This is a genomic window from Vibrio sp. RC2502, assembly GCF_054850435.1.
This window is the reverse complement of record NZ_CM141453.1, coordinates 1786964-1844634: the sequence shown is the minus strand read 5'-3', so window position 1 is coordinate 1844634 and position 57671 is coordinate 1786964. Positions and strand designations below refer to the sequence as shown.

Annotated in this window: 37 protein-coding genes and 4 pseudogenes (1 of these 41 cut by a window edge); 31 read left to right on the top strand and 10 right to left on the bottom strand. The window is 39.1% G+C overall.

Going from position 1 to position 57671, the window contains the following annotated elements; genetic code table 11:
* Window positions 1-16 precede the first annotated feature (16 nt).
* Window positions 17-958, bottom strand: coding sequence for a homoserine O-acetyltransferase MetA (gene metA, locus ACYJZR_RS08695; protein WP_023623471.1), 942 nt, complete (start codon window positions 956-958; stop codon window positions 17-19).
* Between the two features lie 377 nt (window positions 959-1335).
* On the opposite strand from metA, the gene ACYJZR_RS08690 reads away from it, so the two are divergent.
* Entirely contained in the window at window positions 1336-1695 is a 360-nt protein-coding gene (locus tag ACYJZR_RS08690) for a hypothetical protein (RefSeq protein ID WP_005477703.1), read from the top strand.
* Between the two features lie 112 nt (window positions 1696-1807).
* Here the strand turns inward: ACYJZR_RS08690 and ACYJZR_RS08685 are convergent, their stop codons facing one another.
* On the bottom strand, window positions 1808-3235 hold the full coding sequence (locus ACYJZR_RS08685; protein WP_025534967.1) for an APC family permease: 1428 nt from the start codon (window positions 3233-3235) through the stop codon (window positions 1808-1810).
* Window positions 3236-3920: 685 nt separating this feature from the next.
* Between ACYJZR_RS08685 and ACYJZR_RS08680 the strand changes: the two genes are divergently transcribed.
* Entirely contained in the window at window positions 3921-4880 is a 960-nt protein-coding gene (locus ACYJZR_RS08680; protein WP_406965055.1) for an LpxL/LpxP family Kdo(2)-lipid IV(A) lauroyl/palmitoleoyl acyltransferase, read from the top strand.
* Window positions 4881-4970: 90 nt separating this feature from the next.
* Here ACYJZR_RS08680 and ACYJZR_RS08675 read toward each other — a convergent pair.
* Window positions 4971-5240, bottom strand: a pseudogene (locus ACYJZR_RS08675) (carboxypeptidase M32); the annotation flags it as partial.
* A gap of 166 nt (window positions 5241-5406) precedes the next feature.
* Here ACYJZR_RS08675 and ACYJZR_RS08670 point away from each other — a divergent pair.
* From ACYJZR_RS08670 to ACYJZR_RS08660, 3 genes are all read left to right on the top strand, one after another.
* Window positions 5407-7755 carry a TOTE conflict system archaeo-eukaryotic primase domain-containing protein gene (locus ACYJZR_RS08670; protein ID WP_461715813.1) on the top strand — a complete coding sequence of 783 codons (2349 nt, stop codon included), beginning with the start codon at window positions 5407-5409 and terminating at the stop codon, window positions 7753-7755.
* Between the two features lie 874 nt (window positions 7756-8629).
* Window positions 8630-10495, top strand: a complete 1866-nt coding sequence (locus tag ACYJZR_RS08665) for a recombinase family protein (protein WP_461715812.1) — start codon at window positions 8630-8632, stop codon at window positions 10493-10495.
* A gap of 21 nt (window positions 10496-10516) precedes the next feature.
* Window positions 10517-12874 carry a DEAD/DEAH box helicase family protein gene (locus ACYJZR_RS08660; RefSeq protein WP_461715811.1) on the top strand — a complete coding sequence of 786 codons (2358 nt, stop codon included), beginning with the start codon at window positions 10517-10519 and terminating at the stop codon, window positions 12872-12874.
* A gap of 79 nt (window positions 12875-12953) precedes the next feature.
* Here ACYJZR_RS08660 and ACYJZR_RS08655 read toward each other — a convergent pair.
* Window positions 12954-13878, bottom strand: a pseudogene (locus tag ACYJZR_RS08655) (IS5 family transposase).
* A gap of 589 nt (window positions 13879-14467) precedes the next feature.
* On the opposite strand from ACYJZR_RS08655, the pseudogene ACYJZR_RS08650 reads away from it, so the two are divergent.
* The 10 genes and pseudogenes from ACYJZR_RS08650 to ACYJZR_RS08605 form a co-directional block, all read left to right on the top strand.
* A pseudogene (locus tag ACYJZR_RS08650) lies at window positions 14468-15002 on the top strand (transposase); the annotation flags it as partial.
* A 483-nt stretch (window positions 15003-15485) separates the two neighbouring features.
* Window positions 15486-16133, top strand: a complete 648-nt coding sequence (locus ACYJZR_RS08645) for a hypothetical protein (protein ID WP_461715810.1) — start codon at window positions 15486-15488, stop codon at window positions 16131-16133.
* 14 nt (window positions 16134-16147) lie between these two features.
* Window positions 16148-16885, top strand: coding sequence for a hypothetical protein (locus ACYJZR_RS08640; protein WP_023585127.1), 738 nt, complete (start codon window positions 16148-16150; stop codon window positions 16883-16885).
* 465 nt (window positions 16886-17350) lie between these two features.
* Entirely contained in the window at window positions 17351-18055 is a 705-nt protein-coding gene (locus ACYJZR_RS08635; protein WP_276449213.1) for a hypothetical protein, read from the top strand.
* Between the two features lie 7 nt (window positions 18056-18062).
* Window positions 18063-18482 carry an AAA family ATPase gene (locus tag ACYJZR_RS08630; protein ID WP_461715871.1) on the top strand — a complete coding sequence of 140 codons (420 nt, stop codon included), beginning with the start codon at window positions 18063-18065 and terminating at the stop codon, window positions 18480-18482.
* Between the two features lie 68 nt (window positions 18483-18550).
* Window positions 18551-19003, top strand: coding sequence for a hypothetical protein (locus ACYJZR_RS08625; protein ID WP_042780532.1), 453 nt, complete (start codon window positions 18551-18553; stop codon window positions 19001-19003).
* Between the two features lie 1262 nt (window positions 19004-20265).
* On the top strand, window positions 20266-21372 hold the full coding sequence (locus tag ACYJZR_RS08620) for a GTPase (protein WP_461715809.1): 1107 nt from the start codon (window positions 20266-20268) through the stop codon (window positions 21370-21372).
* Entirely contained in the window at window positions 21372-22457 is a 1086-nt protein-coding gene (locus ACYJZR_RS08615; protein ID WP_140166560.1) for a GTPase, read from the top strand. Before ACYJZR_RS08620 ends, ACYJZR_RS08615 begins: the two co-directional genes overlap by 1 nt.
* A 107-nt stretch (window positions 22458-22564) precedes the next feature.
* Window positions 22565-23511, top strand: a pseudogene (locus ACYJZR_RS08610) (IS30 family transposase).
* Window positions 23512-24132: 621 nt separating this feature from the next.
* On the top strand, window positions 24133-24537 hold the full coding sequence (locus ACYJZR_RS08605) for an H-NS family histone-like protein (protein WP_029809400.1): 405 nt from the start codon (window positions 24133-24135) through the stop codon (window positions 24535-24537).
* 218 nt (window positions 24538-24755) lie between these two features.
* Here the strand turns inward: ACYJZR_RS08605 and ACYJZR_RS08600 are convergent, their stop codons facing one another.
* Window positions 24756-25520, bottom strand: coding sequence for a DUF726 domain-containing protein (locus ACYJZR_RS08600; protein ID WP_029809399.1), 765 nt, complete (start codon window positions 25518-25520; stop codon window positions 24756-24758).
* Between the two features lie 634 nt (window positions 25521-26154).
* Here ACYJZR_RS08600 and ACYJZR_RS08595 point away from each other — a divergent pair.
* The 11 genes from ACYJZR_RS08595 to ACYJZR_RS08545 all read left to right on the top strand — a co-directional run bounded on the left by ACYJZR_RS08595 (window position 26155) and on the right by ACYJZR_RS08545 (window position 43830).
* Complete coding sequence (locus ACYJZR_RS08595) at window positions 26155-26715, top strand: hypothetical protein (protein ID WP_029809398.1); 561 nt, start codon at window positions 26155-26157, stop codon at window positions 26713-26715.
* A gap of 542 nt (window positions 26716-27257) precedes the next feature.
* Window positions 27258-27431 (top strand): hypothetical protein, encoded by a 174-nt coding sequence (locus ACYJZR_RS08590; protein WP_154219024.1) that lies wholly within the window; start codon window positions 27258-27260, stop codon window positions 27429-27431.
* A 1017-nt stretch (window positions 27432-28448) separates the two neighbouring features.
* A complete protein-coding gene (locus tag ACYJZR_RS08585) occupies window positions 28449-29000 on the top strand; it encodes a VRR-NUC domain-containing protein (RefSeq protein ID WP_029809396.1) in 552 nt (183 codons plus the stop codon).
* Between the two features lie 347 nt (window positions 29001-29347).
* Window positions 29348-34048, top strand: a complete 4701-nt coding sequence (locus tag ACYJZR_RS08580) for a DUF3320 domain-containing protein (RefSeq protein ID WP_461715808.1) — start codon at window positions 29348-29350, stop codon at window positions 34046-34048.
* 159 nt (window positions 34049-34207) lie between these two features.
* A complete protein-coding gene (locus ACYJZR_RS08575; RefSeq protein WP_332224238.1) occupies window positions 34208-34381 on the top strand; it encodes a hypothetical protein in 174 nt (57 codons plus the stop codon).
* A 2-nt stretch (window positions 34382-34383) separates the two neighbouring features.
* Window positions 34384-35730, top strand: coding sequence for a DUF262 domain-containing protein (locus ACYJZR_RS08570; protein WP_461715807.1), 1347 nt, complete (start codon window positions 34384-34386; stop codon window positions 35728-35730).
* Window positions 35723-37639 carry a DUF262 domain-containing HNH endonuclease family protein gene (locus tag ACYJZR_RS08565; protein WP_042780541.1) on the top strand — a complete coding sequence of 639 codons (1917 nt, stop codon included), beginning with the start codon at window positions 35723-35725 and terminating at the stop codon, window positions 37637-37639. The genes ACYJZR_RS08570 and ACYJZR_RS08565 overlap by 8 nt, the downstream gene beginning before the upstream one ends.
* A 288-nt stretch (window positions 37640-37927) precedes the next feature.
* Entirely contained in the window at window positions 37928-38701 is a 774-nt protein-coding gene (locus tag ACYJZR_RS08560) for a hypothetical protein (RefSeq protein WP_042780542.1), read from the top strand.
* A 228-nt stretch (window positions 38702-38929) separates the two neighbouring features.
* Complete coding sequence (locus ACYJZR_RS08555; RefSeq protein WP_461715806.1) at window positions 38930-39847, top strand: bacteriophage abortive infection AbiH family protein; 918 nt, start codon at window positions 38930-38932, stop codon at window positions 39845-39847.
* Between the two features lie 222 nt (window positions 39848-40069).
* Complete coding sequence (locus ACYJZR_RS08550) at window positions 40070-41974, top strand: AAA family ATPase (protein ID WP_332224237.1); 1905 nt, start codon at window positions 40070-40072, stop codon at window positions 41972-41974.
* Window positions 41974-43830 (top strand): UvrD-helicase domain-containing protein, encoded by a 1857-nt coding sequence (locus ACYJZR_RS08545; RefSeq protein WP_461715805.1) that lies wholly within the window; start codon window positions 41974-41976, stop codon window positions 43828-43830. The genes ACYJZR_RS08550 and ACYJZR_RS08545 overlap by 1 nt, the downstream gene beginning before the upstream one ends.
* 294 nt (window positions 43831-44124) lie before the next feature.
* Here the strand turns inward: ACYJZR_RS08545 and ACYJZR_RS08540 are convergent, their stop codons facing one another.
* The 5 genes from ACYJZR_RS08540 to ACYJZR_RS08520 form a co-directional block, all read right to left on the bottom strand.
* Window positions 44125-44382, bottom strand: a complete 258-nt coding sequence (locus tag ACYJZR_RS08540; RefSeq protein ID WP_025593110.1) for a helix-turn-helix domain-containing protein — start codon at window positions 44380-44382, stop codon at window positions 44125-44127.
* A gap of 96 nt (window positions 44383-44478) precedes the next feature.
* On the bottom strand, window positions 44479-45255 hold the full coding sequence (locus ACYJZR_RS08535; protein WP_025591604.1) for a hypothetical protein: 777 nt from the start codon (window positions 45253-45255) through the stop codon (window positions 44479-44481).
* 183 nt (window positions 45256-45438) lie between these two features.
* Window positions 45439-46944 carry a relaxase/mobilization nuclease domain-containing protein gene (locus ACYJZR_RS08530; protein ID WP_042780545.1) on the bottom strand — a complete coding sequence of 502 codons (1506 nt, stop codon included), beginning with the start codon at window positions 46942-46944 and terminating at the stop codon, window positions 45439-45441.
* 89 nt (window positions 46945-47033) lie between these two features.
* Window positions 47034-47786, bottom strand: a complete 753-nt coding sequence (locus ACYJZR_RS08525; RefSeq protein WP_042780546.1) for a hypothetical protein — start codon at window positions 47784-47786, stop codon at window positions 47034-47036.
* Between the two features lie 556 nt (window positions 47787-48342).
* Entirely contained in the window at window positions 48343-48996 is a 654-nt protein-coding gene (locus ACYJZR_RS08520) for a GGDEF domain-containing protein (RefSeq protein ID WP_049879076.1), read from the bottom strand.
* A 910-nt stretch (window positions 48997-49906) separates the two neighbouring features.
* Between ACYJZR_RS08520 and ACYJZR_RS08515 the strand changes: the two genes are divergently transcribed.
* From ACYJZR_RS08515 to ACYJZR_RS08495, 5 genes are all read left to right on the top strand, one after another.
* A complete protein-coding gene (locus ACYJZR_RS08515) occupies window positions 49907-50869 on the top strand; it encodes a helix-turn-helix transcriptional regulator (RefSeq protein WP_025499140.1) in 963 nt (320 codons plus the stop codon).
* A gap of 134 nt (window positions 50870-51003) precedes the next feature.
* Window positions 51004-53769 carry a molecular chaperone DnaK gene (locus tag ACYJZR_RS08510; protein WP_461715804.1) on the top strand — a complete coding sequence of 922 codons (2766 nt, stop codon included), beginning with the start codon at window positions 51004-51006 and terminating at the stop codon, window positions 53767-53769.
* A 9-nt stretch (window positions 53770-53778) separates the two neighbouring features.
* Complete coding sequence (locus ACYJZR_RS08505) at window positions 53779-54414, top strand: hypothetical protein (RefSeq protein WP_079856076.1); 636 nt, start codon at window positions 53779-53781, stop codon at window positions 54412-54414.
* 9 nt (window positions 54415-54423) lie between these two features.
* Window positions 54424-57408 carry an ATP-binding protein gene (locus ACYJZR_RS08500; protein WP_461715803.1) on the top strand — a complete coding sequence of 995 codons (2985 nt, stop codon included), beginning with the start codon at window positions 54424-54426 and terminating at the stop codon, window positions 57406-57408.
* A gap of 23 nt (window positions 57409-57431) precedes the next feature.
* Window positions 57432-57671: the beginning of a hypothetical protein gene (locus ACYJZR_RS08495; protein ID WP_229636709.1), read on the top strand. Its footprint extends 393 nt past the window's final position; the window shows 240 of its 633 coding nt (coding positions 1-240); its start codon is at window positions 57432-57434; its stop codon lies beyond the right edge, outside the window.

Genomic DNA, 57671 nt, shown 5'->3' with positions numbered 1-57671 from the left:
AACTTAATTCGTTGATTTAATCGTCTTTAGTGAAAGCATCTTCGCTGAAGTGATCCAGATCGTAAGGCGTTTGTTGGTATACGCAGTAGTTGAGCCAGTTCAAGAACAGCAAGTGTCCGTGGCTTCGCCAACTCGCAATGGGAGAGTTATCTGGGTTGTTGTTCGGGTAGTAATTGACCGGAATTGCCGGCTCCATCCCTTCACCCAAATCCCGAATGTACTCATTGTGAAGAGTGTGCGAGTCATACTCTGGATGGCCGGTAACAAACACGTTTCGCTTGTCTTTGGTCGTTGCCAGATATACGCCCGCCACATCGGATGTGGCGAGAATATCTAAGTCAGTATGTTCTTCTAAAAAGTGTGGCGAAAAATCGGCATAACGCGAATGGGGCGCTAAAAACGTATCATCAAACCCACGCAAAATAGGGTGGAATGGATTATGAATTTGGTGATGATATACACCGGAAAGCTTTTCTTTACGCGTTTTTTTCGGCAAGTCATACAACAACTTTAAGCCAGCTTGCGCTGCCCAACACACATACAACGTCGAGGTAACATGGTCTTTCGCCCATTCCATGATGGTTTTTAAATGATCCCAATAGATCACATCTTCAAATTGCACCAGACCAAGTGGCGCACCAGTGATGATAAGACCGTCGAAATTCTTCCCTTTTACCATCTCAAACTGACGGTAAAACGTATCTAAATGCTCGGTTGGTGTGTTTTTGCTTGGTCGATTATCGATGCGCAGTAGCTCGACGTTTACTTGCAATGGACTGTTTGAAAGAAGGCGAAGAAACTGCGTTTCTGTTTCGATTTTCTTGGGCATCAAATTCAGAATCAGTACTCGCAAAGGACGTATCTCTTGACTCGCGGCACGAGTTTCGCTCATTACAAAGATGTTCTCTGTCCTTAGTACATCTGAAGCAGGTAGTTGATCTGGAATTCTAATTGGCACGACTTTCTCTCCCTAAGCTTAGTCAATCTAGACGTCTATACTTCTAAAGCTAACTTAAATTAAAATGGATGTCGATACGAAATGTGACTTTAGCCAAGGTTATTTCAAAACACTGATAGCAGAAGATAGCGACGCCTATTAGATAGTATGGGAAAGGCACAGCAAAGCAGCCAGCAATTGTGATTAAAACAGGGTTTCTGATGAGACGAGGTTGAAACGAGGTGACTATTATTTGATGCGCATTATGCGATCAAGTTAGTATACAAACGTGACTTGAATGTAACTTAGTCTCTAAATCGTGAGCCATACTAAAAACTATTCGCTCGCTCAACCCACGTTGTGTGCGGTATTTGGAGACATCGTCAGTGGAGGACATTATGTTCGGTATTTTTAAGAAAAAAACGAAAATTCAGAGCATTGCTCAAGAGGTTCCAAGCGTGTTGTTGCGTTCGTTTGGCGATAAAAACACTTACGTTCCCGATGAAATTGATCAGGCACTTCAAGAGCTTGGCTATGACAAACAAAAAGATCTGAATCATCATTATTACGCGTATGGCATGTTCGCAAGCGAATCATGTTACGAGCAACTAGGCCTAACCGATGAGCTTGGGAACTACGGCCATTTTCAGCGCGAAGTCGGCAAAATGCTTTTGAACACACCTGAGCCAATAGACATGCATATCTACTTCGAAATTTCTCAGCAATACCAAAGAGAAGGCAAACGAAATACCCACTAGAGCGCGTGGGATTGCAAGCATGCTTTGCATAATTTTTAGACAAAATATGTAAAAACAAAAAGCCGCGACAGGTAACTGCCGCGGCTTTATTCTATTGCGTATTTCGGAAAAATTAGCTTGCTAAAGCTTCGATTAGTTGAGCTTGAGAGCGAACTTTTCGATTGCGATACATCACCGCCGCGATAGCTGGCAAACTGAATGCGATGAACCCCAATATGAGTGCATACGCGCCCGTTTCTGCGCTGATACCTGCTGGTACGTCGAACGACACCACGATAGTGATCATACAGCTAATTAATCCTAAACCTGCCACCAAGCTCATTCCCACTTTGCCGCCAGGGACACGAAATGGTCGTTCGATGTCTGCGTGTTTGCGTCGTGACACCAAAAAGCTAATAAAGATACACACGTACATCACCATGTATAACTGAGTCATTAAGATGTTCAGCAGCCACATACCTTGGTTAACGTTTGGAACCAAAATAAACACTAAGGACAACACGCTAACGATGGCCCCTTGCAATAAGAGTAGGGCGACAGGTGCTTGGTTTTGATTTTCTTTCGACAGTGCGATTGGCATAAACTGGTCTTTCGCCGCCACATGCAAACTCTTCGTAGGTGCAATAATCCAGTTGTTCAAGCTTGCTAGCGTGCCAAACACAATCGCTAGAGCTATCACAGGCAGCATGAACGAGAGGTTCAAATCATCAAAGAAGGTTTTGAACGCCAAGATCACACCTTCGCTTAAGCTGGCGTGATCGCTTGATACCACCGATGAAATTGACAGCGAGCAAGCTGTTAAAGAAACCAAAATCAGCGCCGTAGAAGCTAAGAGTGCTTTTGGGTACGCCTTTTGTGGATTTTCTACTTCACTCGCATATGAGGTGGTAATTTCTAAACCAGTCAATGAAAGCACGACAGCGGTGAAACCTGCCCCAATTCCATCTTGAGAGAAATCGGGTAGCCAGTCAGAGACATGACTAAGGGAGATATGAGACTCTCCCGGATTGGTATATGCCCAGTAACCACCCAAGCCAATGATCAGCAAAATTGGGAAAATGAGCCCTAGAGTGCCAAACACGTTTGTGATCATCGATGACAAACGTAAGCCGAATATATTTACCAATGTTAGCGCCCAAAAAATCACGTTAATCATGATTAACATGAAAATATTATTCTGCGCTAGTTCAGGGAAAAATGGGTAGGCACCTGTAGCGACAATGAAAGAGATCAGCGGCGGGTAATAAACGATATTTTCCGCATATTGATACCAAACGGTCGCAAAGCCGAAGTTAGGTCCAATCGTTTCTTTTCCCCAAAGATAGACGCCACCCTGTTGAGGGTAAGTCGTGCTTAGCTCGGCACACACTAAAGCTGTGGGAACGAAAAAGCATAAACCAGCAAGTAAAAAGAAAGAGATGGCATGACTACCAAATAAGGCGGCACCCGGTATGTTTCTGATGCTATCAACGGATGTAACCGTAATCATGATCACAGAGAAAACACTGAGTTTAACAGCGGACTTGGCGATATTGCTCATTCGATACCTTTAATAAACGAGCCACGAATTCATGGTTGGAAAACCCGCGTGCTACAAGTAAGACGCGCGTATTGTAGGGTTGTTATAAACGGCGGGTATATAGCGAAAAATGGTATGTATTTACCCAAAAATGAACCGAAAACTCAGTGATTTATTTGTAAGCAATGTAAACGTTTGCGTTGGTGTATTGGCGCGAAAAAAGTAAAAGAGACACACAACAAACTGCCACATGTTGACCTTCACCCAAGGGTAAGCGTTAAGTTGAAGGGAACGAAAACAGTTAAGGAGAAGACAAATGGGGTGTTGTAATCAAGCGCCAAAAGGTGGAACAGGCAAACTATCATACTTAATGTTAGTTATCGCTGGATTGTTTGCGGCTATTTTTCTGATCGCCGCTCTTTGGGGGTAATACGCAATCCAAGGTATTGTAAATACACGGTTATGTTTATCCAAACTTTATGAAAGGCGGGTGGATTCATTTCATCAGTAGATGTTAATGTCCGAGCGCGTCTTTGGTGTTTTTGCACGCCCAACATATTCTTGTAAAGTTCTTATTGTGTAGTGTGTCGAAGAACCATAGAATCCGCGCGCTTTAATTTATGTTATTAGCGTTATCAATGATAAAAGTGCTTTTTATTATCATTGTTTCTCCCACTTATAGATGCTCGCATCTGACATTTCATACATGAATAAATACAAAAAGCCTGAATTTAAGGCTAAATTTCTTTTACCTCGTTATTGGGGTACGTTAATTCTCATCGGCGTGATGTACTCATTGAGCCTTCTTTCTTTTAATATTCAATTAGCGCTAGGACGCGGTATTGGCCGTTTAGCCATGCGAATAATGAAAAAGCGTCAAGTGACGATACGGCGCAATCTTGAGCTTTGTTTTCCTCACATGGGCGAATCTCGACGCGAGGCAATTTTAAAAGATAATATCGACAACTCCGGTATTGCACTCTTCGAAACAGCGATGGCATGGTTTTGGTCAGATAAAAGAGTCAGTAAGCACGTTACGATTAAAGGAATGGAGCATTTAGAAGCGTTAGAAAAGTCCGGTAAAGGTGCCTTAATGTTGGCCGTCCATTCAATGAACTTGGAATTAGGTGCTCGCGCATTTGGCATTCAAAAATCTGGGACGGGTGTCTATCGACCAAACAACAATCCGTGTTTCGACTATTTCCAATACAAAGGCCGTTCTCGTTCTAATCGTACGTTGATCGATCGTAAAAATGTCAAAGCCATGCTTGAAGCGCTCAACTCTGGCGAGCGTGTTTGGTATGCGCCGGATCATGATTACGGAAACAGACGTTCGACGTTTGCTCCGTTGTTCGCGGTTAAAAATGCCTGTACAACAACGGGCACTAGCTTGCTAGTCGATAATACAAATTGCGCAATTGTCCCATTTACGATGGTCAGAGGCGAAGATGGGCATTATACCTTGACGATTGATGCGCCAGTGGATGGATTTCCAAAAAATGACCCCGATAGTGCTGCGGCTTTCGTTAATAAAATCGTTGAAACATCTATCATGGCAAGCCCAAGCCAATACATGTGGCTCCACCGACGTTTTAAAACCAGGCCAGAAGGGGAAGACTGCTTGTATAAACCAAGACTTGTCCCTGCAATGGATATCAGTATTTAAAAAGAAAAATGCCCAAGGAGCTACGTTCCTTGGGCATTTACTTTCTTGAGTCTTAACTCGTGGGTCTTAACGTTATATTAAGTTCAGCAGTTATAGGTAACGACTTTTTAAGTGGGCTTGGAAGTGTTGAGCATTAAGCGTTTCACCTGTCGCTTGTTTTACGAGCTCATCGGTCGTTAACAAGCTGCCTTTGCTCCAGATATTGTCTGATAACCAAGTAAAGATAGGTGAAAGGTCACCACTTTGAATGACATCATCAACGTCGATAGTCTTCTTCATCGCTGCCATAAACTGTGCCGCGTACATGGCTCCTAGTGTGTACGATGGGAAATAACCAAAAGAGCCGTCTGTCTGGCGAACGCTGATACTTGATTTTAGAGGGTTTTATCATATATTGATAAGGAATTCTATATGCAGTAGGTGTAAGGAGAATAGTGGTTCGGCAATAGTATGAATTTTTCGTGTTACTCTATAGTTAGGTTTCACTTGATAGCATATTCAAGCGAATCGGTTAAGGCAGTAATTCATGGAAGAACTCAGTGCAATAGAGCATAAAATCTCAGAGCTTAAATTAGAGTTAGCACAACTTGAAGGCAAGAAGCTGAAGTTGTTAGCTACAAAAGGAACGGTGTCTTCTGCATGTAACAATGTAATGCCGCCCGAGCAAAAGGTCGAACTATTTCAGCGTTATTTCCGAGGAAACACAAACTGCTATGCTGTTCGCTGGCAAAATAAGCAAGGAAGATCTGGGTACTCGATTGCCTGTCACAACGAGTGGCAACAGGGCTTATGCAATAAACCCAAAATTAAATGTTTGGAGTGTCCTAACCAATCATTCAAGGTTCTCGACAAGAATGCTGTCTATGATCACCTATCAGGAAAGTCTGTGGTTGGTATTTATCCAATGGATTCTGAAGATCAGTGTTGGTTCCTGGCTGTAGATTTTGACAAGAAGGATTGGCAGGCGGCATCACTGGCTTATGCTGAAGCCTGCAAACGTAATGGCATAGATTTTTTACTTGAGCGTTCTCGTTCAGGAAACGGGGCGCATGTTTGGATCTTTTTTGAGCAGAAAATTGATGCTGCCATTGCCAGAAAACTAGGTTTTCTTTTGCTTGACCAAGCAATGCAAATTCATGGTACGTTGTCTTTTGAATCTTATGACCGTTTGTTTCCTAATCAGGACTATTTACCTGTAGTCGGTATCGGGAACTTGATTGCGTTGCCTTTGCAGAAAGCCTCAAGATCGCAAGGGAACACAGAATTTGTTGATACGACATTTACTGCGTATAAAGATCAATGGCAGGTACTTGCCTCAACTAAAAAATTGGCGGTTACAGCTCTAGAAAAATTGGCTGCTACTTACAATTTCAAGGAAGCACCTAATAGAGAAACACTTTCTTTGGCGCCATGGGAAAGGAATCTACCAGAAATCGCATCTATTTCAGGATGCCCAGAAAGTATTGAGGTAGTTTTAGCGAATAGGATTTATATTCCTATTGAGTCAATGCCAAACGCTTTGGTCGCTAGATTAAAGAAATTAGCCTCATTTTCAAATCCCAAATTCTTCAAAGCACAGGGACTACGTCTGTCAACAAACGGAATACCCAGATACATATCATTGGCTGAAATTGATAGCGGATACCTCGTGTTACCAAGAGGGTGTATTGATGATGTGTGTGAGTTACTAGAACAGTCGAATATTAAATTGCTTCTTGTCGATAAGAGAAGGACAGGAGTGTCTCTTAAAGATATAAGTTTTAATGGTGAATTGCGGATAGAGCAGAAGAAAGCAGTGGATGCGGTTTCTAAATTTGATATTGGCGTGTTGCATGCGCCCACAGCATTTGGAAAGACCGTAACGGCAATAGGCCTGTTGTGTAAAAGAAAGGTCAATACATTAATCCTTGTTCACAATAAGCAACTCATAGAACAATGGCAGGAAAGGCTGAAGGCATTTACAACGAATGTTGATATAGGAGTGATTACAGGATCCAAGAAAAAGCCAACGAAGTCTGTTGACGTCGCTACCTATCAAAGCTTGCTTAACCGAAGCGATAATACGGTCAATCCTGTTGTCCATGAATACGGGCAGATAATCATCGACGAATGCCATCACTTGTCAGCGCCACAGTATGAAAAATTATTAGGAGAGGTTCACGTAAAATACGTACTTGGTATTAGTGCGACTCTGGAACGTCGAGACGGTCACCAACCAATTATTTTCATGCTGGCGGGGAGGGTAAGGCATACGATTTCTTCGTCCAGTTCAGTGAAGTTTATTCAGTCCCTTCAAAAGAAGGAGGTTCTTTTCGAACCACCGTTTCAACTGGCAACTCAAGATCTTCGGCCACATATCGCTGATGTGTATAGGTGGTTGTTCGAGCATGAAAAGAGAAATCAGCTAATCATCAGTGACATTGAAGCCGAAGTGAAACAAGAGCGTGTTCCTATCGTTCTTACAGAACGCCGAGAGCATGCGAAATTGCTGAGTGAAATGCTAACTCAGAGAGCTATTCAGAACGAGGTGCTTGTTGGTGCAATGAAAAAGAAAGATCGAGACGAGGTTAATGAAAAGCTGGCCAAAACTCAGGTGCTGGTAGCGACAGGTCGGTTTATTGGGGAAGGCTTTGACTTACCCAGACTTGATACATTAGTTCTCGCATTACCTGTATCCTGGAAAGGAGCGCTTGTTCAATATGTCGGAAGGATACAGCGGGAGTATGACGGTAAGACGGAAGTTCGTGTTATTGATTATGTTGATATGAAAATTCCTATGTTGGTAAGAATGTACTCCAAACGCAGTTGTGGGTACAAGGCGTTGGGTTTCGACGAGGGTGTGTTTGATGTACAAGAGAAACTGTTTACTGAGTAAAGCACACTTATTTTTAGGTTTATTACGGTCTTTCCTACTTAAATTTTGCATTAAATTTCGGGTAGTAACGATATCTTGGTAGTCTTTCGAGCAAAACTATCTACCTCGATTAATGTGAACAAATGGTCTGTCAAGTAGACCCCAATGAAATGGAGGTATTGATAATGTATTGCAGACTAGGTTAGTTGCCACCCTTATCTTTAGACTGCTCCCTAACTCGTTTTTGGTAAAGGTCCAACAAATACCTCTGAGTAAAGTCAAACTCCATTTTGGTGATTTAATAGGTGATATGTACCTATTATTTTTGATTAGGATCCACGTGTTAAAGTTCTGAGGAAATCGCTTCGAAGTAGCTGGTATATTATAGCTCCGCTGTGTATTTAGCCCATGAGAAGGCATAACTGAACTTCAGCGCGAGTCTTGCAGATCAGGAGTTACCCTTGATGGTGTTATTGGCCAATGATGAAAACGTGTCTGATCAATCATTGTGGATTTGTTTAATAAAAGTATTGACAGTCCTATTTATATAAGATAGCTTCTAATGGCTTCCCGAGATACCTCTCAGAAAGCTCTGAATAATATAATAAAAGTCATAATAATAAAAAAGATAATAACGATAAAAACTACAGGCGAAAACAAGCCAAACCGTTATTACATTACGACTCAATATATTTTTTGGAGGACCCATGAGAGAGTCAATCGTCATATTTTCAGTTCTAGAAGTTAAAGTAAGTTTGCGAAGCGATCGAGCTTGTTTAAATGCTCAATTATTTGAATTATCGCTTCGAACCTGCATTAATTTAACTTTAAGCACCCCTGTCTACTTGTTTCAGCATCCCTTCGTTCTAACCAAGACGAATATGGAGGCTGTATAATGTTTAGACCTAGTCCAAATCCAGAAGTCTACTCTTACAGACGCTTTTCAAACATTGAGCAAGAAAAGGGTACCTCGTTGGCGCGTCAGGATAAATATGCCTACGAAATTGCTGAAAAATACGGCTTAACAGTTAATGAGGATCTTATTCTAACTGATAAAGGGTTGTCTGCATTTCATGCTGAGCACAAAACAAAAGGTGCATTCGGAGTATTTTTAAGTCTAGTCAAGTCTAATCACATCAAACCAGGTTCATTTTTAATTATCGAATCTTTAGACAGGATGAGCCGAGAGCAGGTTATACAAGCTCAGTCAACTCTTAATGAACTAGTGATGGCTGGCATCACCGTGATAACAGCAAGAGGGGATAAAGTCTTTAATCGTAAAACATTCAGTGCTGATCCAGTTGGAACAATGTTGTATGCCATTATTGAGATGCAACGATCTCATGAAGAGTCATTGCGTAAACAAGGCTTTAGCATAGACTTCATTCACGAACAGGTAGCAAACTTCCGTAAGGGTGAGATAGCTGATGTGTCAGGAAGTCTACCGTTTTGGTTATCCCGCAAACCAAAGTCACACCCAAAGGAAAAAGCGGGCTTTGAACTTAATGAGCACCAATCGACAGCACTATTGATTGTGGAACTCTACTTAAAAGAGAACATGGGCTTAAACTCTATTAGTCGAGAGCTAGGAACTCGAGGCATCAAATCCCCAACGGGAAGGGATGTTTGGGGTGTTTCGACTATTACTAGTATTTTAGCGAACCCTTCACTATGTGGTAGAAAAGTATTTGAGATTAAGTATTTGAAAGAAGGGGAAACAGTTAAAGAGAAGTTCGAGCTTGATAACTATTATCCCCAACTTATTTCAGAAGAGGAATTTGAAACAATTCAGGCAGTTAAAAAGCGAAAGCATCAAGCTATGAATGGTGATAAATCCGTTTCTCAAAAAAATGCACTTGTATATTTATTGACCGATTATGGTAAGAAGTCTACTTGTGCTAAGTGTGGTAAGAGTATTGGTTCGCAACCTCAAAGGCAAAAGTATCGCATCAGAAGGCGATTACATTGTAGTACCCAAAAAGAAACTAAAACCTGTTGCAAAAGTATCATCCAAGATTACCTAGAAGATGCCTTCTTGATGTCAGTCTCCCGTCATATTGACTACGACTTGATAAATCAAGATGTGGATAGCAACACCAAACTAACCATTGATGAGAAAATCAAAGAGATTGACCAGAAAATGGATAACATCTTAGATACTTTAACTATTATTTCAGATGGTGAGAAAAGGGCTTCAGAGAAGGCGAAATACCAAGTCTTGCAAAATAAAAAAGAAGAACTGAAAAAGCAATCAAGTGAGTATGAAACATACACAATCAGTGCTGACTCGATCAAAGAGTTTATTAGTAAAGTACAAGCTGCTCGTAATTACCGTAATCGAGAAGCTCGCCTGCTAGTAAAAGATGTATTGGTCAAAGCAATTAAGAAGTTATCAGTACATATGGAACCAAAACCACTTTCCTATTACGGCTACGGAAACATTCATGGCAATGCTTTAGTAAACGTAATCGATGTTGAATTTTACTCGAGTCGTAATCTCTCGATATTTGTTACTAGTGAGAAAGACGCAGGCGAATTGTTGTTTACTCGGATTGATGATGATTTTGCTAATGATGCGCGAGGCAGTTACACAGAAGAACAACTTGCATACTGGAACCAGCATGGTTTCGAGGCGTTGCTTGAAAAGTTAGCTATGAATGATTCCAAAAGTGACAGCAGTGCTCCTGATAATGTTTGGTTAGGCTATGACATAGCGAGTGCCTTATCTCAAATAGTAGTTGATGAGCTTGTTGAAGAGTAAATAATATAAGGTAAGTAGTATATGGTGACGTCTTTCCCACCATTTATTAAGCAATGTTTGAATGTATGTGAAACAGAAGTCATCATTGTGATCGGGGAGCATATCCCCGATTTTTTACAAAGTAGTACTAGACGAGTTGTCCTGTCTGAGCTGAAGGACCTTGTTGCTTCTGTTCGTTATCATCAAGAGGGATACCGACAAGGCTATGAAAGATGGTTAAGTTCAATTTGTATTACGTGCCAATTATCTAGCCTAGTTATTGAGAAAATATCGCACTACTTTAAATGTGATCTTCTAGATGGTAATGGTAACATCATTATTTCTAAAAGTGCTTCTCGAACACTACACCTTCTAAAAGGTTACAATGTCACCTTTGACGTCAACCTTTTTAGTCTCGCAAAAGCACAATATTTAGGCAGTGATATTAAACAAGATCAGGTAGATATTGACGATAAAATTAGACTGTTTCACGAAGAAGTAAATAGTATTAGTCATTTGAGCAAGAGAAAATTTTTCTCTTTGATGAAGAAGTCTAACAAGGCGTACCTAGACAGTGTGATTGATGCATCATTAGACTTCGAACCATCGAAACATGGAATTAGAACCTATTATGACAACCGATTTTCAGGCTTTTACTTGGGGAGTTTTATTACTCATCCGCTAAAGTTTGAATACCATCTGTATGATGAAAAAAGCAACACCCGCAAGCCGTTTCCTATGCCTGATATAACTTTATTGAAGGCTGGGACAGGGACGGGAAAAACAGAACTTGCTATCCAAATTCTACATTCGTTTCATCGTCAAAAAAAACGTACAGTCGTGATTTCTAACCTAAAATCTGTCATTGGCTCATTTAAAAATCGAGTAGAAGATAGTGTTGCTAATCATTTGTTAGAGCAAGATATTACTGGCCCTGATGAACGAATAAAACAACTTAGTTTAGTTACCTCAGACGCACCATTAATTGCTTTGGAAACGTCGAATCACGTTGTGTCCACTTTAAAATCGATAACGAAACAAGTTATACAACATCGTATAAAATATGCAGACTTAGTTATTATTGATGAGGCAGAAAAAGTACTTGAAGCAGTGTATGCAACTGGGGAGAAGTACCTGAAAAAAGCAGAAAAAGATACGATAAAAAACCTGCTCAGCGTGATTTTCTCTGGTCAGCAAAAGGTTATTTTGATGGATGCTGATTTGACCGACCATTTGACGACAACTGTTGTAAAAAAAGACTGTGGAGATAGACGGGTAGTCGCGGGTATCTTACCTCCAACAGCCGTGTGTGATAACGTTAGTAAAACAAATATTCAGGCAAAAATAGGGGAGTGGTGTCGGTATCAAGATCATTTGCTTTCGAACGGCTTAAAGCCAAATACCAAAAACTTCATTGTGTGTGATAGCAAAAAGAGCATTGAGTCGTGGCTTATTAGTAGTGGTTATTTCATTTTTAATGGACAGAGAAAGGTCGCTGACTTTAAAGCCGCAATTGAAAATAAGATCTTAGCAATAGTGAAAGGAGATGATGATAAAAACTACCTTTTAGAGGAGCAAGATGCGTTTTTGAATGATCCGTCTAATGAAATTCAAAAATACGATACTGTTATTGTCAGTCCAATTCTGAAAGAAGGTTTTGATATAAATACTAAACATGCTGAAATAGTGACGGTGTTCGCTTCAGGGGTATTAACGCCCAAAGAGTTGATTCAGTTTGCTTCCCGACTCAGAACCGCAAAAAGAATGGTATTTGGGTTACTTCAACCACCACCATTTCATTCAATTAGTTTTTATCGTCACGCTTATACCGAAGATGAACGTTTCGAGGCACGTTTAGCGAAACACCGACAGATACTTCTGGATAATTTGCATTATGCCCTCTATGAAACATTGCGGCGAAGTGGTTTTAAGATTGATGATAGTGATGAAGTATTACCCAAAGGCGATGTTGAATACACCTATAGCCTTTCCCTAAAGCATGACTTTGATGCGACAGTCAAATCGATGCTCAGAGGTGAAGCTGATATTAGTATGCATAGCCAAGATGCTCGTAAACAAGCAGAGGCAGTAGAGGTACTAAGAAGAATATTACATCTAGCTAGTTTCTCTGTTGAGCCTACTAAAATACCAATTAAGTCAACAGGAAAACTGGAAGTAAGCATTGAATCAATTTTTTATGAACTGCTTGATAATTCATCTGTTGTTAATTATATCTTGCCTAAATCGCTAAAAATCACGACAGCATGGAAGAAATTTGAGATGCGTGGTATGGCAGCAAAGGTAAATAAACTGTTTCGTTTATTGGGGTTTGACGTACAAAGAACAAATAAAGGCAAAATGGTGAATGTTATTAAACGTGAAGAGGGAAGTGGAACCTAGACCTTTGGACACTTGAGTTGAGTGGTGTTGTTGACCAATTTAGCCTTGGATATGCGTGAAGCCATTAACCTGCGGTATATTAGCTCAGTCTCTGACGAACAGGCATACCAAGCACAGTGAGTTTGTTCAACCCCTTAAAGTCAACCAAAATTTCACCTAGTTGGCCATTGTCTTTTCTCAGCGTCACTTTCCCACTGAGCAGTTGCTTGTAACGGTACATCGCAGTCCCAACTAGTGAGCGTTGGTGGTAACGGCTGTCCATTTTCCATTGTTCTAGTTGGTCTGACTGCTGGGCAATAACATATTCGTTTCTTGGGTGTTCGTCATCCCAGAGGGCAACAATCTTTCGAGGAGGGAGCACCGCATTCGCTCCCTTTTTGCCTATCACTTCATAGCAACCTCGTGTGTCATAGGCACCATCTGTCTATACTTGTTCTATTTTATTGTGTAAAGGATTCAAGAGACCAGGCTGTACCTAGCTATTATGGACGCTACCTAGAGAAACTACGGAAGAGATGATGTCGTGGCTATCTGCGTCAAAGTGGACTTTGCGCCATCCGCGTCGGCCTTCACTGCCATACTTACGAACCATCCATTCTCCTTCACCAAAAATTTTAACACCAGTTGCGTCAATGAGCAGGTGTGCCACTGGACCTTTAGGAGTTTGGCGATATTCACATCTACTGTTCGTGTTCGCTTGCGTACGTTGGTGTAATTTGGCGAATGTAAGTCTACATGCAGCAGACCAAACAGCGAATCAATGCTTCCGAGGAATAACTGAACTCATTAAAGCCCAGTAAAGCGCGGAGTGGCAGGTTGAAAAGTCCTGCCAGCATCGGGGCAGTATCTATTCCTCTGTGTCCAGACGGAGTATCACAGTACCAATTGGCGATAGCATCGTCGTCAATCCAAAACGTCAGCGAACTTCGGTTTATGAGCGCTTGGTTGGATTCTTTCCAGTTGGTGATTCTTTCTCTTCGATTTCCCCATCTGTTTTTTCCTATACTCTGGTATCAAAGGATCAGAACGCTGGTTTACGGAAAGGTTCCATCGGTTTAGATCAAGCTCTTTAAGGTATGCCCGAAAATTGGATGTCAGTTCTTTCTCTGATAATCTTCATGTGTCCTACTTGATTGATAGTGCGTATCAAATGTGTGCATTAACCTTGTTTTACATATATATAGTGATTAATGCACACAGCCATATTACTGGCTTAATAGAATAGCAGTATGCGTTAGCATACTGCTTTTACTACTTAACGGCTTTGATATGATGGACACAGCTTCCTTCTGGTGTCGTTGTAACAAACTTATGGTGGAGCCAGTGATAACAGAAGTAACAATTATTTCTATAGAAGTTACCGTGGTTCGATATTGCTAAAGACCTGTTCCAAGTATCTATGTTGGGAAATAACTGCCAAATCCTGTTTAAGCGCCAAGTTAAGGGAGACAAACTTTCTGATAATGTCTTTTAACTACAAGAGATAACTGTTTTTGCTATGGAGTCGTACAGGAGCTATTTGCGGAGTCTTTTCTGGATTTGACATTCATTTTTTCCCTTTGAATCTGATTAGCCGCAATAATTTAGAACTAGGGGGTGACACAACACTTATCCGTTGATGCAACTGGTATCAAGGTGTACGGAAAACGTGAAGGCATAGTTTTGCTTAAGTTGCTTGTCGCAGTAGTTACTAGCACCATCGAAATCATCGCAGCAGAGCAGAGTTTGTCTAATGTAACCAGGGCCGAAGTGCTACCAAACTTACGTTAATTAGGCACGTCGAAAAGTCATTGCTCTATCGTGAGTGGATCATATGGTACAAGGAAGAGGCATGATGTTATGCGTTATAAACAAGCCGTTTTGTTCATTCCATCAAGAGAAAAAGCAACCTTATGGGAAAGAGGACATTCTCGAATTTTAGCGTTAGGTTGCCACAAGTTGTGCGGCTCCAAAAAAATTGAAGATGCTGTATGGCTATCATAAGCGTTCGATATTAGAGACGATGCAGTAGTTAGGTGGGAAAGTAAGCATAAGAAATTACAACGAATATATGAATGAGACTTACACTATGATAAGGATAGAAAAGCTTTTGGTGTTAGATGTGCCTGAAACTCAGTATATTAATTAAGGAATAGTCACGATGTGTGGGAGCATTTCTTCTCTATGACTGAAGTAAAGCCGACTAAATAATCTGAAGGTAAGATTGATATTTTCGTTAGCAATATTTTAATTTTGTTATAAAAATAAAATAAGAATAATACTCCCATATAAACTGTAAATGAGTGAAAATTAAAATCGGATTTATACGCTGATACTACAAACTAGAACAGTTAAAGTACTTATAGCGCATTCGATACAAAGCACGAAGAGATAAATAAAACAAAGGGATTAATATTGCATATATTTATAAAATAAAACATTGACTCTTTACTAAGAAGTGATTAATGTATTACATAAGTTGGCTGGCAATTGGTCTCCTATCGCTAACTAGACACTAAATGTATCGTTCTGATATCGGTGTCCTCAATAGATAATAACAGTATTAAGAAAAATAAAATTGCTTACAGCAAAGTTTAAACTTACTTAATTCTAACTCTCTATGGAGGACAATATGTATAATTGTGATACTACTGACTTAGATCTATCTAATCATCCTTTAACTTCATCAAAGCTTCATTTACAAATATCTAATATTATTAATAATATCGGTGTTGTTAATAATATTAATCGTAAAGAATATATATATGAAATTCCAATAATTAAATCAGTGCAACTGGCACTCTTAAATAGAAAGCCAGACATAGATTTAGATTGGGAAATTAGTTACAGTCTCTCAAAATATGCCTCAAGCATAACTGAATATACTGATTTTGAAAGCTATATTAGGAAAGTCTATCTAGATACGAATTTTATGTATTTTCCCGAACGTGATCTTAGCGGGGAACTTTCTGCTCTAAATGAGATTAAGCATATTTTGCTATATCATGGTAACAATCTCATAGTCGATGATGACTGTTTTTCTGCGTTTAAGTTTGGGTTAATCACCAAGAGTGGTTCTCATTTGTCTTGCTTATTCATAAATAGAACCTCTGATTTACAAAGCCATCATGTTAAAGGTGTCGATTATATATTCTGCCAAGTTGATGATTTTCTTATCCCTTTGTCAGAAGAAATGACCAAGTGGGAATATAAGCCACGTCTAAAAGTTGTCACAATTGCCACATTAGTTTCGTGGCACGAGAAGAAGCTGTATTACTAGGGAAGGGAGACTATATGGATGGATATTCTGAAACGTGCTGCTTTTGTGCGCTTAGATTTGTTTATCAACTCACACCGATAGAGAGGATGTTACTGAGACAGAACCCGAGAGGCTCTCAGTTTAATAAAGAGTTGATTGAATGTTGTTTAACGATAGTTGATGGAAGAACTAAGGTGTCGGATATGAGAATAAGTGATGAGAATTTGGAGAAACTTCTTGAGCGATTTAGTAAGAAGTCTGTAAGTACTGAAATTGGTAACTATATAATTGACCAGGATAACGGGCGGTGCATCACGATTGATTACGATGTATATCAATTACATTTTCAAGATATAAAAACTGATTTTAATTACCAGAACCGAAACATGAGTCATGGTACTACATTATTAAACGTGAATATACCTTCGTACGGTGTTATGTCAAAGTTGAAAGTGAATGATAGATTAGAGATGATCCCGCACTCCTCTGCGTCATTAGCAGTCACGTTTTTGAAATCAAAACCTTCTTGGATTTTGAAAAGCTTCGATGCATTAAGATTTTCAAATTCAGAAAAAAGTAGCGCTCTAATAGGAAAATTCCTGACTTCTGATGGTTGTGAGACTAGGTTTATTTTTAGCATTTATGCATCTCACGTTAAGAGTAACCGAGAAAACTTAGATGTAATATGCTTAATCGATGACCGTGAATACGAGGTTTGTATTCACAAACAAAAGCAAATGAACGCAATCTCAATAATTGATTTGTTAGTTTAAAGGGAGCTTATTGCTTAATGTAGACAGGGCAGTATGATTCATCATACTGCTTTTTCTAGAGATGCGTTGTTCCCGAGAATCGTGGTGTTGTTCATGACTTCCTCGACTGATCTTGATCGAAGCTTTTCCACTAATACGCTCAATGCTCATGCTTTTATTATACATAAATGCAGTGAAAATGAGATTTTGGAATTTTATTTGTTTTATAAAATGGTTTTTTCTGTTGACTTTGTATTGGATGTAGTGGTAGCGTTTATAACGTTCCAGTGAGGAAGCTCTATGGACTCAATAATAATATAACAACTTAGATAATAAAATAATACGTTGGATGTGTATTTCTATAAAAGTACTTGAAACAGCATCTAAAGATACGTGCCAAAATGACTAAAAATTAGTCAGCAAGTTTGGTGTTTGAACTAAGTTATCAAACTCAAGAATGAGTTTATATTATTAATGGAGTCCATCATGGATATTTTTAACACAGAAAAACAGTTCACTTCTTTCCACCTAAATCTTGATTGGGATAGATTAGGCTCTCTATTAGAGTCTTCCGACGCTCATCTCATAGTCACATCTTACGACGGTATTCCACTCGATGATGATGTATCAGGTCAGTACCAGATAAAACTCTTTATGGATTTAGAACTAGTTGCTATTTGTAACGCTGATGAGTGTTACGGTATTAGCGACTTAAAGCTACATCCGTCTTTTGCTAATCATAGGCAACTTATAACCCAATTTTTTACTGGGTACTTGAATGCTCCTGAGTTTTTGTTCGAAATTAGTGAAAATAGTGCTATCTCATTGATAGTTCTACAAGCATTGCGAGACGGTCAATACGTAGTTCGTACTGTTGATGGTGATGAAGTTCTTCTTCTACACGGTAGTAGAGACATCGCTACGTTGAGCTTTTCCGACGAAGGCCAAGAGGTATCATTTACATCTGAATTAGTCATTGGCAGCCCAATTTATAGCGACAAACTAACATCTGAAATCCTCGATTCGTTTGGTACAAAGGTTCACGGACTGGGCAAGCAAGTTAAAGCAGACCTTGTAGAAAAGGTTAAGACTCTGAATGAAGATCTTCGCTTCGATCGTGTTCCTCGTGCCATGTTGATGACTAAAGAACCATTATTTGTATCGTCAATTTTCAAAGACGGTGAGGTATAAGATGGTGATCAACGAGCAAAAACTTACTCTAGTGCGCGGTATCCCAGGCTCTGGAAAGTCAACGCACGCTAAGACTTTAGATGCAAAGTTGGTTGAGGCTGATCAGTTTTTCATCGATAAAGATGGCCTATATCAATACGATAATGCTCAGATTAAGGATGCACATAACTGGTGCAAGCTTGAAACTACCCGTCTTTTGAAAGCTGGTTTCAATGTTGTTGTTGCCAACACGTTCGTGAAAAACTGGGAAATGAAATTCTATCAAAACCTAGCGAATGAAATGGGTCTAGCCTTTGAGGTCATTGAAATGAAGGGGAATTATCAGAATGTACATGGTGTTCCTGATTCCGTTGTTGCACGCATGGCTTCTCAGTTTGAAACGCTTGACTCAAGCTTTGTAATTACAAAAAGAGGTTACGCAGCATGAGTAAGATTGAAGTAAGACTCAGTAAATATTGAAAAAATGAATACGAAAGTTACGAGGCATTGGTATGGGTGAGTGTTGAGAGTGGTGCGATCAAGTGGCAAGGTGAGCTTACGGTTCAGTTAGTGGATGGTGAGTTTGATTGTTACTGTCAAATTCATTCTTCCGATATCAGTCATGATGACTGCCTTTGGGATAATTACAAAGATACTGATGAATTAGGTATCTTTGACGAAGAACTAATGACCAGATTCTTTGAAGAAGTCGTCGCTGAAGCCGAGCAAGGCTTTTCGGATGAATGCACTCTTGATGAACTGTTCGAGGAAAGTTGTGAGTTGAAACTAAATGAATCGTCTACAAGTGCTGCTGGCTGTGGAATCGTGGGCGGCTTCCATTTAGAAAAATACACCGAAGCCGATGGAGATAAGGTTTTGCTCGTAGCAATCGACTCTGAAGCAAACGGTGATCACATGAACAATCGTACTAAAGTGTTTGATAATGAAGAAGAGTACGATTCTTTATGACCATACTACATCTCCGATCAGTTTTGCTTTGTATATGATAGCTTGCATACTTTGATACAAGTGTGGGTTAGCAAAGAAAGATATGAGCTATACCTTGATGGACTACTATAATAGGCTTCGGACACACCAAGCAAGTTATGGGCTGTTGCTAGTTCATGGTGAAAATTTGTTTAAATTAGTGCCTGGAATCTGTGGCCACATCAAATGAGGGATATAGATAAAATCGGATTGGTTACCGATAACGATAAGGTACTTTAAGGTCAATGATTTTAGACCTATTTTGTAGTATCTGAATTTATACGACACAAAATGTCGCAAATGACTTTATACTGAGATCAAGTTATTCAAGAACAGCATGTTAGATTGGATTTGTTGCAATTGATGCATATGATTGTCTTATGTAGCATGACGTATGGGAGTTATTGATTGAATGTTAGCGAATACCCCTCCTTATTTCTATCTGTGTCTGCGCTGTAAGTATGAATTTACACGCAAACAGAAATTTGTGTTTTTATGCCCTAGGTGTAGATCTTTTAAAATTATTCCGAACCCAAGAATCGTTAAATAGATATGGCTAGACAAGCGAGAACCCAAGATGCACTTGCTTTCGCATTTGAGCGATTCAAATGCATACCTAAGGCACTTCAGGTGACCGTGTGTAAATTTCATGAGCAACACTCAGAATGTCGATATTAAAAGAGATATCGGAAGTATCCAACGCAACTTAGAAGTGTTGAGCGAGCATTTTGATTCTCTCAGAGACAATCGAACCAGATTTTACGTTTACTCTTGGAGGAAAAAGAGAAACGGAACCTCGAATTTTACAAGGCTAGACGAAAGTAGCGAACAGCAATGGAAATGTCCCTTGGCCTAGCTCACCAGAGGGTAACGCTCGACCTGACATGTCGCTTTGATGGGAATGACAATGAACGTATCCTAGCGCTATATCGCATAGTAAAAGCTTTAGTATAAACTTTTGACTTTTAAATAAACTTAGTCAACATTATGCGTATGGGCGCTTCAGTTTTGGGGAGGGAGATAAGTGTTGGCTGGAGTTTAAGGTTTCAAAAAGTGCAGGATTTCATTTACAGGAAACTCTTCTCTCGGAAGAACAACAGTTGGTAGAGAATGACCAGTAGTATGAAGTTAAAACATTGGTTATTGATTCCAAACAGTGCCGTTCATGGTTCAAAAGTTTTGGAAATGACCTATCTAATGTGAACATAAGTGTGGCTAGTAATATAAATAATTAAAGGTTCAAAATGTCTGAGGTTAACTTAATTGTTATTGGGAAAACGGGAGTAGGGAAAAGTAGCTTCTGTAATTATATATTTGGTGAAGAGTTATTTGAAAGGGGAGATGGTGCTCCTGTTACTGGTTGGAGTGACCATTTTAAGTATTATGATGTAGGCTATGAAAGCTTTAACTTAAGAGTTTTTGATACAGTTGGTATTGAAACAAATAATTTGTCTAAATGGAAAATAGAGCTTGATAAATTTATTGAATCTAGGTCAGAAAAAAGTTCAACTCCTAGTGATTGGATTCATGGGGCTTTTTACATCATCAATGCTGCTTCTGCTAGAATAGAAAACCCTGAACTCGATGTCATTGCAGGATTTATTGAAAAAGATATACCTATACAAGTAGTTTTATCAAAATCAGATATAGCGACAGCGGAACAAAAAGAATCGCTGATAAAGCAATTAAATTTACATTTTGGTCATAGAGTTAGCATATCAGAAGTTTGTTCCGTACAAATGCGAACAAGAAGAGGAAAAAGAGAAAAATACGGAAAAGAAAAAACGCTTGACTTTATGTTGGAAAATATTGATTCGAAACTACGCATCAAAGTTGGACGTTATTTCCTTGATAAGTACATCGATAGTATTAGATATTTGAAAACAAAAATATCTACAACAATCAATGAGTCAGATATTGGTTTCATTTCATTAATTAAAGGTTTAATACAAGACGGAAGTGATTTGGACATGGGGGAAGTTTTTAACGTTGATCTGGATAGTTTTGATGAACTACCAAGTGAGTACGCAGACTTTTTAGGTAACCTGGACGGGTTTCTTTTTGGAATGGGGTTTGAAAGTGCAGAACCGCTTAGAACGTATTTAGATGATATCCATTGGAAGGTTGAACAATCACTAGATGACTCTTCCGAAAAAATAACTGATAAGCTTGAAAGTATAACCAGTGACTTTGAGAGGGATGGTTTTTTCAACAAAGTTTCTGCGACTTGGAATGTGGTGGCGGTATTGTCTGATTTAAAAGGATTTATCCAGAACATGATGACAGAAGTATTGACACCAACAGAAAATTATTTATTAGAAGAAAAAAGTAAGTTAATGGCGAGAAAATAATGAAAAATAGTGATTTTGAACGTGAGTTTGACAAACAAGTTAACGAGATTAAAAAACCTAACATTATGATCGTTGGTGGTACAGGTGTTGGTAAAAGTAGCTTAATTAATCAGGTGTTTGGTGAAGAGTTTGCAAAGGTAGGCTCTGGAGAGCCAGTGACCCAAGGATGCCATAAGTATGAAAAAAATGGCGTGCCTGTTACCGTCTTTGACACTGAAGGTTATGAAATAATTGATGGTAAAGAAGACAATGGGAACTTCGAAGAAAAAGTATTGGCTGAGATTATAAAAAGAAAAAGTCAGTCTTTGAATGAGCATATTCACCTATTTTGGTACTGCATATCAATTTCTAATCACAGAATTACTGACTATGACTTGAAAAATATAAGGCTTTTAAGTGATACCAAGATAGGAGCAAATCTAGCCATTGTATTTACCCAATGTGATAATGATGAACTTGATAGCAACAATAATGGAATAACTAGCGCTAAGTTTAGGTCTATTCTTTCTAAAGAGGGAATACAAGCGCCCTGTTTTGAAACAATGGTAGGTCATGACAATGATACTTTACAACTCGATGAACTTTTAATTTGGAGTGAAGAAAGCTTGCCTGAAGAGTCCCTTAAAGAATCTTTTGTTGGAGCGCAGAAATCTAATCTACCGTTAAAACATAATCGAGTGATGAAAATAATACTTGCAGCTTCTGGCACTGCTACAGCTGCAGCTGGTGCGAACCCTATCCCTGCTTCCGACTCTGTTATATTAATGCCAATTCAGATGACTATGGCTGTATCAATTGCAAATACTTATGGTTTTTCAAACCTGAAGAGCGCTACGATGGCTTTGATGAAAAGCCAAATTATCAGCTTGCTGGGCAAACAATTGGCTAGCAGCTTCCTAAAATTGATTCCTGGATTTGGTCAAATCATTAATGCTGGTGTCGCTGGCAGCCTTACTTTAGCTTTAGGGTATGGGCTAAAAGAGCTGTATACCAAGGCCTATCAGCATGTTTTAGAAACAGGTGAAAACCCAGATTGGTTAGAGCTGTTTTCTAGTCTTGATTTAACAAGTTTTATTAAAAAATAGCCCCGATTTCAGATAAGTAAGTGCGACATTCATGGAAAGGCGTAGAAGAGGAAGCCAACTGCTGAAAGTGGTACGCTCTTCTTGCCAAAGAAACAAGCAGTACTACCATGAATTATCAGCAGTTGACCGAGGGCAGAAGATACCAGATTTCTGCTCTTTTGGAACGGGGAATATCGGTTTCTGAAATAGCTAAAACAGTTCAGTGCCACCGCTGGACAGTATATCGGGAGCTTAAGCGAGGTCGTAAAGGCAACATTTATTGCCCAAATGAAGCCCAGCTGTTGTCGATTAAAAAGCGCAGAACAGCGCGTAAATACCGCATACCAAAGGAGCGTGTGGATTTTATCCGCCTTCTTTTAGAAACAGATTGGAGTCCTGAGCAGATTTCCAATGTATTAACGAAAGTTGGTGCCGCTGTCAGCCACGAGTGGGTCTATCGCTTTGTCGCACAAGATAAACGCATGGACGGTAAGTTAAATCGCCACTTGAGGCAAGGACACAAGCGGTATCGCCGCGGTAAAAAAGAGAAAGCGCCAGAGATAAAGAATGCCGTTTCGATTGATGATAGGCCAAGCATCGTTGACGGTAAAGAGCGTTTGGTGACTGGGAAATCGACACTGTGCTAGGTAAGCATGGTACAGGTGCGATGGTGACTATTTTAGAGCGTAAAACTCGATTTTACGTAGTAAAGAAAGTGCCATCTAAGTCAGCGGATGATGTCACCAAAGCCACAATAGAGTTACTGATGCCTTATAAGAAATATGTCCATACCATTACGGCAGATAACGGACGAGAGTTTGCAAGTCATGAAACTATCGCAAAAGAATTAGAGGCTGATGTGTACTTTGCTCATCCTTATAGCTCTTGGGAGCGTGGTGCTAATGAGAATGCGAACGCTCTTTTAAGGCAGTATGTGAAGAAAGGAACTGACCTAACGACGGTGACGGACATCGATATAGAGTTCGCTTTATCTCGGATAAATTATCGTCCAAGAAAGTGTTTAGGCTTCAAGCAGCCAGCCATTGTATTTGAAGAAATGGCTTTGGTTACTTGATATTGGAGAGTGTCGCACTTCGCAGTTGAATTCGGGGCTAATCACTAACAGTGTTAGTTACTCTTTATACGGTTTCTCTAAAAATTGCTAAGGTCTTTGTATAAGTTGATATTGCAAGTCTCTTGGGATAGCCCCATTTTAAAATGTTCTACAACTTCGGAACACCTAAAGTAACCGACAAACATCAACTTAAAGTCAATGAAATCAAGCCTTTTTTTGTACGTAGTTGAGATTATCCATGGGATTCATACTATCTTTTATTTGGGTATGGTATGAACCATTTTGGGTTAGACATCGGTTTAAGATATGATTCATCTGGTTTTGGGCGGGCATAACTCACTAGCGTTAATCTATGCACTTTCCTCAGTATTATTATATAAAGTGAAAAGCGCACAGATAATGAAACTATCGCTGAGTAGATAGCAGAAGCAGTATGGTTCTGCCATACTGCATTCCTAATGTCCAATATTCGCTTAATTGACCTTGTGATTTACAATTTAAAAAATCATATTATAGAATATGAAGCGATTTGATTTCATGATTTGTGAACTGTTATAGATTACATTTTCAATAAATGAAGCTTTCATCTCTTACGTTATATAAGGAATACTAGGCGCCAATATGAATGTATTAGAAAAAATATTATTTAACATCCGCAGTCTGAGGGTGTTTTCTCGAGATCTCACGTTAGATCAGCTCGAAGAGGCTCACAGTAAGTTAACAACAATTGTCGAAGAACGACGTGAGGAAGAGGAAGCTTTAAGAGCCGAGCAAGCAGAGAAAGAAGCAAAGCTCGCTACAATAGCAAAACAGATTAAAGAGCAGGGCATTGATGTTAATGAACTTGTCTCGGCACTTTCATCGAAAAAGGTCAAGAGTAAGGGAAAACGTCAGGCTCGATCTGCTAAGTATAAATACGTTGATGACAATGGTGTAGAAAAAACATGGACTGGTCAAGGTCGTACGCCATCTGTTATCCAAAAAGCACTTGATGGTGGTAAAACATTGGATTACTTTGCTCTTTAAATATACACATCGCTTTACAGCCATGGTTTCAGTATTGATGTCGCTGACATCTTCGTCTCAAATTATTGAGTTAGGTCTCTTAGAACTATCAATATTGTTATATCTGGAATATGACAATATTTAGCCTTAAACACTCATTCCCAACACTGGAAATGAGTGTTTATAGTTATGCATAAGGCTTCGCTATTTTTGTTTGAAAAAGCCTGACTTAGCATTCTCTATCGTGTAGACGCCATATGAATACCTAATAACCTACCAACTTCAGATGTTTTGTACTTCATGTGGCCAGATACAATATTAGACATATCTACATTGTGTAAACGGCTTTGATAGCCCTGACTGATTGGGCTTAATCCAATAGGGCTGTCTTTTTTCAGTGTTCCTACTGGATATAGTGTTTTCAGAACAAGATCGTTGGTAGAGTAGCAGTTGAATATATTAATTTTACTATGTTTTTGAAGTATATGACCCCATGAGTTTTCCTTTCCTACTGCGCCACCAAATAGCATAGCTCCCATGACTTTGTTTCTTGTTTGCTGACTTTGTAGACAATGAAAAATTACCCTAGAACCTAAAGAGTGACCCAATAAAATAAAACGTCCTTCCTGCTTGTCTATATGTTTGGCTAATCTTTCACCTGCGAGCTTCGCATTTTTCATGGCTTTACGCCATTCATAGAAACCTACAGCCGCCGTTGTACCCACAATACCTGCGGTAAGATAGGGAGAAACAGTTTTCGTTATTCTCATGGCTGTTGTACTTATCGAAGAACGCAGTCCTAGATTTCCAGTTCCAACAGTTTTTAATATTTTTTTGCTATTGCACGCATCCCAATCGTAGTGGTGGACTGTTGTTGATTGAAAGTCCCAATCTAGTACATTAAGCCAGTCGGTTATATCCGTATTTTTCTCTGATAAAAAACCGTTGATAACAATTACGTTGAGTGAATTACCACTTCGCACCTTGCGTAGTCTAATTGTCATAGATCTATCTCATCTTGCCATTCGATCAAATATTAACTTCAAAATTGGTTACAAAATACCCTGCTTAAGCTGACGAGGTGAAAGAATTAATTCGATTACAATCTTGTATAGCGATGTTGACTATAATAGAGAGAATCGGCTTTAGAAACAGTCTAATCGGAAGGATAGGACACCTGAGAAGACTAGTTTGTTTAATAGTGATAATTCTGCATAATTAAGCTTTTAAAATGCATTTTAAACCACCCAAAATGCACCTTCGAGGTTATAAAAGCTTAATGTCCAATTTCTGGATACCCCAAAGAACTAAATATCCATTCAATATCAACAATTTTAATCACTTCTAACACCAAGTAAATAAGCTTACATCGAACCATCATGGCCGACACTTGAGTCCAATAATGTTAACACGAACTTAGTACTCATAGAGTACGAATTTTTAGTATATTATTGAGTAATATAAGGTTATAACTAACCTCTATCCCATGTGGTACTGTGATTTCGATGTTGCAGAATGCTAGTGAGTGGTTTTTACCGTACAATGAAACTTTGTGTCCAAATTTAGAAACTCGCGAGTCCAGTAATTCGTAAGAACGCGACGTTATCTGCTTAGGCATTTGAAAATTTAGAGAGTGGTATGTTTAACACAATTAGAGAGAAACATGGACACCATGTGGAGAATCTTGAGTTAGCTCTGGCCGAATCTGTATTATTGGGCTTGTCACCGTCAATACCTGATTATCGAGCACTTACTAGCCAAGATATGGAAGTACTGTTTCAAATCATTGATAGCGTACAACCTAAGTTAAATTATGATCTTATGTCGGGTGCCTGTTTATATGTGCATTCACATTTAAAAGAAGCATTTGCTCGGCATGGCTATAAATCTGAGTTAGTTTTCGGAGATGTACTTGTTAATGGTGAACCGCATATGGGATGCGATTTAGATATGCTTAAAAAGCAATTAAGTAATGGTATTGCAACTGCATCCCAGAAAGTTCATTGTTGGTTATTACTTGAAAGTGGGCAATTTTTTGATGCATCACTATTTAGGGATATAACTAATGGCATATACGCAGCAGAGCTTTATGGTTTTGGGAACTCTAGGCTAGACGAATTTCGCTTTGAGTATGAACCAATGCTGCTAGGTGCAGATTTCATTGCAAAAACTAACCCAAACCCGCAAGTGCATGTATAAATGCTCAAAAGGGATTCACAACTCGTGGTATTTTTACTATGTGATATAGTCAACACTCTCCTAGGCAAATATCTCCCACTAAGTTGAGTATCCCTTGTAATGAAGTGTATAGGGGCTGCCCGTAAATTTACTCACAGCACGCGCTTCACATACTGCTTTGTCAAATGTGCTAGAAGCAACATGGACGTCGCGAATATTATAGCCAACTGATTTAATTCTCACGTATTTCCCTCATAAACACGTAACGCCGCATAATTTAGACAAGCAACGCTACCATCAAGCCTAAACTACTGCATGAACTGAAAGGCTAGGAGTTGGAACTCACTCTTCAACGTTTGTATGAATCTGTTATAGACAATATGAGAGTTTAACCCTGATACATTGATTTAAGATTCGCACAATGTGCTCATTTAGCACTCTGTTGTTAGATTTTGTTTTTATTGAACGATTTCATTTTATGATAGAGTACATACTCATTTCATGTTGTGATTTTTAATTAGAATCCATGAAACCTTATTAAGAAGCATTCCCAAGGAGATTGAATGAGTAACAATGTAGGAATTTTTGATAAGATTGTGATTTCAATGGCAATATTGAGCTTCATCGTGGCGTTCTTTAAAGCAGGTATCATGGCTGCTATTGGTAAGTTTTTTTTTGTAATCGCCTTTTTCTACGTAGCAAAGGTTTTGTGGTTTTGGATCATGGACAATAGGTAACATAGCAGAAACGAAGTTCAGGTCGTTCCATGCTCTATGGCAGGACTAACAATAAGAATAAATTAACAAAAAAGTAGTGAAGAAAATCGATATTACATTCGGTCCAGGACCATATCGCAATTTTAAAGTTGGCTTCCTTTCGGCAAATTTAAAACCTCATCGTAGAGATTGACAGCTCTTTTTGCGCTAGTGGTTTGCTCGTCTGTCGTTGATTGAACCGATTAAGTGCGTATTTCGGTGATTGCGTTCACTCGGTCCCGCTGTTTTTCAAGGAAGTTTCTCCACTTTTTACAATCACGGCACCAAGCTTGGTTAAAACCTCCTCTTTGCTGGCTCCCTCGCGTGGGAATAGGGTAGTTGACCAATGGTCTTGGTTATCATTAACTGTATTTTTAAATATTTATTTTGAGCGGAGCTAAAGATGAGGACACATAAATGTGTTCCGATGCTCAATGATTCTAATTGTGAAGAAAAATAGGAGAAGGCTGTTATGAGCATGTTACGATATAACCACACTAAAATTACTGACTCGCTTGCTAAGTATTCAGACGTATTTTTGCTAAAGATCTTAGCAGGAAAACAAGGCAGTAATGACTCTATGACTCCACCCAACTCTTTAAAAAACATTTATTATATGACGGCGGCATGGAAATATCATCCGTGATGATATGTGTACAGAGGAGAGTATTATCGAGGCACTTTCGCAATACCCTAGTGATCATATGATAATTTATAGCGTTAGTGGTGATCCATCTAAACTTCCTTTACACCATGCTGTCAGCTACGTGATCCATACAATGCGCCAACCAATATTGACTCCGACAGAAGAGAAAGAGTTCAAGGAGGTGCTGAAACTCGCAGGGAAGGCGAAGCCATTACCTAACAGTAACGCTACAAGCTAAATTTTGGTCCGTCTTGCTGTGAATGGTCAAACCATTTTAGAGTGATTCAAAACGCTTGGTAATTTAGGCTCAAATTGGCTTCTGTGTTTGAAGTATAATGTTTAAGGAAAAACGAATGAAATTTAAAATTACGGAAACGGTTTTTTCATATCCACAATCGTTGCTGGACGATTGGAAAAGTGGATGTAAAGATTGGATTCCTGAGTCCTTGTTTGTGCCTCAAGATGTACACAATCAACCAAACTACCACTTCGGAGAATACTATGCTCTAAAACAGTATTTAGAGCTAGGCTGGCATGGTACCGCATTTTATGCGTTGGGAGATTGGGAACCAAATAACCATAAATATAATCAAGGTCGAGCTATCGTAGCTAAGTACACTGACCCTATACGTTTGGCAATGTTCAAAGCTCTAAGGAAGGGATTAACGTCGGGAGAGCCAGACTTAATGCTTTACAAAGAGGATGGATCGGTTTTGTTTGTGGAAGTGAAAAAACAGTCGGATCGTATATCTAAATCACAGCTAATATGTATGGCTCAAATTAAGTCAATTTTAGGGTGTGATGTTGCAGTTGCATATTTGGCGGAAGATAACCAAGTTTATAAACCCAAGAGCTATGTCCTAGATATAATTGAGTTTCCGCATTCGTGGATAAAACGCAACTAACTGTTTGGTAGTTTCAGTTAAAATCAGCTTTAGCTTTAGCTTTATGGTTCAATGGAATGGGTTAGGTGGCCAGCGCTGTTCACCATGCTGATAAGTTATTTAAAAGCAGTGCAGACTAAACTTGGGTTTGTTCTTGGAAGATACGGAGCAAAAAGCCAGAGTATCGGTGTCACCTCTAGAAAAAGAGTACAAAATATGGTTGCGTAACGTCTCATTAAACCTGTTACTGGTTACGAATCAAGTGATTAATGTATTTGTTACATACTCAGTTTTGAACCATATTATGTATATTACTTAGTTAGTTTCTATACAATACGGTTAACGAAATATAAGGTTTTAACTGCAACATGAACTCGAATCTTAAAGATATTTTTGATAAAAGCCGTCAAGAACTCCTTGATATGGGTCTTAGAGGAAATACATTACTTAATGTCGGTAAGGGAGCCAAAATTCTAGACATTGTTGACGAAAAGTCTGAACAAGTGTTTAAGCATTTGGTTGAGGACTCAAAGACAATGTCATTTCTTCCAGCTCCCGATTCTCTAGAGAAAGAGGATAGCAATTCGATATCTTTAACTGATTTGACAGCTCATCTTGAAGAAACAAATGGTGATAAAAGGCACGCTGATAACGCTCTGCAAACTCAGTTATTTAGAAAATCACTTGATACTCGCCTACTAAAGCTGAGCACGGAAGCTACGACCTTTGTCCAAGAACAGGGTGTTGATCTACTTTATCTTGCTCTTGGTTTCGTTAAGTGGTTTGAAGATGATAATTCTGACAAACCGAGACATGCTCCCTTAGTACTTATCCCTGTTGAAATTTTCCGAGCTGATGCAGGTGACGCATATAAAATTCGCTACACAGAATCAGAACTAGGAACAAACCTTACCCTTGCCGCTAAGCTTAAAATGGAGTTCGGTATTGTCTTACCTGATTTTGAAGAAGGAGAAGAGGGTTATGATTTCCAAGGATACTTAAATTCAGTTGCGATTGCCATTTCAGGTGAACAGCGTTGGTCGGTAGAAAGCAATAAAATAGTATTAAGTTTCTTCTCTTTTGGTAAGTTTCAGATGTATCAGGACTTATCAGATGAAGTGTGGCCTGAAGGTAAAAAACCATCGGAAAATAGCTTAATTAAAAAGCTGTTTACGGAAGGTTTTGAACATGATGCAACTTTGCTCGATTCTACACCAATGGACGTTAACCGTGTGGAAGAAGTTCAACTGGTTTTAGATTCGGACTCGAGCCAAACAGAAGCCGTATTAGCTGCAAAGTCAGGGGCTAATCTTGTTATTCAAGGTCCTCCTGGTACAGGTAAATCACAAACTATCACAAACATCATCTCTCAGGCTTTAGCTGATAATAAAAAAGTGCTGTTTGTTGCTGAAAAAATGGCAGCACTTGATGTTGTTAAACGCCGACTAGATAACTGCCATATTGGTGATTCAGTATTAGAGTTACACTCCCACAAAGCTAACAAGAAATCAGTACTTTCTTCATTAGAAAGTACACTGATGCAGCATGCTCCTGTCACTCCAGAGAGAAGTGACGATATAGACCGCTTGGTGTCTCTTCGTAATAAGTTGGATGATTACTGTCTGTCGGTGAATGAAAGTATTGCCAATACCGAAGTGAGTTATCATGATGCTCTAGGTTATAGCTCACAGCTTGAGCGAATCGTTACTGACGCTTTAATCGACTTAGATGAACTACCAAGTACCAACTTTGATTTAAATGTCTGGGATAAGAGTTATTACTTATCTGCTCTGGCGAAGATAACTGAGACTGTTGACTATTTAAGTGAGCACGATGCGCCAAGCCTCAATCTGTTTTCATCAACAACCCTTAAAGATTATTCGCCGTCTGATGATAAGGTGGCTCAAAAGCTCGTCTCTGAATTAGAAGAAACACAGCAAGAAATTATTAACCAGGTTAAAGGCCTTCATACCTGCGCTGGTTATGTTTCACCTATCTATAATTACACAGACTGTATCTCGGTTTTAGAGGGGCTTTCTCTTATTGCAGATAGACCCGAGCTTGAAAGCGTTGATGTGAATTCTTCCGCTTGGGAGTCTAAAGGTGATGCGATACTCGAGTTCGCTCTTCAAGGTGCAACTCTACAAGATCAAAAGGCAGAGTTATCAGAATACTTTGTCGATAATGCTTTAGATTACGATTGGATGCCTGTCCGTGGCTCATTGCTAACGACTGGTCAGAAATGGTGGCGATTCTTATCAGGTGACTATCGAAGAGCGAAAAGTACTTATGCTGGTATGTGTAAGAATGGACTTGCTGGTGGTGCAAATGAATGGATTGAAAAAATTGATACCGTATTGGAATATCGCTCGACTCAAAAGCGCTTCATCGATTCTGCACAACTAGCAATAGATACTATCGGTAGTCATTTTACAAATGAGAGTACTGACTGGATCGCGATCTTAAAACCGCTTCAATGGGTTCACCAGTGCCATTCAGGAATTAAGTCTGGCTCACTCGATGCGAGTGCTGCACAGTACTTAGACCCTTCAAAGGAAATTGGATTTACCACAACAGAGCTTAACCATGTAAAAGAGTTAATCAGTAAGCGTGAAGGTGTGCTGAACGAATTAGCTTCATTACTTCAGCTAGATCTGACGAACTTTACTGACTGTTGTGACTCTTTATCTATTGATGATGTTGAGTTGTTGGGTAAAGATATTCAAAAATTCTACCCTCTAACTCGCTTTAACCGCTTAGGAGCTGAGTTAGACCGAATCGGACTTTCAAAATGGAAACAGGAGGCATTTACTTGGGCTAATGCGACAACACTTTTCCGTGACTGCTTCAAATATACGTTTTATCGCTCACTTGTTGAACATCAGTATGATTCAAGAGATGAAATCCGTTATTTCGATCGAGTTGAGCATGAAAAACAGATTGAGCAGTTCAGCTTCATAGACGGGCGGCTGTTCCACTTTGCTCAAGAGTCATTGGTTAAGCGGCTCTACGATAATTTGCCAAACCCATCAGCAAGAGGTGAAGTTGAAACTTTAAGACGTGAGTTCAATAAGAAGCGCCGTCAAATGCCAATCAGACGACTGCTTAATAAATCAGGTCGTGTGATCCAGCAGATCAAGCCCGTATTTATGATGAGTCCAATGTCGATAGCGACTTATTTAGAGCCAGGTGTGGTTGATTTCGATTTGGTAATCTTCGATGAAGCCTCACAGGTTAAAGTTGCTGATGCACTTGGGGCTATTATGCGTGGTAAGCAGGTTATCGTGGTTGGTGATACCAAGCAGATGCCGCCAACAAGTTTCTTCGGCAAACAATTAGTCTTAGATGATGAAGACGCAGAAGAAAGCCTCACTGCGGATATGGAAAGTATTCTGGGCATGTTCTTAGCGTCAGGTACACCAGAAAAGATGCTTAAATGGCATTACCGTAGTCGTCATGAGTCATTGATTGCAGTGTCTAACCAAGAGTTTTATGACAATAAGCTGATGATTTTCCCCTCATCGGGCATTAACCCTCATGCGAAAGGTTTGAGTTTTAACTACTTGCCGAATACTACATACGATCGTGGTGGCTCACGAAGTAACGTGGGAGAGGCGACAGAGGTTGCAGAAGCTGTAATTAAACATGCTAAGAAAACGCCAAATCAAACACTAGGTGTTGTTGCATTCAGTACAGCTCAGCGGGATGCAATCCTTTTGGAAGTTGAACGACTAAGAAAAGCGAACCCAGATCTTGAGGACTTCTTTGGAGAGCATGAGGCAGGGGAAGATTTCTTTGTTAAGAACCTTGAAAACGTGCAGGGTGACGAGCGTGACACCATCTATATCAGTATCGGCTATGGTAAGACGAACGAAGGTCGCTTGCCAATGAGTTTCGGTCCACTAAACAGTGATGGCGGTGAACGAAGACTCAACGTTCTTATCTCACGTGCTCGTATGTGCATGGAGGTATTCAGTAACTTCAAAGGTGATGAGATGCCAACGACTGAGGCATCTCCGTTTGGTGTTCGTGCGCTGAAGAACTTCTTACATTATGCTGAAACAGGTGATCTCGTTAAGCGAGAAGAGACAGGCAAAGCACCTGATTCACCTTTTGAAGAGGACGTTATTTCTTCAATTCACTCTCTAGGTTATCAAGTCCAACCGCAAGTAGGTTGTGCAGGTTTCTATATTGATATTGCAGTGAGAGATCCAAATAAACCTGGTCGCTATATGCTTGCGGTAGAGTGTGATGGCGCGACATACCATAGTTCAAAGAGCGCACGTGATAGAGATCGTATTCGTCAGAGTGTCCTTGAAGGACTTGGTTGGCGTTTTCACCGTATTTGGAGTACTGATTGGTTCCGCAACCATCATAAAGAAACGGAAAGGCTAAATGATGCTATCAAGTCAGCTATTGCTTATTATGAAGCCTATGATTCAGAGTCTATTGTTGAAAAGACTGTAAAATCAAAGCCAAAAGCGGCGATTGAAAGGGTGGAAGTTGAACATCAGGCATCTGCTGCCGTTTACCAAGTTTTCCCTACAGAGCAGTTATACCTTGGATATGGCGATACGATCCCAGAAGCAAGCACGACTGCCCTAGCAGAGGATATTCTCAAAGTTGTAGAGCTTGAATCTCCAATTCACGTCAAACATCTAACTATTCGTCTTTTGTCTGCGGTGGGTAGCTCTCGAAGTGGTGCTCGGATAAATCGCTCGGTTCTAGATGGTATCGGTTTACTCAATCGGCAAGGTAAAGTTGAATTAGACGGAGAATTCATTATTGCTAAAAGCCAAGGTGAAATTACGATTCGTAATCGAGTTGAACTCCCATCAAACGAGCGCAAGTATGATTTGATCTATGATGGTGAAATCGCAAAAGCCGCAATAGAGACTGTTAAGGATACTTTCTCTATATCTAGCGATGACCTAGTTAAGTCGATTACGGAAGTACTCGGTTTTTCTAGCACAAGTAAAGCGATGAAAGATAGAACAGAAACAATACTGTCTGAGCAAGTTCAATTAGGTCATTTGGAAATAAAAGGCGACACCTACCAAGTTGCTTAGTACGACCTTAGCCATATTCCACTGAGTCATTGCTCAGTGGAACCCTTTGACCGTGTTTCTTATGCATAACAGCATCTTATGTTCAGCAATAGACTATCGGATTCATATAGTATTTACGGTATACTGATGAAATGAAGACAAACTGAGCGAGCGCACGGAATGGTCACCAGTATCAACAAAGCCAAGTTATATGAAACCGATATTATAACTAAGTTCATTCTGCCTGCGTTTAAAGAGTTAGTGACACTAGGCGACCAACATAAAGCTCGCTTAAAAGAGTTTCAAGCTACTCAACTGTATCTAACTGAAGCTATTATTGAGCAGGTGGCGTAATTATGGCAATTGTCTTCAATCAACCTCAAACCATTGCGCAGTTGTTAGAGCATAAACTCACGATTCCTGAGTACCAACGCCCATACAAATGGCAGCCTAAGCACGTCAATCAACTGATTGATGACATTTTTAACCATCGTGCTAAGCCATGTTATCGGCTTGGTACGGTGGTACTGCATCAAGACAAAGGTTCAGAAAGTGAAAAAAAAGATGATGCTCTCAACATCGTTGATGGTCAGCAGCGCCTGCTCACTTTAACGCTACTTTGTACCATTCTTGATGGGGCAGATAAAAGCATTTCATCGACTCTTCTTGAGCATAAGTTTGAATCATCAGTCAGTATCGAAAACCTCAAGAATAATGCACAGATTATCTCTGAACGAGTAGCAGGTCTGCCTGCTACCGAAAAGCAGGAACTACTCAACTTTGTTCTTACCAAGTGTGAGCTTATCCAAGTTACGCTAGATGATCTGAGCGAAGCGTTCCAGTTCTTCGATTCGCAAAACGCTCGTGGTAAAACGCTTGCCCCTCATGACTTGCTAAAGGCTTACCACTTACGTGAAATGATGGACTCAACAGAGCAAACCGAACGTCTGCACCATGTAAGTTTGTGGGAACAGGGCGTTAACCCTGATGATGAGTCAGCAAACTTGCACACCATCTTGGGGGAATTCCTGTTCAGAATGCGTCGGTGGATTGACGGAGACTACGGCATTCAATTTAGTCGCCATAACATTGATGTGTTCAAAGGTATCAACCTAGACAGCGCTCAATACGCTTATGTCGATGCAATGCTTGCGCTTGATTATGCGATTGAAACCTTTAATGCCGATCCTGCGCGTAAATGGGATAAGCAAACCAAGGGCTATCCATTCCAAGTTGATCAAGTGATGATCAACGGAAAACGGTTCTTTGAGTACATTCAGCACTATATGACCATCCACTCAAGTTTGTTTGTGGGCAAGGATGCAACGCTCGCTTCATTTGTAGAGGAACACACTAAGTACAGTGGCAGCAACCGTAAAGGAGACAGCTATGTGCGAAATCTATTCCTGTGTGCGGTGATGTACTACTACGATAAGTTCGGTGATGTGGAATTAGATAAAGCAGCACAGATCTGCTATCGCTGGGCGTATTTCTTACGTCTTGATTTGCAACGTATTGGCATGGAGTCGGTAGACAATTACGCCAAAACTCGTAGCGGGCTGTTCAGAGCAATTAGAAAAGCCGTTCACCCTCAACAGGTGTTGAACTTTCAGCCTCCTAATATCAAAGAGCCTAAGTTCAATAACGCTAAGGACGTGCAGGTATCAATTGAATCAATGAAATCGGGAAGTGCAAATGAGTGATTCGAACCAAGTAGAGCAGTTATCAGTTAAAGATCTTTTCGATAGCAAAACTCAATACGTGATTCCTATCTATCAGCGTAACTACGCTTGGGGTGCGCCTGAGATTGAGCAGCTTATCCAAGATATTAGTGACGCCGCTGGGCTTATTACTCAATCAGATGAAGCTGCTACCGCCCAACAAGCTAAGTATTATCTGGGTAGCCTCGTTGTTTATCAGCGTACAACTCATTCACACCAACCTAATGTGGTATACGAAACCATTGATGGACAGCAAAGGCATACAACGCTTTCTATCTTATTGGCATATCTAAAACATCGAGAAGTACTGGATACCGACGAACTCGAAGGGCTAGATATTAATTTAACCTTTGATAGTCGCCCAAAATCATCCAGAGCCTTAAATGATATCTATACAGGTAAAACCAATGGCGAGTCAGAAGAACCTAACATCCATGCTGCCTTTAACATTATTCAGCGTTACTTCAAAACCAAAGGGTTAGACGCAGACGATAAAACTAAGCAGTTTTTCGATTACCTGTTAGAAAGCGTTACCATACTAAGAGTTGTTGTTCCACCGCAAACCGATCTTAACCACTACTTTGAGATCATGAACAACCGTGGTGAGCAGTTGGAAAAGCATGAAGTATTGAAAGCGAAGTTCATGGGTACGCTTTCTACTGATGAGGAAAGAAGCTGCTTTTCTACAATCTGGGATGCTTGCTCGAATATGAAGCGCTATACCCAGATGGGCTTTCAATCCGACTTGCGAAAAGAAGTATTCGGTGACGATTGGCAAACCATGCCACATAGCTTTGAAGCGATACAAGATAAGCATACGAGCAAGCAGCAAAAGCAAGATGTAATGACGCTACGAGAAATCATCGCCAACAAGACATCTAGCCCAAATGATGATGAGGAAGAGCGAGAGAAAGAAGAGCGCTTTGGCACTGTTATCGACTTCTCAAACTTCTTACTTCATGTTTTAAAACTTATGAAGACAGAAGAAAACGTTTCGTTAGATGACAAGAAGCTGATCGATGCATTTATTTCTAAAGACGATGGCTTGAGGGTTGGTGCCAAAGACTTTGTGTATCAACTGCTTAAGTACCGAATTATATTTGATAGCTACATAATTAAGCCAGACCAAAACGATGAGAAGCGTAAGTGGAGTTTGTTGAAACTGAATGCCTACACAAACAAAAAAAGCTTAAGCCCTGAGTATCCAAATGCCTTTAGTAGCGAGCAGAACGAAATGATTCGCATGATATTGGCAATGTTCCATGTGTCGAATCCAGCTTTAGTCTACAAACGCTGGCTAAATGACGCTTTAAGAGTATTGAACGACCTCACTACAGAAGACCGATTGGAAGTTGATGGCAGTACGTATTTAGCCGCACTTGAAAAGCAGAGTGACAAGTATTTTGATGAGATCTGCGATGGTTCTCAGCTTGAGTTTACAAAGAATAATGTAGGTGTGTTACATAAGGGGACTGGCGTACAAAACTTTGTTTTCAACCGTTTAGACTACCTATTGTGGAAGCGTCTATCAGACAATGAATCGTTTGATGGTATAGGTAAAAAAGAACTTGGAAAGCACTTTGAGGATTTCCAATTTTCATTCCGAACCTCTGTTGAACATTACTTCCCACAAACCGATCCATCGGGCGCAAGTAAGATGGAAGACGTTGATCGCTTTGGCAATCTTTGTCTTATTTCGCCAAGCAGTAACTCAAGGCTTAGTAATTACTCTCCGCAAGATAAGAAGACGTTCTATCAAGAGAACAATCGTGCAGAGAGCTTAAAGCAAGCAATTATGATGAGCTACCATAAGTGGGGGCCTGATGGAGTAGGGCGAAAAAATATCCTTAACCATGAAACTCATATGATCAAGACTCTTTGTAATCAGTAGTGTAATTTGTAAGAGCTAATCTTGAATTGAATACAGTTAAGCGGACTTCGTAACTGTGACTCGGTTCCGCTTCCATATAAGTTAATTCATGTTTTACTAAATTAAAAAAGATAACTCGAATTGCCCTTATTCCGTGCTGGCAACTAGGAAGGAATCCTTCGTAGTTGCTTAAATCACCTTTGCCCCAAAGTTTGCTACCTGTAAATTAATGCATTTAAACTCAGTTCAATGTTTGACCTACACTTACTAATGCGATTTTTACGTATGTAAGGGTATTCATAGGAATATATGAAGAAGGTGTTGCTACTTCTGGTCACCCTATCATTGCTCCCTTATGGGACGTTTGATGGTAACTACGAAGTCATTGACTATGAATCTAAGTATGTCGGTGACGTGGTTAAAATGAAGCGTCCGATGGGGTACTTATCAGGTTTAGGTGTATGTAATGATCTACCTAAATATGTTGCTATTAATTCAAGATGTCGCTTCTTGTATAACACTGAGTATGTACTAATTGAACTAACGAATGCATGTGCGGGTTGCCTTGATAAAGAGAGATTAGTTGCCCCATATCGTGTTCATTTTGAGAAAGATGTTGCACTAAAAGTAATCGATTCATTTATGATTCGGGTCGATGACTTTTTTTATAAACTTTTCTCTTCACCTCTTGAAATGCTGGTGTTAGAAGATGACACAGGTCGTCAACTTGAAATGTTAGAAATAATGTATGAAACAGTAGTTGTTCGAAGTGAACCTAGTCGTGAGGACGAATTAATTTTCCTAGACTATAAGCGTTACCATGAGCAAAAGAATATATTTACAAAACGATTTTGCTTTACTGATGGCTTATCTTCACCAGAGAAAATGATGACAAATGCTTATAAATTAGTAAATAACTTTGAGTTAACTGAGACCATCAAGATTTATACTCGAAGCGGTTGTGATAAGAACCAGAACCGCAAACATGGCTTCAAAATGGAAGCTAATAACTTTAATGACTATATTACGTTCAGGTATTACCTAGCTTCATGGGGAGTTTACGGGAAGTGGTATGATTATTAAGTCCTTACTCTAGTTTGTGTCATTTCACCAAAGCTAATCCTAACGAGATATGGTAGGACGGTAACCCTGTGAATCGTTTCTGCCCCATTTCAAGTTAGCGCGTACTCCATGAGTATCTCTAATATCAGAACATTGACCAAATCTTCGTAATGCGACAAAGTAACTTACGATCTACTTTCTAACCAATTAATAACTTCCTTAGACTCTACACGACAGGATAGTACCAGCGTGAATAAACTCTATATCATTGGCAATGGATTTGATTTGCACCATGGCTTGCCGACATCATTAACAGGCTTCCGAGACTATTCCAAACATAGTGAGTTCCACCGATTATATGAAAATGGTGTTTTTATGATGTCTGCTAACCAGACATTAGATGAGCACTGGCAACAGTTAGAGACAAATCTTGCCAATTTTGATGTCGATGCACTCATTGAATATGCTGGCCAATATTATGATGATGACCCTCATGAAAATCAGTTTATCTATGAAGTCGAAAATGCTATCGGTGCGCTTACAGTGGGGCTTAAAAAGGACTTAAATAGCTATTTGTCATTGGCTGAGAGTCGTACAGTTGAAGACGGCAAAGTATTGCCAATAGATACTAGTGCTCGCTTTCTATGTTTCAACTATACGAACACCCTTGAGCGGATTTATAACATATCTTCAGATCGTATCTGTTACATTCATGGCAAACTAAACAGCACTGACGCCCCAATTGTTGTTGGGCATGGTATAGAGGCTTCAGATTATAAAGCTCCGCCCTCAATTGACATATCAACCCTCGCAGAAGAAGTTGAGGCCTTTTCTGATTCTTACTCACCTGATTATGAATACGCAGTTAGTGAGGCTCATGGATACTTTAAAAAAAATCACAAGGACACTGCTGCTTGTGTCCAAGCATCTAGCACGTTCCTACAGTCTTTAGTAGATATTGAGAGAGTGGTAATCCTAGGTCATTCTCTAGCATTAATCGATAAACCTTACTTTGACTATGTAAACAAAATAGTTGGGTCGAACTGTCAATGGTGGGCGTCTTACTATCCAAGCTCCGAAGAAGAAGCAATACGTAGTCGACTTGAGGAGATTGTTGATGACGAAAACAGGATGAAATTGATAGAGATGTCCCTGTTGACTAAATAATTTGAAGCTATCAATTTTTCTAAAACTATTTAACGTGACGATATGCCCCATTGTGTTAGTTAGAGTTTAACCCATTCATTTATGTAGGTATTTTCAATACTACTACTTATGCGAGAAGGTAGCAGTAGTCTGTTCCATACACACATCAAATAGCAACTTTTACGTGTGTTTACTCATATAACTGCATAATAAAAAAGGATATAGGCGTAGTTCTGGGTTAGCATGTCTGAACAATCATCGGTTAATTGGTTTGGTCAAAAAATCATGTATTTATCAGAATTGAAGGCACAACATTTTAGACAGTTTAAAGATTTTTCTATGGCATTCAACAAGGGGTTAAATTTACTTGTAGGTGAAAATAATGCGGGTAAAAGCTCTGTTATCGATGCAATCCGACTTGTCCTTGATACAACTTCAGCCGAGTGGGTTAACCTGAAGAGTACTGACTTCCTAAATGGCAAAAATGAGTTACAAATTCAGTTAAAGTTTGAGGACTTATCCCTACGCGAGTCTGGCTTATTTTTAGAATATTTAACAAATGAAGAAGTAACCCCTGGAGTTGATAAATCTGTTCTATTCATAACTCTTTCAGCAAAAGTCGCCCCAAGCCCTTTCAAAAAATCTCAATTTATAAAGACCGAAATCCGTTCTGGTATCAATAATGATGGCCCTATAATTGAAAGAGACGTTCGTGAATACCTCGCTGCTACTTATTTAAAACCCCTACGTGATGCCGAAGCTGAACTCTCTGCTGGACGCTCGTCTAGGCTATCTCAAATTTTAGGAAGTAACGCCAGTTTAGCAGGGGACACGAGCGCCACTCAGCGTATTATTGAACTACTTACTGGTGCAAGTAAGGAAATTCAGTCAGATGCAGCAATCCAAACTGCGCAAGACAATATAGCTACCTTGCTGAACTCTTTAACATTCAAAGCGAATGTATTTACTCCAGTCTTAAGTTTATTAGGAAGCAAGGACTACGCAGACATGAGCGAATCAGAAAAATCATTCGCTCTTAAATCCATTTTAGAAAAACTAACCCTTGAACTCGATGCTTCAGGTATTAAGCACGGATTGGGTTATAGCAGTCTGTTATTTATGGCTACCGAGCTAATGCTAATAAAGCAAGAGGAAGAGCAATACCCTCTGTTGCTAGTAGAAGAGCCTGAAGCTCACCTTCACCCCCAGTTACAGTTGAAGTTTATTAATTATCTTCGGACTGAAAATAGCCAACTACAGTGCATTTTATCGACTCACAGTCCTGTACTTGCATCAAAAGCCCCTTTAGAGAGTTTAATCCTAATGCAAGAAGGCCAAGCTTTCCCTCTAAGAAAGGGATGCACCGCACTCGAAGACGAAGATTATGTTTTCCTTGAGAAATTTTTGGATTCCACAAAAGCAAATATGTTTTTTGCAAAAGGTGTATTGCTAGTTGAAGGGGTTGCAGAGGTAGTTTTAATCCCCAAAATAGCGGAATTACTTGGACGGCCTTTAGAAGACTATGGAGTGTCGCTAGTAAGCGTAAATGGCTTATCAAGGAAGCGCTACGCTAAGGCTTATCGATCCAGTCCTACCTCAGCAAATCCAAAACCACTACCTATCAAGGTAGCTTGTATCACGGATTTAGATTTGTGGCCAAATGAAGCCGAAGATACTGGTGATAACGATTATGGCTTTAAAACCAAAAAACAGCCAAAACCAAGTGGTAAAGGCGGAAACTTGAAGTATTGGCTTAATGAACTCACTCCTGCCGAAATAGATGAAAGAAAAGCTAAGAAGTCCGAGTTTGATGGAGAGCTAGTTAAAACGTTTATATCTAATGACTGGACGTTTGAGTTTTGTCTTGCAAAGTACGGACTGAGCGAAGAGCTATACCAAGCGATAAATAACAGCATGGATGGCTACGACGCACTAAATACTGATGCACAAATAAGAGCTGTCCAGCTGTATGGCGTTATCGAAGGTAAAGGAGATGGGAAAAGTGAAGTTAGTTATTCACTGGCTGAGATCCTATCTAAGTATAAAGACCGCCCTCTAGATCTAAAAGCAAAGTTACCATCCTATATTGTTGATGCTATTGAGTATGTAACGGAATCGTTTCCTACAGAAATGGAGCCGCTACAATAATGATCGATATTAATGATGCGGATATTAGCGCGGTCGAAGCAGAGTTAGGGGTGACGTTTGATGCTGCAAGAAAGCAGATAATCAAGACATTCAATGATGTGCAGGCTTGCCCTGGTAGTGGCAAGACAACAATGGTTGCAGCTAAGCTCCTTATAAATGCCAAAAAATGGAAACAATCGCATCAAGGAATATGTGTTTTAACTCATACCAATGTTGCAAAGGGTGAAATAATTGAGCGCCTTCAGCAGAGTATTGATGGTCAAAAACTATTATCCCATCCTCACTTTATTGGTACAATTCAAGAGTTTGTAAATAGATTCCTCGCAATACCATATCTACGTTCAAAAGGCTTTACCGTAACCCAAGTTGACGATGAGATATGTTGTACTAAGGGTTGGTCTCTTTTGTCTAGAGGGACAAAGAACTTCCTGAGACAACGACATATTTCATCATTGCAAGATCTTCAATATAAATTCATAGATGACGAAGTTAAACTATCAGTACCTGGCTTTACAAGGGCATCCACATCGTCAAGCTATCAGGATTTAAAGTCAGCAAAAAGAACGTTGGTGACTGATGGTTACTTCTATTACCATGAAATGTATGCGTTTGCTAAGAAGTATATTCTAAAGAATTCATCGATTAAAGGCGCACTTAGATCTCGCTTCCCTGCTGTATTTATTGATGAAATGCAAGATACTCAAAGATTCCAAGATGAATTGCTAAACGATATATTCCAACATGAGACTGTAAGCTTCCAAAGATTTGGTGACCCTGACCAAGCTATTTATAGTGGTGGGGAAGAGGGGAATCAAACTTACAATCAAGTTGCCTTAGAGAAAGTCGAAGACAGTCACCGCTTTAACAATTCAATTGCGCTGCTGGCAAAAAATTTAAGTTACAACCGTATCAACCTGAACTCAGATACAGCGGCACCAGAACAAGCCTTACATACAATTTTTTTGGTTGATGAGAACTCACGAAGTAACGTTTTCGATAGGTTTGCAGAATTGTGTTCGCAAGCAATCCCCGAAGACTGTAAAAGACCAATTAAAACGGTTGGTGCAGTTGGTGTTAGAAAGGATGATGGATTAACCATTTGCAACTATCTCGACTCATTTGATAAGAGCAACTCAACAAATGCGTTTAAACCAAGCAAACTTATTCATTACTTTTATGAAGGGAGTCGCTTAAAAGGTGAACATCAAGCATATCGTCTAATTCTTGACGGGATGGTTAGATGCGGTCGAATATCTAATTCCAAACTATCACACCAAGATGGTACTCAGTCTGGGTACTCAACCACATATATACGTAAATATTTAAGAGAATCGGGTTTAATTATCAATTTCAATGTCCTGATTAAGTCATTGATTGAAAATGACATAACAGAGGATATATGGAACGAATCAGTGACTACTCTATTAAGTTATTTGAACTTGCATAACTTGACTCAAATTCAAGAGTTTGTCTGTTTTGAAGGTAATAGGCCTCACGCAGCTACTGTTAACAATGTCAGCGCTAACAAGGTTTATACAGAAGTTTCAGGGAGAACAATCGAAAATGAAGTGGCAACAATTCATGCAGTTAAAGGTGAAACACATGCAGCCACGCTAGTCTTGGAAACAAAATTCCGTTCAAATGATTTAAAATCATTAATTGACTATATTCTAGCCGAAAACACTACGAAACCGACAGCCGCTACAAAAATCAAGTTCATGAAGCAGTTATATGTCGCCTTCTCAAGGCCTGAGCACTTGCTTTGTTTAGCTATGGATAAATCAGGGTTTCCTACAGAGCACCTTGGGAAGCAGGATTATGCAGGCTGGAAAATTTGTGACCTTACAATGATGTAAATTTTTCTTGAAAAGTCGATGAGATATTTTGTTCTTGGATTTTGGATTACTTTTCCTAATCCTAGGCGGAAGAGTTAGATATTTGTAACTAACATGTTTGTGTCCAGTTGTGAGCTACAATACCAGCAGATTGATTTGTACGATCTAGCCATAACTTTTCAGAGTTAATATGACGATCAGATGTCTAATTGTATTCCCATGCATGGGAATGGGGTAGCTTGCTTAAAATCAGCGGCACTTTATTTCGTTGAACATGCCGATTTGGTTGATTCTCATGAGTTGGAATGGCTTTATTCACCATTTCTCTTCGCTCCCACTGTCGGCTTTCAGTTCGATACTTTCTCCTTTCGGCACTATATGCATTTCCAGATTTAGCGATGATAAGATGCGAAATAGAGTCTGAATCCTGGTGGTCTCTGGATTAATCTCAAACTTGGAAATAGTGTCTTGTTTTAGACCCACGGGGTCGGCAGCCTTAGCTTGCGACAGGTTCTTGTGTTTTCTTTCGTCACGCAGATGTATTGCTAACTGCCTAGATGATGTTATCAACATAACAATTCCTCGTATTTACCCGCGATAGAGGGTAGTTTGTGCTTTACCCGCAGTCAAGGGTAAAAAGGAAAAACAGCCCCATCGGGGCTGTTGGTTCTATTCTACTTTTTGTTTGAGTTCTTCGATTTTTCTTCTTAATGCTACTGCTTTTATATCAGTTTTTGATGAGTCACGGTCACGAAGCTTTAGAGGGGTTAGCTTAGAAAAGACTTTAACGAATCTCATAAGGCTAGCTTTGTCTTCAAGGTTAAACTTACGCTTACTGCGCATATGCTCAACAGATTCTTTATCATCTTCTTTAAAGAGAAACTCGTTATAGTAAGTATCAGGCATTCTTGCTGCTCTGAGTCTGTTTTTCACTCTGTACAAAGCCTGATGGATTTCTTGTGCTTCAAGAACATCAATCTCATCTTCACCCTCTAGCTCGTCAAAAGCATCTGATGCTTGATGTATCAATGCAGCAATCTTGCAGACTTGCTCTTCTTTTGAATTAATAACAACGCTTTGCTTTTCATGCAGTTCTTCTTTTCTGTACTTTTTATATAACTCGTTAGCTGGTCTAAAGTGAGACATGATCTCGTCAAAGTTGTGCTCAGTAATTTCGTACTTTCCAGATTTCGCTTCTTCAGTGCCATATTTGGCAATGAGGTGTTTTATAGAACGCGGAGAGGAGGGGGCAGTGATCGGTAGCTTTATTAATGTTATATGTGTTGCGTTGCCGCTACTATTTATTAACTCAGGATCTCGGACAATAATGTAAAGTATCTTGCCACTTTTGTTTTTTTGAAATCGCGGTAGGGGAGATTTCTTTTGTTTTGGTGTTACTGTAACGTTATCAGTTAATTCATTATTTATTTTTTTAAAAATACTCATATTATTATCTTTTTATTATTATTTGTTGTTATATTTTAATTATAGCATTTAAATTTATAATATAAACTATAATGTTATTGTTTGTATTAAATTCATCAGTTAATTTTTTATTTTTAAATGATGGTGAGTTTTTCTATTTATATTACAAAAATAAAAAAGAGAGCTTCAGCCCTCTTTTTTGCATTAATATGTATTTTCAGCGATATCTTTTGGTTTCTTCTTGATGTTGCGTCTTCTGTTCTGCTTTTTGTTGTCAGAAAAAATACCTTCGTTTTTATATGTTTTTTCTATTTGTTCAATGGCTTGGTTAATTGCTAGGTCTTGATCTTCATGTGCCGCGACAGGGGTTATTTTCAATTCCCAGTGGTTCTTCTTGCTTAGTTCGAAAAAGATTAGAAGCAGATGATAGAAGAATTTACTTAGCGTTTTAGATGCCGAGTATATGCCTTGTTCCTGCTCATAAATTGCGTGAACGAAAGCTTTGTCGCGTTTTTTGATGCGCTTACCGTGATAGAGCCAGAAATCTATCGCATCTTCCATAGCTTTTTGATGTTGCTTTTTACACGAGGTAATGAAGAAGTTAAACATGTGTTTATCCCATTCCTCCATTTGTTTTTTTACTTTATCAGCATGTGCCTCAGCATCTCTTCTTACTGTTTCAAATCTTTGCTCTGCAAAATCTTTTTGCGATTCAAACAATTCTCTAACTTCGTAATTTTCAATTTGTGACTCGTCATAGTTACTTATAATGTTTGCATCACTTGCTAGAACACCAGATTTTATCAAGCCGCCGAGGGTGAACTTGTTACCGCTCCTGAGCTTAGAAGCGGGTATGATGAAGTCATTGTATTTGTAAACAAGACCAACGAATTTTTCGTTGCTTCTGTCTTCTTTAAGTATTGTTTCGACGCCATTTCTTAACAGTGCTATTTGATAAAGAGCTAAGCTCGCTTTAGTAGTGTGCTCATCGCTTACACCTAGTTTCTCTAGATTTTTGGCTCTAGCTCGTACTAGCGCTGGCAGCTCTTTAATGCTTGACTCAACTAAGCGTCTCATCATCAACTTCACTGAGTGAGAGTACTTGTCAGAAACGACTGCTTCGCCCCTTGCTAATATCTCTGATGAGTTTTCTAGCTGTATTAATCCAAACTCTTTTTCTTGTTCGCGCATGATTTCTTGTGCAGCTTCAACAGACATCCAGTTGCTGATGACTTTGTTTGTTTCCAAGTCTTGTGTTGATACAGTTATGTGTACGTGCTGAGAATCAGTATCTTCGTGTCTAAACGCGATGTAGCGTGCGTTTTCGTAACCTAGGTGATTCATAGTCTTTTTTACTGTTTTACGCCACTGCTTGTCTGTAAGTCGCTCTCCTTCGTCTATAGATATGACGAAGTGGCGGAAAGGGTGTTTGACTGTAGGGTTGTGCTTATAGCTGCTTTGCAGTTCAGTGATAGCATCGTGCCAGTCAGCGCCAGTAGCCAGTTCGCTCATCTCAACTGGAATGGATTCGATTTCATTAGCGCAGATGAAGAAGGAGTGTCCTTGGGATACTGGAGCATGTTTTGTTTTACCAGCTCCGTACTTCACTAGGTTGTCGGCGTCTTTTTGTTTAGCGCCATATTCCACGAGGTTCTGAGCGTCCTTAGCGGTTTGCTGACTTCTTGTGCATTCTAGTTCTGTAAATATCATTTTATTGTCTCTTTATTATTATCGTTAGTGAGAAAGTAATAAGAAATGGTAGATAAACCCGCCTTAAAAATAAGGCGGGAGTTTAGGCTTTATAATTCAGCTTCTTCTAGTATCTTTTGTTTGCATATCTCATCTAACTGACGCGAAGATAAGTACTTTAAAGCTAGTATTTTAGCTGTTGCTGATGAGTGAGAATCTATTGCTAGCTTGCGTATAATATTAACGATCTTCTCAAGTTCTTTAATGCCTCTACTCAGTTCAGCTATCTCAGCGCTGTCAGCATCCTCAAGATCTTCTGCAAGCACTTGCAGGGCTTTTGATAGCTCCTTGGTTTCTTTAAAGTAGTTTGAATACGCTTCGTCATTGTTTGGTCGTGGTTCGACTTGATTTAAAGCTACGTCTCTAAGAAAAGCAGCGTTAGAGCGGTAGTTGTAACTTTTCTTGTTAGCGATGAAGCGCTCGTGCTGTTCTGCTGTTATATGTGTTTTTAATGCAATATTGTATAAGTCTTTAGTTTCTTTGCGCTCTTCTTTGAATCCGTTTTTCACTGCATCGAGGATGCGAAGTGATTCAGTAACAACATCATCGTTAAAGCTATCTGCATTATTTTTAGCGTAAATACTTTTTAAAATGCAATTACAAAAACGCGCATGAGAACTTAGCGTAAGTTTAGATGTGTTTGAAAAAGGTGGAAGTAGGGAAGGTACAACAACTTGTAATTCTTCTAAGCTGTAATCTGTTTTCTCAATAAGCGATCTTAGCTTATCTTTATTTTCTCTTTTAGTGTTGGATACTATTTCTCTTATTGCGTCATTTAGTTCTTCTTTTAATGATAAGTTCATTTTATTATTTCTCTTTTTATTATTATTATTTTATTTTTATTATCTATAGAGCAACAGCGTGCGACTTAGCGATAACTGCGAAGCATGTTAGCGCAACCGACTAGCGGGAGGCTAAAGCTACAAACGACCTATTTGGAACAAATAGGGAAGAGCAGTATCCGCTTGTTAATTTCTTTTTTCTTATATTATAACCATAAATACTATGAAATTATAATTTATTTTTATTCTTTACTTTATATAACCAGGTTTAATTTGTTGGTTGTTTTAAAAGCTATCGCACTAATAAATATAAATATTTAGATTATTTAAAATGATAAAAGGTGATTTATTTTAAATTTTCAAATAACAAAGTAAATGCTATTTATATTTTTCATGCACTATTTATTATGCTATTTATTTTTTGTAAATTAAATTGTTTTTCTTATGGGTGTCTATATTTTATGGTTTAACTTTTGGTTGAATGTAGGTATAAAAACCATAATTTTTAATGTTATCTTGATAAGATAATAATAAGTTTATTAACCGAGGGCTAATATGTTATTGGTTTGTTTATATGTTAAATCGTCTGTGTTGTTGGAGTTCTTTTCCTTATTGTAAACTTTTCTCGTTTAGACACATACATAGAAGAATCAGCCAGTTCAATCATATCCTGACTGGTTTTAGTTGGGTTATCAGAGTGCTTGTCGTATAAATAATATCCTGTTGAAACTGTAACTTTGATTTTTTGTGCATTGAAGCTCAGTGGGTTGGTTTGTTTAAGTAATTCATCTAGTGCCAAGCACCATTCATGTACTTGACTTTCTGTGTAATTTGGTAAGATCGCAATAAATTCGTCTCCTCCTAGACGGGATATGCAGTGTGCAGGCTTTTCTAATAATTTTAAAGTTGAACCAAAGAGTTTCAACGCCTCATCACCTAAGATATGACCACCATAATCATTGATTAATTTTAAATTATCCATATCCATAAATACTACAGCTATAGTATGAATCTCATTGTTTTTCAAAGACGAATCTATAGCGTTCAGGGCAGCTTCACGGCTCTTAAGCTTTGTTAGATAATCATGATTAAGTCGTGATTCAAGTTGCGTGATTTTTTGCATAAGTTCTTTGTTTTTTTGCTCTAAATGAAAAATCGTTTCTTGCAGCGTTTTCTCGTAGCGAGAGTTAACTCTGTCTTCGTGTCTCTCAATAGAATCAAATACCATCATTCACCCAACATCAGTTTTAACACAGGCGTTGAGAATACATAGTACTACGTCGTAATGTGTCGTATTTGTTTTGCTTATTATCCAACAGAAGTATCAATAACAGATTTTAATTTGCATAGAGAGCTGATCTAAACCTGAGCTATGTGGAGGTGATTCTTATTGTAATCCATATCGAGATATTGATTGATTTGCGTTCATGTGACTTTTTCTGTCTTCGTTTGTTGACCATTACGCCTAATGATAGTTCAAGAGGTAAATTCGCTTGTGGTTTAATAACGTATTGATACGTGTTGAATACTGAAGAATAGACAGTTTATCTGCTTAGAAAGGGCGATATCTTTTAGGGGAACTTTATCAACCTTGAGCTTGTCATCTGCGGCCAGTACTTTGGGTGGAGAGCAATCTTCGGGGCTTCAGCATCTAGCAGTTTCTCAACCAGCAACTTTTTGAGTCTGGCATTTCTTCTTTTAGTGTTTTTAGACGAGCTTCAGAGGGCATCCAGTGCAGCGTATGTAAACCATCCTAGATTCAAAGCTTGCCGCAAAGCGCTCGGGCTGAAATACCTTCTTTCGCTCCCTCTAAAATGGCAATGGTTTGCTTTTCATTGAGCGTTTTTTTTGGATATATGCACATTGCTCGATATTAACTGAATTAGATTAAGGGGACCTAGCCAGGTTATATACGACACATTATGTCAGAAGTTGATGTACTCTTCATTTTGTTGAATTGCCAGGCGAAGTGACGAACTCATAGTTGCATAAAAAGAACAAAAAGCGTATTAATATTTAGAATTATAAATAAAAAAATCAATGTGTTGTATGAAATTTATCCGTTTCACGCGTAGTGTTCACGAACCTCACAATGAGTCGGATATCTTTTGAATCATCATATTCTATACAAGTTGGATCAGATGGCTAAGCGAGCAAGCACCCAAGAATCTTTAGTAATTGCGTTTGAAATTTTGAAACGTATTCCTAAATTTCATCAAACTACAGCAAAAGAACTACATGAACAACTGTGTCAAATAGGTTTAGTACGTGATTTGCGAAGTGTCCAACGGACGTTGGAGATGCTTTGCGAACATTTTGATATTGTGCGCGATGATCGTAGTAAGCCATATGGTTATCGGTGGGATAGAAACAGTGAAAGTCTGGCGTTACAAAACCTAACACCTCAAGAAGCGCTACTGTTGGCATTGTCCCAAGAGTATTTGACGCATCTTCTACCTGCTAACTTACTTTCGTCACTTGATGGGTTCTTCCAAGAAGCTAAATACCAACTTAATCCTAGCTTAATCAATAGTAAGGAGCGTCAGTGGTTAAAAAAAGTTGCTGTTGTTAGTGAAACTCAACCTTTACTTCCACCTAAAATTGACTCCTGTGTTTTTCAAGAAATTAGCAACGCGCTTTATCATAATCGTCTATTAAACATCGAGTACTATAATGCTCGACAAGAACATAAGTCAGGAATAGTGATGCCCTTGGGGTTAGCGCAACAAGGGCATAGACTTTACCTTGTTTGTCGTTTTGATGGATATGATAATGAGCGTAGTTTAGCCATTCATAGAATTACAAAAGCAGCTAGTTCGACGTTCACATTTGAGCGCCCCAAAACATTCAAGCTAAGTCAGTATGATGCTGATGGCAGGTTTCGTTTTGGTGAAGGGGAGAAGTGCTCTCTGTCGTTCTCTATCACAAAGGAAGCTGGTTTCCATCTTACCGAAACACCATTGTCAACAGATCAAACTATTACTGAGTCAGACAAACATTATAACGTGTTTGCGACAGTAGTTCGTTCTAAGCAACTCCAGCATTGGTTAGATGGCTTCAAAGAAAATATTTGGGATGTGAATTTGGCAAGCATCGAAAATTAACATGTTATCCCAGAGCCTAAGCCTTATAAAAACTGCGCAATAGCAGATGATTAGGTTTCGTTTTTAAAAACAACAATGTAAGAGTCGAAGCTTATCAATAGGCGGAATTGTTAAGTATTAGAAAAGAGAACAATATGTATACTAAACTAATATCTAAATGGAAAATTCCATCTGAATTGTCAGAAAAAGTCGGATTATTCGTGGAACCCAACAAAACATTTGACACTATTCTAGCGAGAGATGTGGAGCTGTTTAAAAAAGAAGCTAGTTCGTTTAGTCCTATACTTGAGCTACTAAATAGTTGCTATAGCACAGTTCAGAATGTCTTGTCAGCAGAACGTTGGGTCAGTTTAGATAATGAAATATATTTTGATAAGCGGGTTGTTGGCTTTTGGTTGATTAAGTCGCAGCCGAATTGCTTTAAAGATTATCACTCAGGAACAGAGTTAAGTTATGTCGAAGATGATATAAATAATATAATCCTTGATCCAGTTAATGAATGGTCAATTCCAAATTTAGCTGAACTAGACTCTTTGACTGAGTTAAGTAATGCTCCATTTAATACGTATAGTAAGCGACCTGTAAACTACCAGCATGCACTTTTTGATTACAATGACCTAGTGACTGGTTTTCATTTTGATAAAGAAAAAAGACATGATTGTTCCACTGGGAAAGCTTTACCATTTTTATCTTCAGATTTGAAAGAGATGTCAGATAGAGATCTGTTTATAGAAATTCTCCAGCGCGGTTTTAGGCTAGTAGAGCTAAAAAATAACGAAGATTATGAAACGCTATTAAAAATTTTCCATCTTGGGGATAAGAGCCTTTTCAACAAATATACAAATATTGCTGATGAAGTAATAGACAAGGCAGTAACACAGAAGGTAGTTAATTCGCTTCTTATTGAAGATACAATACGGGCCGATATTAGCCCTTACCATAAGAAAATCCTTGATGATACCGAGTTGGGTCATTGGTCATTGTGGCAAGATGAGCTAGATACTGATGCTTCTATTACCATCGATCTACCAACCAAACTCGTTGCACGAGATCCAAAGACAAGCATCAATGATGGTGTTGTATCAATTGACTTCGGTACAAAAAGCACAGTTGTTGTATATCAGAAAGATAACGTCAACATTCACCCGATGCGTATTGGTACTGGTGACCTTAGTAAAGAGATTGCTTCTCATCACTATGAAAACCCAACCATCATGGAGTTTATCAATCTAGAGTCATTTACGAGTGCCTATAATGCTAAAGCAAACAAACCTTATACTCGTTGGAAAGATCTAACAATATCTCACACTGCACAAAACTCAATGCAAGGTAGTGAGTCAAGCAAATTCAACACTTTCTTAGATGAAATTAAGCAGTGGGCGGGTGATAAAAACAGAAAGCTTAAGATCGTAGATCAGCATGGAAAGGTTATCGATTTACCTCCATTTCTTGAGTTGAAAGATGATGATTTCAATCCAATTGAAATCTATGCCTATTACTTAGGTTTGTATATTAATAACCTCAATAACGGTATCTTTATGGATTACATTCTCTCTTTCCCTGTTACGTATGAAATGCCAATTCGTGACAAGATTATCGAGAGTTTTGAAAAAGGTCTTAAGAAGTCGCTTCCTGCTGAACTTGGCGAAAAAACGATTAACCAGATCACGGTGACCAAAGGTGCAAGCGAACCTGCTGCTTATGCATTGACTGCTTTACAGCAGTACGGTTTTGATCCAGAAGGTGATGAGCGTGTGTTTTATGGCGTATTTGATTTCGGTGGTGGTACTACAGACTTTGATTTTGGCATCTACAGTGAACCAACAGATCCCAAAGATAAAAGACGCTTTGACTACGTGATTGAACACTTTGGTGCGGGTGGTGACAAGTTCTTAGGTGGTGAAAATCTATTGGAGCTTCTTGCTTTTGAAGTATTTAAAAAGAATAAGAGTGCTTTGCTTGAAAAAAGCATTCAGTTTGAAAAACATCCAGAGAGAGATGCGTTTGCAGGGAGTGAGCAGCTCCTAAGTAACTCCCAAGAAGCAAGAGTGAACACCAAGCAACTTTGTATTGCTTTACGTCCATTCTGGGAAGAACATGAGGACTTTTCATTCGATGCGTCTGGTGAGCTTTCAGTGACTTTGACAGATATTAATGGTGTTCGACACTCTGCTTTTGCTCTAGATATTGATTTAGAAGAGCTGAATCAAATCTTGTCAGATCGTATTGAACGAGGAGTTGAGAATTTCTTTGATGCGTTACGTTTGGCATTTAGTAATAGTCGGTTAACATTAACAGATATCGATAATGTGAAAATTTTCCTTGCTGGTAATTCTAGTCAATCAAGCTTTGTAAATACTCTATTTAACAAACATATAGCTATACAGCACCAAGACATGGGTGTGTCTGAAGGTGAGAGCCGTTTTGAGCTGTTTGCTCCTTTAGGGACTGATAAGAATGATGTTGAGAAGCCTACGGGTAAAACTGGCGTTGCATTTGGCCTTATCGAGTCTCGTGATGGTGGCAGCGTAAAAGTTGTCGATCATAATATTGCAGATGAAGATGTTCGCTTCAAATACTACCTAGGTGAAAGTCGTAAGAAAAAATTCAAGCCTCTAATCGATAGAGAGATGAAGTTAAATCAGTGGTATGACTTCATAGATGCTTATTATGACACGTTTGAAATCTTCTTTACGGAACAGCCAAGTTCAAGCACTGGTCAGATGTCGATAGGTGACAGTAGCATTAAAAAGAAAGTAGTTAAGCTTGATGTAACGAATGAAGAAGCTCTTGTTTATATTAAGTTAGTATCACCAACCGCAATCGAGTATGTCGTGGCAAATGAAGCAGATATTGTTAACGAGCAATACATAAACGAAATTCAACGTATTGAACTATAAGGTAAAAGAATGATTGTTCCTCCGACCCTGATCCCAAGTATTATTACAACAATTACCAAGATTGCATCTAGCATTGGTCCCATGATTGCCAAGTATGCCCCGATGGTCATTGAGGTTGTTGGTAAAAACTTGCCGAAAGTTGTCAATACAGTAGAGGCCATCAGCCTGGTGGCTGATGTATTAAAACCTAACGAACGTGCTGACGAGCTTGGCGCGAAGGCAATGGCAGCGGAAAAGACACCAGAAGATTTCGAACAGATCAATGATTACATCGATTATTTGCGAAATGATGTAATCATTGATGAAGAAAACCTTAGCACTGATGCTGTTGATGTAATAACACGTCAAGCTGTTGGTGTTGCAATTGCCGTAAAAGGTATGGGGCAAGCTTTGGAAGCAGATGTTTCGATTCCATTCTTAAACGCTATCAGTGAGCTTGATATCGATCCGAAAGTCGTTATTGCCCTTGTGAAATCTTATGAATCAAGTGGTTTAAATTCAGATGATGTTCAAAAGTATTTGGGTGATTCTTTGAGTATTGAGGATACTCACCGACATAGTAATGTATTCGTTAATGCTTATCAGACTGCCAATCCAACGATGAGTGTGGAAGAAGCAGAAGATGCTGTAATGGATTTACGCTAAGGATTTATGATGTCAGACAAAGCGTTAGCAGAACTAATTCGAACAGCAGAGCATAAAGTTGAATCCAGAGAATACTTAGAGAAACCAACCTGGCTTAATGACCATGACTTTACTTTATATCACATAAAAGAAGTCACTTTTGATGAAGACTCGCCGAGAAAAGAAGCGTTTGAGAATGTATTGAGTTCACTCAGCATTGAAGGGGTTATATTCATCTATGTGCTATTAAGTGATGGTAAAAAGGTCAATTTCTTATTTGGTATAGCTAAGGATAAAAAATACAAAGGTGAATTAGTTCTTGATGTTGATGATATAGGCGAATCAATTCTAAAGCCCTCACTCGAAGGTAACTTTAGAGGTAGTGTTGTAAGGCGCCTAGATAAAGTAGAGCGTGTCGTAGTAAAAAGCACCATAGAGTCATATGCTCATATAGCAAAGTTAGACGGAGTACCGAGTGTTCATGAAGATAATGAACAATTTCAAGGGGTTGACCGCCTAGTTGATATTATGAATGGTGATAATTTCTGCTTGATGGTAATGGCAGATCCTCTATCTCTACGAGAAATCAATCAGATAGAGAGCCAGTTATATAGTATTTACAACAAGCTTTTGCCTCTATCGAAAAAAAGTGTTCAGGATGGCGATAATTTTTCAACGACTCAAGGCACGTCGGAAGGATCAACTGACACTACCTCAACAGGGGAAAATGACGGAATTAGTATTACTAAGAATACAGGGAAATCAGTAACAATAACTACTGGAACAAACAAAACTGGTAGCAGCGAGCAAACCTCACGAAGCGCTGCTGAAATTGACCATCATAAACATCAAAATGGTTCTGAAGCGAAAACTAAAGGGACAACGACTTCAAAATCAATTGCTAAAAATGTGGGTAGCAATACATCAAATCAAAAAGGCAGGTCATCAAGCGAGTCACGAGAGTATGGTGATAAATCAATACAAGAATGGCTTACCTATATTGATGAGGTATTATTGAAACGCGTACAGGTTGGAAAAAATAAAGGTCTTTATTTATCTAATGTTTACCTTTTTTCTGACTCGATAGCAAGTGTACTAAAACTTGGGAATACAGCTCGATCTATATTTTCTGGTGAGGACATAAATAAATCACCTTTAACGTTTAAGAACGTAGCCAATCCAAATGAGCTAAATGCGGTAAAGAATTTCCAATTCCCCATGCTTAAAAAAAATTATAAGGATTCGCTTGATGGAAGTATTAGCAATGAACAGCAACTAGATTTACTTTTTTCTAGAAAGCCATTTAATCGTTATTTGTGTAATTGGTTGTCGACTAATGAGTTGAGTGTAGTTGCAGGTTTGCCTCAAAAAGAGATAGTCGGCTTAACACTGAAAGAAGAAGTCGAGTTTGGTTTGAATGTGAGTTCAGATATCGAAAATGAAAACCAACTCTATCTAGGTAATCTAGTGAAAAGTGGTTTACATCAAAATATCGATGTCAATATAGACAAGAGAGATCTTGATAAGCACACCTTTATCGCTGGAGTTACGGGTAGTGGTAAGACAACGACTTGTCATCGTTTACTTGAGTCAGCAAAAATGCCATTCTTGGTAATAGAACCTGCAAAAACAGAGTATCGGGTATTAACCAAGAAGAACAAAAACATTCTTATTTTTACTCTTGGTAACGATAATATTGCCCCCTTCAGGTTGAATCCTTTTGAGTTCTTTCCGCACGAAAACATTACTTCTCGTGTTGATATGATCAAAGCAAGTATCGAATCTGCTTTTGATATGGAAGCGGCAATACCTCAGTTAATAGAAGCTTCAATCTATAGAAGCTACGAGAATAAAGGTTGGAATATTGCGACGTCTAAGAACAAGCGATTTGATGATCCGTTCGCTCCAGGTGTTTATGCGTTCCCTACCTTGAGTGACCTGATTGCTATGACTGAACAAGTCGTTATGGAACAGGGATTTGATGACAGGCTGAAACAAGATTATATAGGCTCCATTAAGGCTAGATTGCAAGGTTTACTTATTGGTTCAAAAGGGCTAATGCTAGATACCCCTCGCTCTATTAACTTTAAAGACTTAGCGACTAAAAATGTGATTTTAGAGCTTGAAGAAATTCGCAATCCAAGTGAAAAGTCGCTTGTTATGGGCTTTGTGCTAGCTAACTTAAATGAAGCGATTAGAGCTAATTATTATGAGTATCAGAGTGAAGGAAAGAAGTTCCGTCACATTACTTTGATCGAAGAAGCGCACCGATTGCTATCGAAATTTGAACCAGGAGATAGCCAGAATAAGAAACAAGGTGTTGAAGCGTTTGCCGATATGTTGGCAGAGGTTCGTAAGTATGGTGAGTCACTCATTATCGTAGACCAAATTCCAAATAAACTCACACCAGAAGTGTTAAAAAATACCAACACAAAGATCATTCATAAGCTTTTCGCAAAAGATGACAAAGAAGCTGTGGGTAATACGATGGCTCTTTCTGATGAACAGAAAGACTTTCTATCCAACCTTGAACCTGGCCGAGTGATATTATCCAGTTCAGGTATGAGCAAACCGCTTCAAGTTCAGATCAAAGAACTTGTTAGTACGACCAATGAAAAAGATGTGTCTCCTAGCGACATTAGTCAACTTGCTCTTGCTTACTATGCAAAGAATTATAAGTCAGGTTTAATTCAGGGCTTAGAGCTATTAGAAGAGGAGCCTTCTATTGATGACGTGGATAAGTTTCTTCATGGTGAAATTGCAGAAGCCTGGTATGACACGTTAGGCAAAGAAAAAGATAGACGCAGACTTATTCAATGTTTGGAGAAGTTTGGCTGGGAGTTTATGTATCAATATATTTCTTTATGTTGCTACAACCCAAGTAGTGCAAAAGATAAAGAGACCCGAGAAGGTACATTGTATGACTTCCTCTCATGCTTAAATGAAGATAGCGAAACTCGCATTTCAATATATCAGCGAGATGAATTCAGAAAAGATATCAAAGTGAGAGGCTAGGAATTATGGGTTTTTGGAGTAGCGTGAGCAGTTTTGTAAGTAGTGCCTGTAGTGCAATTGGTGGTGCTGTATCGAAAATAGGCTCAGGGATTGCCAATGTTGCGGCATCTATTGCTAGCTTAGGGATCAACCTAGCTGAAAAAGTAGGAGAGGCGGTAAAAAATGTGGGTATTTCTCTAGGTATTATCCGTCCTGAAGAGAACATGGAAGAACTTGGTGCGAAAGCAATGCTGAGTGAGAAGACTCCCGATGATTTTGCCTCA

Coding starts and splice junctions, on each gene's coding strand:
- ACYJZR_RS08690 (WP_005477703.1), top strand. CDS start 1,336: ATGTTCGGTATTTTTAAGAAAAAAACGAAAATTCAGAGCATTGCTCAA.
- ACYJZR_RS08685 (WP_025534967.1), bottom strand. CDS start 3,235: ATGAGCAATATCGCCAAGTCCGCTGTTAAACTCAGTGTTTTCTCTGTG.
- ACYJZR_RS08680 (WP_406965055.1), top strand. CDS start 3,921: ATGAATAAATACAAAAAGCCTGAATTTAAGGCTAAATTTCTTTTACCT.
- ACYJZR_RS08670 (WP_461715813.1), top strand. CDS start 5,407: ATGGAAGAACTCAGTGCAATAGAGCATAAAATCTCAGAGCTTAAATTA.
- ACYJZR_RS08665 (WP_461715812.1), top strand. CDS start 8,630: ATGTTTAGACCTAGTCCAAATCCAGAAGTCTACTCTTACAGACGCTTT.
- ACYJZR_RS08660 (WP_461715811.1), top strand. CDS start 10,517: ATGGTGACGTCTTTCCCACCATTTATTAAGCAATGTTTGAATGTATGT.
- ACYJZR_RS08645 (WP_461715810.1), top strand. CDS start 15,486: ATGTATAATTGTGATACTACTGACTTAGATCTATCTAATCATCCTTTA.
- ACYJZR_RS08640 (WP_023585127.1), top strand. CDS start 16,148: ATGGATGGATATTCTGAAACGTGCTGCTTTTGTGCGCTTAGATTTGTT.
- ACYJZR_RS08635 (WP_276449213.1), top strand. CDS start 17,351: ATGGATATTTTTAACACAGAAAAACAGTTCACTTCTTTCCACCTAAAT.
- ACYJZR_RS08620 (WP_461715809.1), top strand. CDS start 20,266: ATGTCTGAGGTTAACTTAATTGTTATTGGGAAAACGGGAGTAGGGAAA.
- ACYJZR_RS08615 (WP_140166560.1), top strand. CDS start 21,372: ATGAAAAATAGTGATTTTGAACGTGAGTTTGACAAACAAGTTAACGAG.
- ACYJZR_RS08605 (WP_029809400.1), top strand. CDS start 24,133: ATGAATGTATTAGAAAAAATATTATTTAACATCCGCAGTCTGAGGGTG.
- ACYJZR_RS08600 (WP_029809399.1), bottom strand. CDS start 25,520: ATGACAATTAGACTACGCAAGGTGCGAAGTGGTAATTCACTCAACGTA.
- ACYJZR_RS08595 (WP_029809398.1), top strand. CDS start 26,155: ATGTTTAACACAATTAGAGAGAAACATGGACACCATGTGGAGAATCTT.
- ACYJZR_RS08590 (WP_154219024.1), top strand. CDS start 27,258: ATGAGTAACAATGTAGGAATTTTTGATAAGATTGTGATTTCAATGGCA.
- ACYJZR_RS08585 (WP_029809396.1), top strand. CDS start 28,449: ATGAAATTTAAAATTACGGAAACGGTTTTTTCATATCCACAATCGTTG.
- ACYJZR_RS08580 (WP_461715808.1), top strand. CDS start 29,348: ATGAACTCGAATCTTAAAGATATTTTTGATAAAAGCCGTCAAGAACTC.
- ACYJZR_RS08575 (WP_332224238.1), top strand. CDS start 34,208: ATGGTCACCAGTATCAACAAAGCCAAGTTATATGAAACCGATATTATA.
- ACYJZR_RS08570 (WP_461715807.1), top strand. CDS start 34,384: ATGGCAATTGTCTTCAATCAACCTCAAACCATTGCGCAGTTGTTAGAG.
- ACYJZR_RS08565 (WP_042780541.1), top strand. CDS start 35,723: ATGAGTGATTCGAACCAAGTAGAGCAGTTATCAGTTAAAGATCTTTTC.
- ACYJZR_RS08560 (WP_042780542.1), top strand. CDS start 37,928: ATGAAGAAGGTGTTGCTACTTCTGGTCACCCTATCATTGCTCCCTTAT.
- ACYJZR_RS08550 (WP_332224237.1), top strand. CDS start 40,070: ATGTCTGAACAATCATCGGTTAATTGGTTTGGTCAAAAAATCATGTAT.
- ACYJZR_RS08545 (WP_461715805.1), top strand. CDS start 41,974: ATGATCGATATTAATGATGCGGATATTAGCGCGGTCGAAGCAGAGTTA.
- ACYJZR_RS08540 (WP_025593110.1), bottom strand. CDS start 44,382: ATGTTGATAACATCATCTAGGCAGTTAGCAATACATCTGCGTGACGAA.
- ACYJZR_RS08535 (WP_025591604.1), bottom strand. CDS start 45,255: ATGAGTATTTTTAAAAAAATAAATAATGAATTAACTGATAACGTTACA.
- ACYJZR_RS08530 (WP_042780545.1), bottom strand. CDS start 46,944: ATGATATTTACAGAACTAGAATGCACAAGAAGTCAGCAAACCGCTAAG.
- ACYJZR_RS08525 (WP_042780546.1), bottom strand. CDS start 47,786: ATGAACTTATCATTAAAAGAAGAACTAAATGACGCAATAAGAGAAATA.
- ACYJZR_RS08520 (WP_049879076.1), bottom strand. CDS start 48,996: ATGATGGTATTTGATTCTATTGAGAGACACGAAGACAGAGTTAACTCT.
- ACYJZR_RS08515 (WP_025499140.1), top strand. CDS start 49,907: ATGGCTAAGCGAGCAAGCACCCAAGAATCTTTAGTAATTGCGTTTGAA.
- ACYJZR_RS08510 (WP_461715804.1), top strand. CDS start 51,004: ATGTATACTAAACTAATATCTAAATGGAAAATTCCATCTGAATTGTCA.
- ACYJZR_RS08505 (WP_079856076.1), top strand. CDS start 53,779: ATGATTGTTCCTCCGACCCTGATCCCAAGTATTATTACAACAATTACC.
- ACYJZR_RS08500 (WP_461715803.1), top strand. CDS start 54,424: ATGTCAGACAAAGCGTTAGCAGAACTAATTCGAACAGCAGAGCATAAA.